The sequence below is a fragment of the Labrenzia sp. CP4 genome, assembly GCF_001579905.1.
Lineage (GTDB): Bacteria > Pseudomonadota > Alphaproteobacteria > Rhizobiales > Stappiaceae > Roseibium > Roseibium algicola.
Genome location: NZ_CP011927.1, coordinates 5,749,693 through 5,806,592, shown reverse-complemented (window position 1 = coordinate 5,806,592; position 56,900 = coordinate 5,749,693). Strand labels below are relative to the sequence as shown.

General features: G+C 60.2%; 53 protein-coding genes (2 of these 53 only partly in view). 35 read left to right on the top strand and 18 right to left on the bottom strand.

What is annotated here, in order from left to right:
* The 3 genes from ACP90_RS26690 to ACP90_RS26675 all read left to right on the top strand — a co-directional run.
* Positions 1–41, top strand: the end of a protein-coding gene (locus tag ACP90_RS26690; protein ID WP_055656990.1) for a nitronate monooxygenase family protein. 946 nt of this gene lie to the left of the window's left edge; the window shows 41 of its 987 coding nt (coding positions 947–987); its start codon lies off the left edge, out of view; its stop codon occupies positions 39–41.
* A 9-nt stretch (positions 42–50) separates the two neighbouring features.
* A complete protein-coding gene (locus ACP90_RS26685) occupies positions 51–1,286 on the top strand; it encodes an acyl-CoA dehydrogenase family protein (RefSeq protein WP_062491048.1) in 1,236 nt (411 codons plus the stop codon).
* Between the two features lie 235 nt (positions 1,287–1,521).
* Positions 1,522–2,550 (top strand): phosphotransferase family protein, encoded by a 1,029-nt coding sequence (locus ACP90_RS26675; RefSeq protein WP_088665188.1) that lies wholly within the window; start codon positions 1,522–1,524, stop codon positions 2,548–2,550.
* 108 nt (positions 2,551–2,658) lie between these two features.
* On the opposite strand, the gene ACP90_RS26670 is transcribed toward ACP90_RS26675, so the two are convergent.
* The 3 genes from ACP90_RS26670 to ACP90_RS26660 all read right to left on the bottom strand — a co-directional run bounded on the left by ACP90_RS26670 (position 2,659) and on the right by ACP90_RS26660 (position 6,292).
* The gene (locus tag ACP90_RS26670) at positions 2,659–4,773 is read right to left on the bottom strand and encodes a 3-hydroxyacyl-CoA dehydrogenase NAD-binding domain-containing protein (RefSeq protein WP_062491044.1); all 2,115 of its coding nucleotides are present in this window, start codon (positions 4,771–4,773) and stop codon (positions 2,659–2,661) included.
* A 99-nt stretch (positions 4,774–4,872) separates the two neighbouring features.
* Entirely contained in the window at positions 4,873–5,337 is a 465-nt protein-coding gene (tsaA, locus tag ACP90_RS26665; protein ID WP_022999211.1) for a tRNA (N6-threonylcarbamoyladenosine(37)-N6)-methyltransferase TrmO, read from the bottom strand.
* 46 nt (positions 5,338–5,383) lie between these two features.
* Positions 5,384–6,292, bottom strand: coding sequence for a helix-turn-helix transcriptional regulator (locus ACP90_RS26660; RefSeq protein WP_208993410.1), 909 nt, complete (start codon positions 6,290–6,292; stop codon positions 5,384–5,386).
* Positions 6,293–6,579: 287 nt separating this feature from the next.
* Between ACP90_RS26660 and ACP90_RS26655 the strand changes: the two genes are divergently transcribed.
* From ACP90_RS26655 to ACP90_RS26595, 13 genes are all read left to right on the top strand, one after another.
* Positions 6,580–7,515: a branched-chain amino acid ABC transporter permease gene (locus ACP90_RS26655; protein WP_022999209.1), complete on the top strand. Its 936-nt coding sequence runs from the start codon at positions 6,580–6,582 to the stop codon at positions 7,513–7,515.
* Positions 7,516–7,518: 3 nt separating this feature from the next.
* Positions 7,519–8,853, top strand: coding sequence for a high-affinity branched-chain amino acid ABC transporter permease LivM (gene livM, locus ACP90_RS26650; protein WP_031268733.1), 1,335 nt, complete (start codon positions 7,519–7,521; stop codon positions 8,851–8,853).
* The gene (locus tag ACP90_RS26645; protein WP_022999207.1) at positions 8,850–9,695 is read left to right on the top strand and encodes an ABC transporter ATP-binding protein; all 846 of its coding nucleotides are present in this window, start codon (positions 8,850–8,852) and stop codon (positions 9,693–9,695) included. Before livM ends, ACP90_RS26645 begins: the two co-directional genes overlap by 4 nt.
* Complete coding sequence (locus ACP90_RS26640) at positions 9,692–10,423, top strand: ABC transporter ATP-binding protein (protein ID WP_022999206.1); 732 nt, start codon at positions 9,692–9,694, stop codon at positions 10,421–10,423. Before ACP90_RS26645 ends, ACP90_RS26640 begins: the two co-directional genes overlap by 4 nt.
* Positions 10,424–10,432: 9 nt before the next feature.
* Positions 10,433–10,801, top strand: a complete 369-nt coding sequence (locus ACP90_RS26635; protein WP_022999205.1) for a DUF6867 family protein — start codon at positions 10,433–10,435, stop codon at positions 10,799–10,801.
* 146 nt (positions 10,802–10,947) lie between these two features.
* A complete protein-coding gene (locus tag ACP90_RS26630) occupies positions 10,948–12,048 on the top strand; it encodes a branched-chain amino acid ABC transporter substrate-binding protein (RefSeq protein WP_031268732.1) in 1,101 nt (366 codons plus the stop codon).
* A 483-nt stretch (positions 12,049–12,531) separates the two neighbouring features.
* Positions 12,532–13,626 carry an ABC transporter ATP-binding protein gene (locus ACP90_RS26625; protein WP_022999203.1) on the top strand — a complete coding sequence of 365 codons (1,095 nt, stop codon included), beginning with the start codon at positions 12,532–12,534 and terminating at the stop codon, positions 13,624–13,626.
* Between the two features lie 81 nt (positions 13,627–13,707).
* Positions 13,708–14,808: an extracellular solute-binding protein gene (locus ACP90_RS26620; protein ID WP_062491041.1), complete on the top strand. Its 1,101-nt coding sequence runs from the start codon at positions 13,708–13,710 to the stop codon at positions 14,806–14,808.
* Positions 14,809–14,915: 107 nt separating this feature from the next.
* Positions 14,916–16,181: an ABC transporter permease gene (locus ACP90_RS26615; RefSeq protein ID WP_062491040.1), complete on the top strand. Its 1,266-nt coding sequence runs from the start codon at positions 14,916–14,918 to the stop codon at positions 16,179–16,181.
* 8 nt (positions 16,182–16,189) lie between these two features.
* Complete coding sequence (locus tag ACP90_RS26610; RefSeq protein ID WP_031268731.1) at positions 16,190–17,044, top strand: ABC transporter permease; 855 nt, start codon at positions 16,190–16,192, stop codon at positions 17,042–17,044.
* Between the two features lie 201 nt (positions 17,045–17,245).
* Positions 17,246–18,475, top strand: coding sequence for a M24 family metallopeptidase (locus ACP90_RS26605; protein WP_062491038.1), 1,230 nt, complete (start codon positions 17,246–17,248; stop codon positions 18,473–18,475).
* Between the two features lie 198 nt (positions 18,476–18,673).
* Positions 18,674–19,093, top strand: coding sequence for a hypothetical protein (locus ACP90_RS26600; protein ID WP_062491037.1), 420 nt, complete (start codon positions 18,674–18,676; stop codon positions 19,091–19,093).
* 29 nt (positions 19,094–19,122) lie between these two features.
* The gene (locus ACP90_RS26595) at positions 19,123–19,896 is read left to right on the top strand and encodes a MinD/ParA family protein (protein ID WP_055657002.1); all 774 of its coding nucleotides are present in this window, start codon (positions 19,123–19,125) and stop codon (positions 19,894–19,896) included.
* Positions 19,897–19,932: 36 nt separating this feature from the next.
* Here the strand turns inward: ACP90_RS26595 and ACP90_RS26590 are convergent, their stop codons facing one another.
* Positions 19,933–21,387 carry a serine/threonine-protein kinase gene (locus ACP90_RS26590; RefSeq protein WP_158514226.1) on the bottom strand — a complete coding sequence of 485 codons (1,455 nt, stop codon included), beginning with the start codon at positions 21,385–21,387 and terminating at the stop codon, positions 19,933–19,935.
* Between the two features lie 481 nt (positions 21,388–21,868).
* Between ACP90_RS26590 and ACP90_RS26585 the strand changes: the two genes are divergently transcribed.
* Positions 21,869–23,632, top strand: a complete 1,764-nt coding sequence (locus ACP90_RS26585) for a hypothetical protein (protein WP_145915853.1) — start codon at positions 21,869–21,871, stop codon at positions 23,630–23,632.
* On the opposite strand, the gene ACP90_RS26580 is transcribed toward ACP90_RS26585, so the two are convergent.
* On the bottom strand, positions 23,608–24,333 hold the full coding sequence (locus tag ACP90_RS26580; RefSeq protein WP_082809867.1) for a protein phosphatase 2C domain-containing protein: 726 nt from the start codon (positions 24,331–24,333) through the stop codon (positions 23,608–23,610). The genes ACP90_RS26585 and ACP90_RS26580 overlap by 25 nt on opposite strands.
* Positions 24,334–24,692: 359 nt before the next feature.
* On the opposite strand from ACP90_RS26580, the gene ACP90_RS26570 reads away from it, so the two are divergent.
* Both ACP90_RS26570 and ACP90_RS26565 read left to right on the top strand, forming a co-directional pair.
* Positions 24,693–25,049 (top strand): STAS domain-containing protein, encoded by a 357-nt coding sequence (locus ACP90_RS26570; RefSeq protein ID WP_158514225.1) that lies wholly within the window; start codon positions 24,693–24,695, stop codon positions 25,047–25,049.
* A gap of 52 nt (positions 25,050–25,101) precedes the next feature.
* Positions 25,102–25,527 carry an ATP-binding protein gene (locus ACP90_RS26565; protein ID WP_062491028.1) on the top strand — a complete coding sequence of 142 codons (426 nt, stop codon included), beginning with the start codon at positions 25,102–25,104 and terminating at the stop codon, positions 25,525–25,527.
* 27 nt (positions 25,528–25,554) lie between these two features.
* On the opposite strand, the gene ACP90_RS26560 is transcribed toward ACP90_RS26565, so the two are convergent.
* The gene (locus ACP90_RS26560) at positions 25,555–26,415 is read right to left on the bottom strand and encodes a SpoIIE family protein phosphatase (RefSeq protein WP_062491026.1); all 861 of its coding nucleotides are present in this window, start codon (positions 26,413–26,415) and stop codon (positions 25,555–25,557) included.
* A 315-nt stretch (positions 26,416–26,730) separates the two neighbouring features.
* Between ACP90_RS26560 and ACP90_RS26555 the strand changes: the two genes are divergently transcribed.
* The 7 genes from ACP90_RS26555 to ACP90_RS26525 all read left to right on the top strand — a co-directional run bounded on the left by ACP90_RS26555 (position 26,731) and on the right by ACP90_RS26525 (position 34,196).
* Positions 26,731–27,252, top strand: a complete 522-nt coding sequence (locus tag ACP90_RS26555; RefSeq protein WP_022999188.1) for a hypothetical protein — start codon at positions 26,731–26,733, stop codon at positions 27,250–27,252.
* Entirely contained in the window at positions 27,249–28,427 is a 1,179-nt protein-coding gene (locus ACP90_RS26550; RefSeq protein WP_022999187.1) for a class I SAM-dependent methyltransferase, read from the top strand. The genes ACP90_RS26555 and ACP90_RS26550 overlap by 4 nt, the downstream gene beginning before the upstream one ends.
* The gene (locus ACP90_RS26545) at positions 28,424–30,808 is read left to right on the top strand and encodes a SpoIIE family protein phosphatase (RefSeq protein ID WP_062491024.1); all 2,385 of its coding nucleotides are present in this window, start codon (positions 28,424–28,426) and stop codon (positions 30,806–30,808) included. The genes ACP90_RS26550 and ACP90_RS26545 overlap by 4 nt, the downstream gene beginning before the upstream one ends.
* 3 nt (positions 30,809–30,811) lie before the next feature.
* Complete coding sequence (locus tag ACP90_RS26540) at positions 30,812–31,357, top strand: ATP-binding protein (protein ID WP_062491022.1); 546 nt, start codon at positions 30,812–30,814, stop codon at positions 31,355–31,357.
* A gap of 31 nt (positions 31,358–31,388) precedes the next feature.
* Positions 31,389–31,727, top strand: a complete 339-nt coding sequence (locus tag ACP90_RS26535) for a hypothetical protein (RefSeq protein WP_022999184.1) — start codon at positions 31,389–31,391, stop codon at positions 31,725–31,727.
* Positions 31,728–32,267: 540 nt separating this feature from the next.
* On the top strand, positions 32,268–32,963 hold the full coding sequence (locus ACP90_RS26530) for a ribonuclease activity regulator RraA (protein ID WP_022999182.1): 696 nt from the start codon (positions 32,268–32,270) through the stop codon (positions 32,961–32,963).
* A 48-nt stretch (positions 32,964–33,011) separates the two neighbouring features.
* On the top strand, positions 33,012–34,196 hold the full coding sequence (locus ACP90_RS26525; protein ID WP_062491019.1) for an ATP-grasp domain-containing protein: 1,185 nt from the start codon (positions 33,012–33,014) through the stop codon (positions 34,194–34,196).
* Here the strand turns inward: ACP90_RS26525 and ACP90_RS26520 are convergent.
* From ACP90_RS26520 to ACP90_RS26490, 7 genes are all read right to left on the bottom strand, one after another.
* The gene (locus tag ACP90_RS26520; RefSeq protein ID WP_062491018.1) at positions 34,181–35,170 is read right to left on the bottom strand and encodes a Rieske 2Fe-2S domain-containing protein; all 990 of its coding nucleotides are present in this window, start codon (positions 35,168–35,170) and stop codon (positions 34,181–34,183) included. The two genes, ACP90_RS26525 and ACP90_RS26520, sit on opposite strands and share 16 nt — an antisense overlap.
* Positions 35,167–36,315: a hypothetical protein gene (locus ACP90_RS26515; RefSeq protein WP_062491016.1), complete on the bottom strand. Its 1,149-nt coding sequence runs from the start codon at positions 36,313–36,315 to the stop codon at positions 35,167–35,169. Before ACP90_RS26515 ends, ACP90_RS26520 begins: the two co-directional genes overlap by 4 nt.
* Positions 36,312–37,583, bottom strand: a complete 1,272-nt coding sequence (locus ACP90_RS26510) for a CoF synthetase (protein ID WP_062491014.1) — start codon at positions 37,581–37,583, stop codon at positions 36,312–36,314. Before ACP90_RS26510 ends, ACP90_RS26515 begins: the two co-directional genes overlap by 4 nt.
* Positions 37,580–38,395, bottom strand: coding sequence for an MBL fold metallo-hydrolase (locus tag ACP90_RS26505; protein ID WP_286145774.1), 816 nt, complete (start codon positions 38,393–38,395; stop codon positions 37,580–37,582). The genes ACP90_RS26510 and ACP90_RS26505 overlap by 4 nt, the downstream gene beginning before the upstream one ends.
* A gap of 5 nt (positions 38,396–38,400) precedes the next feature.
* Positions 38,401–39,387, bottom strand: coding sequence for an NAD(P)-dependent oxidoreductase (locus tag ACP90_RS26500; protein WP_062491010.1), 987 nt, complete (start codon positions 39,385–39,387; stop codon positions 38,401–38,403).
* A 2-nt stretch (positions 39,388–39,389) separates the two neighbouring features.
* Complete coding sequence (locus tag ACP90_RS26495) at positions 39,390–40,346, bottom strand: 3-oxoacyl-[acyl-carrier-protein] synthase III C-terminal domain-containing protein (RefSeq protein ID WP_286145713.1); 957 nt, start codon at positions 40,344–40,346, stop codon at positions 39,390–39,392.
* Positions 40,347–40,558: 212 nt separating this feature from the next.
* On the bottom strand, positions 40,559–41,536 hold the full coding sequence (locus ACP90_RS26490) for a GlxA family transcriptional regulator (RefSeq protein ID WP_062491008.1): 978 nt from the start codon (positions 41,534–41,536) through the stop codon (positions 40,559–40,561).
* A 128-nt stretch (positions 41,537–41,664) separates the two neighbouring features.
* On the opposite strand from ACP90_RS26490, the gene ACP90_RS26485 reads away from it, so the two are divergent.
* From ACP90_RS26485 to ACP90_RS26470, 4 genes are read left to right on the top strand one after another with little or no spacing between them, the layout of a single operon-like run.
* A complete protein-coding gene (locus ACP90_RS26485) occupies positions 41,665–42,375 on the top strand; it encodes a GntR family transcriptional regulator (RefSeq protein ID WP_031268723.1) in 711 nt (236 codons plus the stop codon).
* Positions 42,376–42,400: 25 nt separating this feature from the next.
* Entirely contained in the window at positions 42,401–43,306 is a 906-nt protein-coding gene (locus ACP90_RS26480; protein ID WP_022999172.1) for a dihydrodipicolinate synthase family protein, read from the top strand.
* A gap of 2 nt (positions 43,307–43,308) precedes the next feature.
* Positions 43,309–44,808 (top strand): aldehyde dehydrogenase, encoded by a 1,500-nt coding sequence (locus tag ACP90_RS26475; protein ID WP_062492029.1) that lies wholly within the window; start codon positions 43,309–43,311, stop codon positions 44,806–44,808.
* On the top strand, positions 44,805–46,145 hold the full coding sequence (locus ACP90_RS26470) for an FAD-binding oxidoreductase (RefSeq protein ID WP_062491005.1): 1,341 nt from the start codon (positions 44,805–44,807) through the stop codon (positions 46,143–46,145). Before ACP90_RS26475 ends, ACP90_RS26470 begins: the two co-directional genes overlap by 4 nt.
* A 22-nt stretch (positions 46,146–46,167) precedes the next feature.
* On the opposite strand, the gene ACP90_RS26465 is transcribed toward ACP90_RS26470, so the two are convergent.
* The gene (locus ACP90_RS26465) at positions 46,168–47,190 is read right to left on the bottom strand and encodes a permease (protein WP_082809865.1); all 1,023 of its coding nucleotides are present in this window, start codon (positions 47,188–47,190) and stop codon (positions 46,168–46,170) included.
* 90 nt (positions 47,191–47,280) lie between these two features.
* Here ACP90_RS26465 and ACP90_RS26460 point away from each other — a divergent pair, with 90 nt between their 5' ends.
* Positions 47,281–48,126 (top strand): LysR substrate-binding domain-containing protein, encoded by an 846-nt coding sequence (locus ACP90_RS26460; protein ID WP_062491002.1) that lies wholly within the window; start codon positions 47,281–47,283, stop codon positions 48,124–48,126.
* A 15-nt stretch (positions 48,127–48,141) separates the two neighbouring features.
* On the opposite strand, the gene ACP90_RS26455 is transcribed toward ACP90_RS26460, so the two are convergent.
* The 4 genes from ACP90_RS26455 to ACP90_RS26440 all read right to left on the bottom strand — a co-directional run bounded on the left by ACP90_RS26455 (position 48,142) and on the right by ACP90_RS26440 (position 52,331).
* The gene (locus ACP90_RS26455; RefSeq protein WP_062491000.1) at positions 48,142–48,876 is read right to left on the bottom strand and encodes an SDR family oxidoreductase; all 735 of its coding nucleotides are present in this window, start codon (positions 48,874–48,876) and stop codon (positions 48,142–48,144) included.
* Positions 48,873–49,604, bottom strand: a complete 732-nt coding sequence (locus ACP90_RS26450; RefSeq protein WP_062490998.1) for an SDR family oxidoreductase — start codon at positions 49,602–49,604, stop codon at positions 48,873–48,875. The genes ACP90_RS26455 and ACP90_RS26450 overlap by 4 nt, the downstream gene beginning before the upstream one ends.
* 13 nt (positions 49,605–49,617) lie before the next feature.
* Complete coding sequence (locus tag ACP90_RS26445) at positions 49,618–50,721, bottom strand: mandelate racemase/muconate lactonizing enzyme family protein (protein ID WP_062490996.1); 1,104 nt, start codon at positions 50,719–50,721, stop codon at positions 49,618–49,620.
* 62 nt (positions 50,722–50,783) lie between these two features.
* Positions 50,784–52,331 carry a trimethylamine methyltransferase family protein gene (locus ACP90_RS26440; RefSeq protein WP_062490994.1) on the bottom strand — a complete coding sequence of 516 codons (1,548 nt, stop codon included), beginning with the start codon at positions 52,329–52,331 and terminating at the stop codon, positions 50,784–50,786.
* Positions 52,332–52,751: 420 nt separating this feature from the next.
* Between ACP90_RS26440 and ACP90_RS26435 the strand changes: the two genes are divergently transcribed.
* The 4 genes from ACP90_RS26435 to ACP90_RS26420 all read left to right on the top strand — a co-directional run.
* Entirely contained in the window at positions 52,752–54,362 is a 1,611-nt protein-coding gene (locus ACP90_RS26435) for an ABC transporter substrate-binding protein (protein WP_062490992.1), read from the top strand.
* A 185-nt stretch (positions 54,363–54,547) separates the two neighbouring features.
* On the top strand, positions 54,548–55,504 hold the full coding sequence (locus ACP90_RS26430) for an ABC transporter permease (RefSeq protein ID WP_062490990.1): 957 nt from the start codon (positions 54,548–54,550) through the stop codon (positions 55,502–55,504).
* A gap of 10 nt (positions 55,505–55,514) precedes the next feature.
* Entirely contained in the window at positions 55,515–56,579 is a 1,065-nt protein-coding gene (locus ACP90_RS26425; RefSeq protein WP_062490988.1) for an ABC transporter permease, read from the top strand.
* A gap of 2 nt (positions 56,580–56,581) precedes the next feature.
* Positions 56,582–56,900, top strand: the 5' end (the start) of a protein-coding gene (locus tag ACP90_RS26420; RefSeq protein WP_062490987.1) for an ABC transporter ATP-binding protein. It continues 1,334 nt past the right edge of the window; only the first 319 of its 1,653 coding nucleotides appear in the window; the start codon lies at positions 56,582–56,584; the stop codon falls past the right edge of the window.

Here is a 56,900-nt window from a genome sequence, read left to right as displayed (position 1 = left end):
ACCGCGCCGCCATTGAGCGGCTGCGCGCCGATATCTGTTAGGGGGAAGTGATGGATCTTGGAATGACCGAACGGGTGCGGCCGCTGATCGAGCAGGTGCGCCAGATGGTGGAAACCGAAATCGCTCCTCTCGACCGGGAATATCACGAGGAAGTCGGCCGTCACCCGTCCGGTGATCGGTTCCGGATGACGGAGCGCCAGCTTGAAATTCTGAACAGCCTCAAGGCCACGGCCAAGGAACGTGGGCTCTGGAATTTCTGGCTGACGGACAGCGAAAAAGGCTTCGGCCTGACGACCGTGGAATATGCCTATCTGGCCGAGGAAATGGGCAAGGTTGGCATCGCCGCGGAAGTCTTCAACTGCAATGCCCCCGACACGGGCAATATGGAAGTGCTGGAGCGCTACGGCACCGAGGCTCACAAGGAAAAGTGGCTGAAGCCTCTGCTTCGGGGCGATATCCGCTCGGCCTATCTGATGACGGAGCCCGATGTTGCCTCCTCGGATGCCACCAACATCGCGCTGACGGCTGTGCGCGATGGCGATGCCTGGGTGCTGAATGGCGACAAGTGGTGGGCAACGGGTGCGGGCGATCCGCGCTGCGCGCTCTACATAGTCATGGCCGCAACCGATTCGGACGCCCACAAGCACAGCCGCCATTCCATGTTCCTGACCCCGGCGGATGCCGAGGGCATCGAAGTGCTGCGGCCGATGCATGTCTTCGGCGCCGACGATGCGCCGCACGGCCACATGCACATCCGCTTCACCAATGTGCGGGTGCCGCAGGAAGACCTCGTGCTGGGCGAAGGTCGGGGTTTCGAGGTTGCACAAGGACGCCTTGGTCCGGGTCGCATTCACCACTGCATGCGGGCCATCGGCCAGGCGGAAAAGGCGCTGGAACTTCTGTGCAAGCGAGCGATGGGCCGGGAGGCCTTTGGCAAGAAGCTGATGGATCTTGGCGCCAATTACGACATCATCGCCAATGCGCGCATGGAAATTGAAATGGCCCGTCTGCTCTGCCTCAAGGCAGCCTGGGTGATGGACACACAGGGCACCCGTGCCGCGCAGCCGTGGATCAGCCAGATCAAGGTGGTGGCGCCCCTCACCGCCCTGAAGGTGGTCGACGAGGCCATGCAGGTGCATGGCGCCGCCGGTATCAGCCAAGACTTTCCGTTGGCGGCCATGTGGACACACCTGCGCACCCTGCGCTTTGCCGACGGTCCCGACGCCGTCCACCGTCGCCAGGTTGCGCGCACGGAGCTGCGGAAATATTCCAACGGGAAGCTGTGAGGATGGACTTTCTTCAGCTTTCAATCAGGAGCGACCGCCACGACGCCTTGCCTCCCCATCTCCTCATCCTGAGGAGCCGCCCTTGCGGCATCTCGAAGGATGGGCCCCTTGCTCCAGAGTTTGCCGCCCATCCTTCGAGACAGCGCTGCGCGCTTCCTCAGGATGAGGAGGTGGGGAAGAAAGCGGCCGATGGACTGGTTCAAGGAATGGGTTTCACCACACGGACATCCCGCTCATGACCTTGGGCACGGACCTCGACCTCACGGCCTTAGGTAGCTGGCTGGAAGGGGCTCTTCCCGGCTTCAAGGGCCCGCTCAAGGCCGAGAAGTTCAACCGGGGGCAGTCCAACCCCACGTTCCGGCTCAGCGCAGCGTCTGGTGACTATGTCCTTCGCCGCAAACCACCCGGCGTGCTGCTGAAATCAGCGCACGCGGTCGAGCGTGAGTTCCGCGTGCAAAAGGCGCTGGCCGGGTCGGATGTGCCGGTCGCACGCATGCATGTCCTGTGCGAGGACGACAGCGTGATCGGGTCTGCGTTCTACGTCATGGATCTCGTCCGGGGCCGCAACTTCGATGAACCGCGCTTGCCGGATCTGGATCCGCAAACACGGCGCGGCATCTATGACGAGTTGAACCGCGTCCTGGCGGCCATCCATGGGATTGATCTGGAAGCGCGCGAGCTTGCCGACTACGGCCCCGGCGGGAATTACTACCGCCGCCAGATCGACCGCTGGACCAAGCAATACCGGGCAAGTGAAACCGGCCCTATTCCCGCGATGGACGAACTCATTGCCTGGCTAGACGCCAATGTGCCCGAAGACGACGGACGGCGCACGCTGGTGCATGGCGACTATCGCATCGACAACCTCTTGTTCGCGGTAGATGGGCCAGCCTGCGTTGCCGTGCTCGATTGGGAACTGTCGACCATTGGCCATCCGTTTGCGGACCTGGCAGCCTTGATCATGCAGTGGCAGCACCCGCCCGGCACCGAAGGCCGAGGGCTGGCCGGTGTTGACCGGAAGTCGCTGGGCATTCCGGAAGACCAGGACTTCATCGACGCTTACTGCGCCCGCATGGGGCTCACCGGCATTCCGGGTTTCGGTTTCTACCTGGCCTTCGCCTTCTTCCGCATGGGGGCGATCCTGCAGGGCGTCAAGAAACGCGCCCTCGACGGAAATGCCTCCAATCCGGAGCTCGGTTTGAAGCTGGGCGAGAGCGTTCCGCACTACGCCGCTGGCGGCTTGAAGGCGGCCCGACAAGGCTAGACACCCTCCAGAAAGCCGCAAGAGGCTCGTCCGGGGTGACATCTTGTGTGGTGGCGTATGCTTTTCCTCATCAACACCGCGCGCAGCGGCGCGGCTTGCCGCCCTTGGTCAGCCCTTCGCGTTCATCTCCGCAAAGGTTCCACCAGTTTCGGCGATCTGCCGCAGGAGAGCAGGGACTTTCCAGTAGTAGGCGTCTTCCTTGGCATACTCTTCGATCCGGCGAACCAATTCACCCGCGCCGATGACATCTGCCGTGTGCAGCGGGCCGCCGCGGAAACGCGGGAAGCCGTAGCCGTTGAGGAAGACGGCGTCGATGTCGATCGGGCGAAGCGCGATGCCTTCCTCCAGAACGCGCACGGCTTCGGAAATCATCGCGGTCATGAAGCGGCTGACGATTTCATCTTCCGTGAAGCTGCGCGGTGTGACACCGGCTTTCTCCCGTTCCGTGTCGATGATAGCGAGCGCTTCCGGGTTCGGCCGGGAACCCTGATCATCGTAGATGTAGAAACCCTGACCAGTCTTGCGTCCGAACCAGCCGGTTTCGCAAAGACGGTCGGCAATCGGAATATAGCGTTCCTCGGCGGGTCTGGTGGCGGCGCGGCGCTTGTTGGCTGCCCAGCTGATGTCGAGCCCGGCAAGGTCGGCCACCTGGTAAGGCCCCATGGCAAAGCCGAAGCCGCGCATGGCTGTGTCGATCTGTTCCGGCGAGGCGCCATCCATCATCATGTAATCGGCTGCCTTCTTGTAGAAGGTCATGATGCGGTTGCCGATGAAGCCGTCGCAGACGCCCGAGCGCACGGCGATCTTCTTCAGTTTCCTGGCCAGTGCGAAGCCGGTTGCAACCACGTCGTCGCCGGTCTTGTCGGCAACCACCACTTCCAGAAGCCGCATTACGTGGGCGGGCGAGAAGAAGTGAAGGCCGATGACATCCTGCGGACGGGAGGTCGTCGCGGCGATCTCGTTGATGTCGAGATAGGATGTGTTGGACGCAAGCACGGTGCCTGCCTTGCAGACCTTGTCCAGCGTCTGGAAGATGTCGCGCTTGACGCCCATGTCCTCAAAAACGGCCTCGATGACGAGATCTGCATCCGATAACGCGCCAAGATCCGTCGAGGTGCCGAGTTTCGCGGCCAGAATGTCGTCGCGGCCAGCTTCCGAAAGCTTGCCGCGTTTGACCGCACCGTCAAGGTTCCTGGTGATCGTCGCAACACCGCGGTCAAGTCCGTCCTGGTCGCGTTCGGTCAAGGTTACGGGCAGGCCGGCTAGCAAGATGGCAGTTGCGATGCCGGAGCCCATGGTGCCGCCGCCGATGACACCGACAGAGTTGATCTCGCGCGTGGTCGCGGTGGCTTCGGGGATCTTGGTGACGGCGCGTTCGGAAAAGAAGGCGTGGATCAGGCCGGCCCGCTGGGGGCTTGCCATGCATTCCTCGTAGAGCCGGCGCTCTTCCTTCATGCCGTCGCGGATCGGCAGGTGGCAGGCTTCGACGGCATCGACGCATTTGTGCGGCGAGAACAGCAGCGGCTGGCTCTTGGCGAGCTTTGCCCGCATCGCCTCGATGGCGGCGGGATCCGGTTCGGCGGTCAGATCGCCCGTCTTGCGGTTCGGCAGATCACCGGCCAGAAGATCCTTGGCGGAGGAGAGGGCAACGTCACGCGGATCGCCTTCAACGATCCGGTCGATCAGGCCGTTGGCCAGGGCCTCGTCGGCACCCATAGGCTTACCGCCGGTAATCATGTCGAGAGCCGTCGCGATACCGGCAAGCCGGGGGGCGCGTTGGGTGCCGCCGGCGCCCGGCAGAATGCCGAGCGTCACTTCCGGCAAGCCCACCTTGGATCCCGTCAAGGCTACACGGGCGTGGCACGACATGGCAACTTCCAGGCCGCCACCAAGCGTGGTGCCGTGCAGGACGCAGACGATCGGCCTGGAGGCGCTTTCGATGAAGTTACACAGTTCGGGCAGCCACGGGTCGAGCGGCGGCTTGCCGAATTCCCGAATGTCGGCACCGGCAATGAAGGTCCGTCCCTTGGCATAAAGCGCGATCACCTCAACGCCGTCGGTCTGCTGCAGCGTTTCCACTGCCTGCCACAAGCCGGAGCGAATCGCGTGGGAGGCAGCATTCACCGGCGGATTGTCGAGAGCGATGAGGCCGACAGAGCCGTTGATCTCGATCGAGACGACGTCGTTGATACCGGTTTCGCCGGCAGGGGTTTCCGTAGGCATGAATTCCTCCCAGGGCGCCAGTCGGGGCGCGAATTTTGGGCCGGATTGTCAGGTCCGGGCAGAGCTTGTCAAGGTGACCGAAGAGGGCAAGTGAAGTGTTCAGTCCTTCGGCGGCGCTTTCGGTGTGAAAGCACAGCGGTCAGGTTTCAGGTCGATAAGCGGGGTGCCGTCGAGGCAGTCAAGCCCGCGCACGATCAGGTTCGGACCATCGACGGAAACGAGTTTTGCCAGAACGGTGCCGATCGGGTTCGGCCGGACGGGCGAGCGCAGGGCAAAGGTACCGAAAATGTTGTCGCTATGTGCCGGGTTCTGGACGATGAGGTCCCGCCGGGCCTTGTCGAGCCAGTAAAGCAGTTCAATCCTGTCGTATTCTTCGATGCCCTTCAGTGCCGGGACCCAGGGCTCGAAAATCTCGATCCGGCACTCCGGTCCGTCCACCTTGCCCTGGCGCGGGCAATCCTTGCGGTCCTTCCAAGGGGTGTGGATCCTGCCGATGAAGAAGAGCCTTGCATCGTCCGGTTCCTGGATCGGAACCGAAATTTCATGCGGGCGGATATCGCTCATCGTTGTCTTTCCTGAATATATGCCGGAACACTGAAGGCGGCGCGGGTCAAGCGGACAACCAGCGGACGGAGCCGTGGCCGGCCAGGTCATAACCGCCGAGCGCCGCGGCCTTGTCCCGGAACTCTGACGTTCGTGCAAATTCGAACAGCATCTGAACAGGCGGGGTGAAAAAGGAGCGCCGATCGATAAGCAGGTCGAAGCATTCCTCGGCCAGCGGCACGAAGGCCAGCTTGAAAGGTCTTGCCGCGGTTTCGATGCCGAGCGCGGCATCGGCTTCACCGGCGGCAACGGCCGACGCCGCATCGTTTTCCGTGTGGGCGGTGGCAGGGCCGGTGGTCAGATCTGCTTCGCTCAGGCCGGCATCGGCAAGCAGCCTGGAAAACAGGAGGGCAGTGCCGGTGCCCGGCTGGCGCATGGCAACGCGCCTGCCTTTCAGATCGGCAACGGATCGAACAGCCGGTGCAGCCTCCCGGGAAACCAGAAGACCGCGTTTGCGGGATGCCCAGCTGATCAAGACCGCGTCCTTCAGGCCCAGTTCGCTGATTGACGCGACATTCCAGCCGTTTTCTTCCGGCAGATGCAGGCCGGCAAGGGCGGCGTCTCCGGCGGCAAAGCGGTTCAGACCGTCCGCGCTGCCGTTGCACAGCATGGCCAGTCCGCATCCGGAGGCATGAACCGCCCAGTCCAGCAGGGGGTCGTGTGATCCGGCCAGAACGCCCGGGCGTTCAGGTGTCGCGGCGGCAGTCGGACCTTCGATCCAGGACCGCAGTTCGGCTGCGGGAAACAGGAGTTTGCCCGTGATTCGCCGATGCGGGATCTCGTTGGCGGCGGCAAGGTCGTAAACCTTGCGTTCCTTGACCCGCAAAAGGTCGGCCACTTCCTTCGTGGTCAGGAACTGAAGCTGCTGTGTGCCGGTGTCGTGCAAGGTGTTGCCCATGATTGATTCAAGGGACATTATCGGAGGAACTTCCGGAGAGACAAGACTGTCCGGAAAGACTTCACCTGGTCGGTTTGACGGATAAAGGAAACCGTACCGCCCGGGCCGGATTTTTCTGACCTGATTTTTTAAAAAGTGGAATAAATTTCCTCAAAGTTCGAAAAGAGGAAATCTTTTATTTTTATCTTTTGCCGGATACGAGAGGAATTGTCTCACCTCGCGTGACTTGCTAATGAAGCTTTAATGAAGGCAAAAATGCCTCGTTCAAAGAAGCAGCAATGGCTTCCGGGGGTAACAAAAAGAATATGGATTACTTTCTACAGCAGCTGATCAACGGCGTGACGCTAGGGTCGATCTACGGCCTGATCGCCATTGGCTACACGATGGTGTACGGCATCATCGGGATGATCAACTTCGCCCATGGTGACATCTTCATGGTCGGCGCCTTCATCGCGCTGATCTTCATCGTCGCTTTCGGCATCACGGCAGGCCTGCCAGTGGCGCTCCTCATTCTGGCGCTGATCGGTGTCCTGGTCATTTCGATGGCCCTGACGGCGGCCTGGGGATGGACGGTCGAGCGGATCGCCTACCGCCCTCTGCGCGGCTCCTTCCGCCTGGCACCGCTGATCACCGCGATTGGCGCTTCCATCACGCTTCAGAACTTCGTTCAGATCTCGCAGGGCGCGCGCAACAAGCCTCTGCAGCCCCTGATCTCCGGCGGCTTCACGCTGAGCGACGGCGGACCGGACGGAACCGGCTTCATCGTGCAGCTGTCCTACACGCAGATCCTGATCATCGTGGTGACCGTCGTTCTGATGGTCGGCTTCACCTTCCTGATCAACAAGACCTCTCTAGGCCGTGCGCAGCGCGCCTGCGAGCAGGATCGCAAGATGGCGTCGCTCGTCGGTGTCAACGTCGATCGGACGATCTCGCTGACCTTCGTCATGGGCGCAGGCCTTGCGTCCGTCGCCGGCCTGATGTTCCTACTCTACTACGGCGTGATCGACTTCTACATCGGCTTCCTGGCCGGCGTGAAAGCCTTCACCGCTGCGGTTCTTGGCGGTATCGGCTCGCTGCCGGGTGCCATGCTCGGCGGGTTGCTGATCGGCCTCATCGAGACCTTCTGGTCCGGGTATTTCTCGGTCGAGTACAAGGACGTTGCCGCCTTCTCGATCCTGGCGATCGTGCTGATCTTCATGCCCGAAGGCCTGCTCGGCAAGCCGGAAGTGGAGAAGGTCTGATCCATGTCAGCAAAATCTGAGAACCTCTTCATGGTGTCGCTCAAGGATGCGGCGGCCGGGGGTGCGATCGCGCTTGCCCTGTTCGGTGTCCTGATCGGCATGAAAGCCGAGGTCGCAAGCGGCCTTGGCGGTCAGCTCGGCATTGAATACCGCTGGGCAGCCGTTGCCATTGCAGTCGCCATCGTCTTCGGCGGGCGGCTGCTCCTCAACCTGTTCGTCTGGAAGGCCGACAAGCCTGTCACCGAAACGGCGAAAGGTTTCCTGCCGAGCGCCAAGCCCCTGGCCAAACTCGGCAAGTTCGCGATGCCGGTGTTTCTGATCCTGGCTGTGGTCCTGCCGTTCCTGCTGATGTCGGCCTATGGATCGCGCGGGTCGCGCCAGTATCTCGACCTTGCCATTCTGGTGACCACCTACGTGATGCTCGGCTGGGGCCTGAACATCGTGGTCGGTCTCGCCGGCCTGCTTGATCTGGGATACGTCGCCTTCTACGCGGTCGGTGCCTATTCCTACGCGCTGCTGGCCCAGTATTTCGGCTTCTCCTTCTGGATCTGTCTGCCGCTCGCCGGCATCCTGGCCGCTTTCTGGGGTATCATCCTGGGCTTCCCGGTGCTGCGTCTCAGGGGGGACTATCTTGCCATCGTGACGCTGGCCTTCGGGGAAATCATCCGGGTGGTCCTGCTCAACTGGTATGACTTCACCGGTGGCCCGGACGGTATTTCCGGCATTCCGCGGCCGAGCTTCTTCGGTATCGAATTCGAGCGCGGCCCGGGTGGCTTCGCCGACACCTTCGGTCTGGAATACAATTCCATTCACCGCATCATCTTCCTCTACTACCTGATCCTGATCATGGCTCTGGTCACCAACTTCGTGACCATGCGTCTGCGCAAGCTGCCGGTCGGGCGGGCTTGGGAAGCCCTGCGCGAGGATGAAATCGCCTGCCGTTCGCTCGGCATCAACACCACCAACACCAAGCTGACCGCTTTTGCGCTCGGTGCGATGTTCGGCGGTTTCGCGGGTTCGTTCTTCGCCACCCGGCAAGGTTTCATCTCGCCGGAAAGCTTCACCTTCATCGAATCCGCGGTCATCCTGGCGATCGTCGTTCTCGGCGGTCTCGGCAGCCAGATCGGCGTCGTCATCGCCGCGGTCGTGATGATCGGTGGTTTCGAGTTCTTCCGCGGACTGGAAGAATACCGCATGCTGGTGTTCGGGCTCCTGATGGTCGTCATCATGGTCTGGAAACCGCGCGGCCTCATCTCCACCCGCATGCCGTCGATAACGCTCAGCGGCAAGAAGGCCAAGGGCATCAGTGCCGACCTCGTTCAGGAGGGCCACGGATGAGCTCCTGGGATACAAACCCCGTCCTGACGATCGAGCATCTGACCATGCGCTTTGGCGGCCTGGTCGCCATCGACGATCTGTCGTTCAATGTCGGGCGCGGCGACATTACCGCCTTGATCGGCCCGAACGGCGCCGGCAAGACCACCGTCTTCAACTGCGTTACCGGCTTCTACAAGCCGACCGAAGGGCGGGTCGTGATGAACCGCACCAACGGCGAGCATTACCTGCTCGAGCGCATGGCGGATTTCCAGATCTCTGCGAAAGCCAAGGTCGCCCGTACCTTCCAGAACATCCGCCTGTTCGGCGGCATGACCCTTCTGGAGAACCTGATGGTCGCGCAGCACAATCCGCTGATGCTGGCTTCGGGCTATTCGCTTGCGGGTATCTTCGGTCTGGCAACCTTCCGCAAGGCAGAGCGTCAGGCAGTCGAAAAGGCGCGTTACTGGCTGGAAAAGACAGCGCTCATCGACCGGGCGGACGCCCCGGCCGCTGACCTGCCTTACGGCGACCAGCGCCGTCTGGAAATTGCCCGGGCCATGTGCTCCGGTCCGGAACTGCTGTGTCTGGACGAACCGGCTGCAGGTCTGAACCCCAAGGAAAGTGGCGAACTGAACGCGCTCCTGCAGTACATCCGCAAGGAGCACGGCACCTCTATCCTTCTGATTGAACACGACATGAGCGTTGTGATGGAAATTTCGGATCACGTCGTGGTTCTGGACTATGGCGAGAAGATCTCCGACGGCACGGCGGCCGCAGTGAAGGACGATCCGAAGGTGATCGCAGCCTATCTGGGCGTACCGGACGAAGAAGTCGACGCCGTGGAAGAGGAGGTCGGCATATGACAACCTCCAACCACCTCCTGGAAGTCAGGAACGTCGAGACCCACTACGGCAAGATCATCGCGCTGCGGGGTGTCGATCTGACCGTCGACCGGGGCGAGATCGTCTCTCTGATCGGGGCCAACGGCGCCGGCAAGTCGACGCTGATGATGACCATCTGCGGTACGCCGCAGGCCAGCTCCGGCCAGGTTATCTACGACGGCGAAGACATCACCCGCATGCCCACCCACCAGATCATGCGCAAGTCGATTGCGCAGTCTCCGGAAGGGCGGCGGATCTTCCCGCGCATGAGTGTGATGGAAAATCTGATCATGGGTGCGGAAATGGCCGGCAACCACGATCTGGAAGCCGGACTTCAGCGCGCCTTCGACCTGTTTCCGCGCCTCAAGGAGCGCCGGAACCAGCGCGGAGGTACGCTTTCGGGCGGTGAGCAGCAGATGCTGGCGATCGCCCGGGCCCTGATGTCCAACCCGCGTCTTCTGCTTCTGGACGAACCGTCTCTTGGCCTTGCACCGCTGATCGTGAAACAGATCTTCGATGCTATCCGGGATCTCAACCAGAGCGACGGTCTCACCGTCTTCCTGGTGGAACAGAACGCCTATCATGCGCTGAAACTGGCACACCGGGCCTACGTGATGGTGAACGGCAAGATCACCATGTCGGGTTCCGGCAAGGAACTGCTCGCCCGCGAGGACGTGCAGGCAGCCTACCTCGAAGGCGGAAGACACTAGGAGCGCGCTATGGGTATTCTTTATCAGACCAGTTTCGGCGTGTTTCTCGTCCTGCTGTGCTGCCTTGGCGGCGGCGCGGCCTGGATGACGGGACGTGCCTGTGCCAACACCTGGCGGCCGCTTTACGTGCTGTTCTGGTTCGTGTTCCTGTTGAGCCTGGCGATCAGGTTCCTGACCTTCGCCCTGTTCGACGGAACGCTACTGTCGGTGCACTATCTGGTTGTAGACTATCTCATTCTGCTTGCAATCGGCCTGGCGGGATGGCGGTATACACGCACCAACCAGATGACGACGCAGTATGTCTGGCTTTACGAAAAGACGAGTCCCTTCAGTTGGCGGTTGAAGACCGGCCAGACGGACAAATACGCCAAGGATTGAGAATTCCGGAGGTGCGTTTTCCGCACCGATGGGGAACCGGCTGGGAATGGACGAAAAACAACAAGAATCGTCCCTGGCCCGGCCAAAACGGAAGCACGGGCTTCCATTCCAAGTGGTCCAGATAACTGGAACCAGGGGAGTTGATGATGAAAAAGTATCTTTTGGCTAGCGTTGCTGCAGTTGCCGGTGTGGCCATGTCCACCGCCGCTTTTGCAGACATCGTGATCGCAACTGCAGGCCCGATGACCGGCCAGTACGCCTCCTTCGGCGCGCAGATGAAAGCCGGTGCCGAGCAGGCCGTGGCGGACATCAACGCAGCTGGCGGCGTCAATGGTGAACAGCTGGTGCTGGAAGTGGGCGACGATGCCTGCGACCCGAAACAGGCTGTTGCCGTTGCCAACCAGATGGTCGGTAAGGGCGTGGTCTTCATGGCCGGTCACTTCTGCTCGGGCTCTTCCATCCCGGCATCCGCCGTTTACGCGGAAGAAGGTATCGTCCAGATTTCTCCGGCTTCCACCAACCCGAAGTTCACCGACGAACGTCCGGGCCCGGGCACCTTCCGCGTTTGCGGTCGTGACGACCAGCAGGGTCAGGTTGCCGGTACCTATCTGGCAGAGGAATTCGGCGACAAGAACATCGCCATCGTTCACGACAAGACTGCCTATGGCAAAGGCCTCGCCGATGCCACCAAGGAAGTCATGAACGCTGCCGGCAAGAACGAAACCCTCTACGAAGCCTACACTGCCGGTGAAAAGGACTACACCGCGCTGGTTTCCAAGCTGAAGTCGGAAAACATCGACGTTCTCTACGTCGGCGGTTACCACACCGAAGCCGGCCTGATGAAGCGTCAGATGGTCGACCAGGGCATGAGCACCGTTCTCGTTTCCGGCGATGCACTCGTGACCGACGAATATTGGTCGATCACCGGCCCGGCTGGCGAAGGCACTCTGATGACCTTCTCTCCGGACCCGCGCAAGAACCCGGAAGCTGCTCCGGTCGTGAAGGCACTTGAAGACGCCGGCAAGACCGCTGAAGGCTACGCGCTCTACACCTACGCCGCCATCCAGGCTTGGGCAGCAGCTGCCGCAGCTGCCGGCTCCACCGAGTATGACGACGTTGTCGGCGCCCTGAACGACGGCGACTTCAAGACCGTTCTCGGCGACCTCTCCTTTGACGACAAGGGCGACGTCACCCTGCCGGGCTACGTCTGGTACGAGTGGAAAGACGGCCAGTACGACTACAAATAAGCCGTATAAGCTGCAAGGTTTATGCTTAGCGTCAGGCCCCGTCCGGCAGTTGCCGGGCGGGGTTTTTTGTTGCCCGCACGGTGCCCGCGTCTCCCTTGTCGCGCTATTTTCCGCATGACGCAGCCAGAGCATTCCGTGACGTTCTACGGCTATTGGTGCAAGTTGGCTTGCGCGAAACTCTTCTAGAGGCACAACAAAGAACATCGTTGTGTAGTAAAGATTGCCGAACCCGGAGAAAGATATTTCTTTCTTCGGGCGCTTCTTCTTGAGTAAAAAATACGGCTTCATACCGCGCTGCAAAATATTAAGTCGGCGCCTGACTAAAAAATATCCAAATTTTTTTCATAACCCCTTTCCAAAAGGCAGTAATTTTGTTTTTCTATGCGCGTTCGCACACATCGATAGCTCTTCAGGAACAGAGGTTACCTGGAGGTTATTGGTCGTGCGTCTAATAATAATGATAGAAGCTGACTTGGGGACACAATGGCGAACACACGGGGCGCTGCTGTTAAGTATGACAGCGTTCAAAAGAGCTATGACGGGGAAACCCTGGTCGTAAAGAACCTCAATCTCGATATTCCGCCGGGCGAATTCCTGACAATGCTCGGCCCGTCCGGTTCCGGCAAAACCACCTGCCTGATGATGCTGGCCGGTTTCGAACCGGCAACGCATGGCGAAATCTACCTGAACGACCGTCCGATCAACAACGTGCCCCCGCACAAGCGCGGCATCGGCATGGTGTTCCAGAACTACGCCCTGTTTCCGCACATGACGGTGGCCGAGAACCTCGCCTTTCCGCTTCAGGTGCGCGGTGTCGGCAAGGCTGACCAGCAGGAGAAGGTCAAGCGGGCTCTCGAGATGGTCGAGCTCGGTTCGTTCGGCAATCGCCGTCCGGCACAGCTCTCCGGTGGTCAGCAGCAGCGCGTCGCAGTCGCCCGTGCCCTGGTGTTCGATCCGGAGCTGGTGCTGATGGACGAGCCGCTCGGTGCGCTCGACAAGCAGCTGCGCGAGCAGATGCAGTACGAGATCAAGCACATTCACGAGAACCTGGGCGTCACCGTCGTCTACGTGACCCACGATCAGACCGAAGCGCTGACCATGTCGGACCGCGTGGCTGTGTTCAACGATGGTGTCATCCAGCAATTGTCGACGCCGGACGACCTCTATGAAGATCCGAAGAATTCCTTCGTCGCCCAGTTCATAGGTGAAAACAACAAGTTGAACGGCAAGGTCGTCGAGATCAACGGCTCTGAGTGCCTTGTTGAACTCGATGACGGCACTAAGCTTAAGGCTGACAAGGTCAACGTGTCCGCCGTCGGCGACAGGACGACCCTGTCCCTGCGGCCGGAACGGGTGGAGTTCGACACCCATGACACGATGGACAATCTGGTCAACGGCCGGATCGAGGAACTTATCTACCTCGGTGACCATATCCGCGTTCGCATGAACGTGGGCGGCAACGACGAGTTCATCGTCAAGGTTCGCAACCGCGGAGAAAAGCGCAAACTCGCCGTCGGCGAGACAGTCCGCGTCGGCTGGGCGCTGAACGACTGTAAAGCGCTCGATGCGGTTGTCTGAAATCGCCAGGCGGCCGGCAACCGGCCGCCAGCGACCACAACGGAAAAATCCGTTAAATCCTAAAAGAGGGAGCTAACTCACATGAAGCTCAAAACTGTAATTCTCGCAGGCACCGCTCTGGCATTTGCCGGCAGCGCGGCAATGGCGAAGGACATGACCATCGTTTCCTGGGGCGGCGCCTATCAGGCCTCCCAGAAAAACGCCTACGCCGATCCGTATGTCGCGGAAAACTCCGACATCAACGTGATCTGGGACGAGTCTTCGAACGAGGCTGTCGCCAAGCTGCGCGCCATGAACGAAGCCGGCAACATCACGTGGGATCTGGTCGACGTGGTTGCTTCCGACGCGATCCGTCTGTGCGACGAAGGCCTGGCACTGGAAATCGATCCGGACACCGACCTTGCCGATGCACCGGACGGTGCCAAGGCTTCTGAAGACTTCGGCGACCTGCTGGTCTCCGAGTGCTTCATTCCGCAGATCGTCTACTCCACCACCTTCGGCTATCGTTCCGACGTCGCGGAATGGAACGGCAAGGAGCCGGACGACATCTGTGACGTGTTCGATCTGGAAGCATTCCCGGGCAAGCGCTCGCTGGAAAAGCGCCCGATCAACAACATGGAATGGGCTCTTCTGTGCGACGGCGTGCCGAAGGAAGAAGTCTACAACGTTCTTGAGACCGAAGAAGGCCAGGAGCAGGCATTCAAGAAGCTCGACACCATCAAGGACAACGTCGTGTGGTGGTCTGCTGGTGCGGAAACCCCGCAGCTTCTGGCCGACAAGGAAGTCGTGATCGGTTCCACCTACAACGGTCGTCTGTTCTCCCTGATCGAAGAGCAGAAGCAGCCGGTCAAGATGCTGTGGGACGCTCAGGTGTTCGACCTTGACGGCTGGATCATCCCGGCCGGTCTTCCGGAAGACCGCCTCGCCATGGTGAAGGACTTTGTCAAATACGCCACCGACACCCAGCGTCTGGCGGATCAGGCGAAGTACATCTCCTACGGCCCGGCTCGCAAGTCCTCGGCACCGCTGGTTGGCAAGCACGCCGACCTCGGCATCGAAATGGCTCCGCACATGCCGACCGACCCGAACAACGCCAAGAACACCTTCCTCTATAACTACGAGTGGTGGGCGGATTACCGGGACGACATCGACGCCAAGTTCCAGGCGTGGCTGGCCCAGTAATCAACTGATGCTGTTCGCGTTCGGCTGAACGCGGACAGATGAGAAACCGGTCCGGGTGAGGCGATGCCTCACCCGGATCTTCCAACGGATTTGCGGAAGACTGTTTCATGAGCGATACCCACGCGGGCGAGGTTCTGACGACGCAAGACGGCAAGCCGCTGAAGGCAGCCCTTGCCAAGGCGCTGCGCCGCGAGAAGCTGCGCGCCCTGGCGCTGATTGCGCCCCTGCTGATTTTTGTCCTGCTCACCTTCGTTGCCCCGATCGTGGACATGTTGTTCCGCTCGGTCGAAAACGGGATCGTGGAAGACACGCTTCCCAAGACCGTCATCGCTCTTCAGGAGTGGGACCCAACCTCCGGCAATGTGCCCGATGAAGTTGTCTTCGCGGCGCTTTACGACGACCTGGTCGTCGCCGTCGAAGAAAAGACCCATACCCGCCTCGGCTCACGCCTCAATTACGAGGAAACCGGCGTTTCCAGCCTGTTCCGTAAGACAGGGCGCGGCATCAAGCGCATGGACGAAGCCGGTCCCTACAAGGAACAGTTCATTGACCTGGACAAGGACTGGGGCAATGTCGAGACCTGGCAGGTCCTCAAACGGTTCTCGCCGCGCTATACGGCCGGCTATTTCCTGAATGCCTTCGACGCGCAGCAGACCGCAAACGGGATCGAACTGAAGCCGGAAGACGAACGGATCTACATGTTCCTGTTCGGCCGTACCCTGTTCCTGTCTATCGCGATCACCGTGTCGTGCCTGCTTCTTGGCTATCCGATCGCGTTCCTCTTGTCCGCCTTGCCGCTGCGCTCCTCCAACCTGCTGATGATCCTCGTGCTTCTGCCGTTCTGGACATCGCTTCTGGTGCGGACGTCGGCCTGGAAGGTGCTGTTGCAGCAACAGGGGGTGATCAACGACTTCCTCGTCTGGACAGGCATCATCAGCGACGCCGGACGCCTGGTCATGATCAACAATCAGACCGGCACCATCATCGCCATGACGCATATCCTGCTGCCGTTCATGATCCTGCCGCTGTATTCGGTCATGAAAACCATTTCGCCGTCCTATGTGCGCGCGGCCAAGAGCCTTGGCGCAAACGACTGGACCGCGTTCTGGCGGGTGTATTTCCCGCAGACCGTGCCGGGCATTGGCGCAGGTGCCGTGCTCGTCTTCATTCTGTCGATCGGTTACTACATCACACCGGAACTGGTGGGCGGAACGTCGGGCATCTTCATTTCCAACCGGATTGCCTATCACATCTCGTCGTCGCTCAACTGGGGTCTGGGTGCAGCGCTCGGCGCGTTGCTGCTCGTCGCGGTTCTGGTGCTCTTTGTTGTCTACGACAAGATCGTCGGCATCGATAACGTGAAACTCGGATAGGTGGCGGCATGAGTGCACTTCCTCCCTACGCGTCTCCTCTCCAGCGGACCTGGTACTATACGTTCCGGGTGATTTGCGGGCTGATCTTCTTCTTCCTGATCTTCCCGATCCTGGTGATCCTGCCGCTCAGCTTCAACGCGGAGAACTTCTTCACCTTCACCAAGGCGATGCTGGCGCTCGACCCGGCAGGCTATTCCTTCAAGCACTACCAGGACTTCTTCACCAATCCGGACTGGCAGCAGGCGCTGACCAATTCGGTGCTGATCGCACCGGTCGCCACCATTCTGGCAACGGGCTTCGGCACCCTGGCGGCCATCGGCCTGTCCCAGTCCCATGTTCCCTACAAGTCCGCGATCATGGCAGTGCTGATTTCGCCGATGATCGTGCCGCTGATCATCTCGGCGGCAGGCATGTACTTCTTCTATTCGCGCATAGGCCTGCAGGGCACCTATTGGGGTGTTGTTCTGGCCCATGCCGCGCTTGGAACGCCCTTTGTCATCATCACGGTGACGGCGACACTGGTCGGTTTCGACCGCAGTCTCGTGCGGGCGTCGGCCAGCCTGGGCGCTAACCCGGTCACCACCTTCTTCAAGGTGCAGATGCCCCTGATCATTCCAGGTGTCGTCTCCGGAGCGCTGTTTGCCTTCATCACCTCCTTCGATGAAGTGGTGGTGGTGCTGTTCCTGGGATCCGCCGGGCAGAAGACATTGCCCTGGCAGATGTTCACCGGCCTTCGCGAACAGATCTCGCCGACCATCCTGGCGGTGGCATCCCTGATGGTGGCCATTTCCATCTGCCTCTTGACCGTACTGGAGCTGCTGCGCCGCAGGTCCGAACGCCTGAGAGGTCTGTCCCCGGGCTGATCCCGGGCGGGCGCGAGGAGCGCCCCGCTGCTTTCAAGGTGAGCCGGTGGCGGAACGCCAGTCACCGGGTGGAGACAGGGTCTCCCGGTAGCAAGACATTTTGAATTTGGGCCTGGCGGGCCGGCTTCTTCGCGGAAGCCGGCCCGTTTTGCGTTTCAGGTCCCTGGAAACCGAAGCTCGAACGAACGGAAGGAGCCTTCAATGAGCAACGACATGATCCGCATTTATGAAATGAACAACGGCGAGAAGGCGTTTTCGCCCTTCTCGGCTGCCGAAATGGACAGCCGCCAGGTAAGACTCCGCAAGCTGATGGCGGACCGGCAGATCGATGCCGCCCTGTTCACCTCCTATCACAACATCTGCTACTACTCCGGCTTCCTCTATTGTTACTTCGGCCGCAAATACGGATTTCTGGTCACACAGGACAAGGCAACCACGATTGCGGCCGGTATTGACGGCGGCCAGCCGTGGCGCAGGACCCACGGCGACACCGTGATCTACACCGACTGGCGCCGGGACAATTACTTCCACGCCATCCAGTCGCTGCTTGGGATGCCCAATCCTGGGGTCAAGCGCATCGGCATCGAGTTCGACCACGTCTCCCTCGACATGCTGAAGCTTCTGGAAGCCGCGCTTCCGGGCGTGGAGCTGGTCGACATTGCCGCCGACGCAATGGCGCAGCGCACGATCAAGAGCGCCGAGGAGCACGTGCTGATCCGCGAAGGCACGCGCATCTGCGACGTTGGCGGCGCGGCTCTGGTGGAGGCGGTTCAGGCCGGCGTTCCCGAGCACGAAGTCGCCATGGCCTCGACCAATGCCATGATCCGGGAAATCGCGAAGTCCTTCCCGTTCGTCGAGCTGATGGACACCTGGACCTGGTTTCAGTCCGGCATCAACACCGACGGAGCGCACAACCCGGTCACCAACAAGAAAGTGGAAGCCGGCGATATCCTCAGCCTCAACTGTTTTCCGATGATCTTCGGCTATTACACGGCACTGGAGCGGACCCTGTTCTGCGAATATGCCTCCGACGAGCACCTGCGGCTTTGGGAGATCAACTGCCATGTCCACCGCGAGGGACTGAAGCTGATCAAGCCGGGTGCGCGGTGCTGCGATATCGCAAGCGAGCTGAATGACATCTACCGTAGCCACGATCTCCTGAAGTACCGCAGCTTCGGCTATGGCCATTCCTTCGGTGTTCTCAGCCACTACTACGGCCGTGAAGCTTCAGTGGAGTTGCGTGAGGATGTCGACACAGTGCTTCAACCGGGCATGGTCGTCTCCATGGAGCCGATGATCATGATCCCGGAAGGCGAAGCCGGAGCAGGCGGTTATCGGGAACACGACATCCTGATCGTTTCGGAAACCGGGGCTGAGAACATTACCGGTTTCCCGTTTGGACCGGAGCACAACATCCTGCCGAAACGATAAGGCGGCAAACTTTCTGGTGTTGGGAAGAACACTGGCGGCAAGGTGCGGGCATCTTGCCGCCAGTGACGGTCTCGAAAGGAACCCGTCGCAATGCAGCAAATGCTCCGGGGCGATCGCAGGACCCTTCAACAAACATCTTGGGTTACCCGGCAAGGCGTGATTTAACCGGGCTATCTTCGAGCGCCTGCGGAGGGCTGAATGACCTCATCCGACACCATGAAACCTGCTCTGGCCAGCCTGGCCCGGACCTGTGAAGCGATCGCCAACGGGCGCTTCGACGAGGTCGAGGAGCTTTATCAGGTGATCACGGACGAGGGTGTCGAAGTCGATATCCGCGCTTTGGCGGAAACCTTTTCAGGCATGGTGGTGCAGGTAGAGGCACGCGAATTCCATTCCAGCCAGCTCATTGCGGAACTGACGGAAACCAAGCGCCAGCTGGAAGCGGCCGAAGCGAAGCTGCGCAAGGAAAATGCCGAGCTGAAAACCCGGCTGGACAAGTTCGAAGTCACCTACGACAAGGAACAGGCCCAGGCTGAAATCGAACAGGTGAGCGATTCCGACTATTTCCGTTCCCTGCAGTCCCGCGCCAAGGATCTTCGATCCCGGTACAAGTCCTGAACTTTCAAAACATCCTTCGAGATTGATCCGTGACCAAAATCATTTCCACTCATTCCTATCGCGGCGGCACGGGCAAATCCAACGTCACGGCCAACCTGGCCGCGGTGCTTGCCCTGCGTGGTCACAGGGTTGGCATTGTCGATACGGATATCCAGTCCCCAGGCATCCACACCCTCTTCAAGGTCGATCTGAACACGGTCAACAACACGCTGAACAACTACCTGTGGGGGCATTGTTCGGTGACTGATACGGCGGTCGATGTCACGGAAAACGTGGTCGATGGCGACGGCAACCCAACGGTGCCGGACGGTGGCAAGGTCTTTCTGGTGCCTTCATCGATCAAGACCGGTGAGATCGCACGGATCCTGAAGGAAAAATATGATGTCGAGGATCTGAACCGGGGTTTCGTCGATCTCTGCCGAGGCCTGGAACTCGATTATCTGCTGATCGATACCCACCCGGGCGTCAACGAGGAAACACTGCTTTCCATCGCTATCTCCGACGCGCTGCTTTTGATCCTTCGTCCTGACATCCAGGACTATCAGGGCACCGCAGTCACATTGGAACTGGCGCGCAAGCTTGAGGTGCCGCAGCTGTTTCTGGTGGTCAACAAGGCTCTGGAAACCTTCGATTTCAACGAGTTGGCACAGCGCATCTTTTCCAACTACCGCACGCCGGTGGCAGCTGTCCTGCCGCTGTCGACGGATCTCATCCAGATCGGCAGCACAGGCCTGATCAGCACCCAGCAGCCGGATCACGGATTCACGCGGGCAATCGAGACGATCGTCGATTCCATCGAGTGATTACAGTTGCAGGCCAGGTTGCCGGGTGGTCTCGGCTCAGTCCTGCATTTCAAACAGGCCCTTCAGGAAACTGTCGACGTCTCCAAGGCGTTTGTTGCGGTCGAACGCGAGCGCCTGGCGCAAGGTGTTCCAGGCTTGCGGGGAGAGCCCCTCGACAGGTGCCGGCACGATACCTTCCCGCGCGACTTCGTCTATCGGCCGGAACTGGAACGGATGGCCGCCGGTCAGGATCTGGTACGTGATGCAGCCAAGCGCAAAGACATCGTCGCGGGGGTCACGGTCCGCGCGCCGGAATTGCTCGGGGCTTGCGTAGGCCGAGGTCAGGCTATCCCGGATCGGATGGTCCGCACTGGCGGTTGCCGCTGCCGCCAAGCCGAAATCAAGGAGCTTGATCGTGCCATCTGTCAGCAGAAAGATGTTGCCAGGCTTCAGATCGGAATGAACGACGCCCCGGCTGTGCGCATGGGACAGACCTGCACAGGTGCCGCGCAGGACCCGGGCGCATTCGCCCAGAGGCAGGGGTTTGCCAAGGGCCCGCCCGATCTGGCGGTCTAGTCCCACGCCGTTTAGCTGCTCCATGACGATAAACACATCGGCCTTGTCGCGATCAAAGTCGTACACGGTGGTGATATTCGGATGTGCAAGTGCCTGAGACTTGCGTGCCTCGGCCTCCAGAAGCCGCACGGCTTCGGTGTCGTTGCGATAGTTCTCGTTCAGAAGCTTGATGGCGACATAAGGCTGGTCGTGAGCTGCCTCCAGGCGCCGGCGATCAACGGCTGAATAAACGTGCCCCATGCCGCCGCTCCCGATCTCGGTGTCCAGAATGAACCGGTCACGCAAAATGGAGCCGACACCAGCGCGTTTCACCTGGGGTGTCGCCAGCTTGTTGACGTCGAGACTGTCTCTTTGTCCGCCGCCGGAAACGCGGCGCGCGTCGGAACGAAACCGGGCACTTTTGAATTCGGTCAGATACTTGTCCAGTTTGCCGCTGTCGGCTGGAGGTGGTGGTTCTTCGGCGGCATTCGCGCGTCGACTGCGAAAGCCGGCGTAGCCCGCAACGAGTGAGGTCAAAATGGCTTCGTCCATCTTGCCCCGTGTCTCGTCACTTGCTGTATCGTCACCCGTTGCCCCGGCTGGCTCGTTCAGCAATGGCAATGGCGGCAGGTTTGCAGGGGGCGTTGCTGCCTGCTCAGGTGCGGGTGCCGATACCGGGTCCTGCTGTATGCCGTGAACAGCATGTGGACGTGGCGGATTGTCATTCACGTCGGAACCGGAAGGTTGGGCATCGCCCGCCGGCAACTGGTTCTGCAGTATCTGGCCGAGCTCGTTCGGAAGGTGGCCCGCTTCGACAAAATCCCGGATTGCCTGCCGCGTTTCATCAAGGGCGTTCGCTGATTGCTGTGCACCGGTCCGCAGCTGCTTCGACAAGGCGTCATAAGACAGCTTGCCGGACACGAAGGCGGTTATCAGCGTGTGCGTGGCGGAGGTCATGTGTGACGTCAAATCTGCAGGATCCCTGGCGACAATCGGCCCGAAGCTTCTCTTGGCCCCGGAACAGGAGCAGCGCAAGCCGTTGGGGCGACAAAGGTAGAGCTGGGAAAACGCGTGGGTTATGGTTTGCCAGCCGACGCTCAGTATGCGCGCTGCAGTCGTTTTGTTCCAGTTGGCTTCGCGTATTTTTGCTTGGATGACCTGGGCGTTGATCGGATCGTCGCACGATCCGGGGGCAATTTTTGAAACGCCCATCCACCCCTGATAGATTACCCTGACGGCAGGTGATTTATTGGCAAGGGATGGAAGAGGAATTGACTGCGCGCAACCTTGAAACCGGCTCTGCTACACCCTGACCCGCTGCAACGGTGTGTTGGGACCAGGGGTATGAGACCGACGGCAATATCGTGATCGCGCAAGCCGTATTCGCCTTCATGTCAATTTGAGTGAAACTTACAATCATCAATAGGGGTTGATCGAAATGACCGGGGAAGACGACATCAAAGGCGGGATCGCCAGCTTCTCGATTGGCCTCGGAAACAAGGGTCACAGTGCAGTCCCGATCAAGCCGGCACCACCTTTCAGGGTGCTGATCGCAGGAGACTTCGGCCTTGCGGCAACCGGCGTGGCTTTCAATATTACCGGCCAGGACGTCGAGGAAATCCTGGAACAGAAAACACCATCCTTTTCCGTCTCGGCGGTCAATATGCTCGGTTCGCATCCACCCGAGCTGGAAGAACAGGTCTCCTTCGCGCGCCTGAAAGATCTGCATCCGACAAAACTGCTGCGCGGATTTCGCTTTGTGCGGGATCTTGAGGCGGCTTCCGGTGACCAGGATCAGCTTGCCGTACATGACCAGCGTTACGACAAGATCGGCAAGTCGGCACTGGATGAGCAGAAGTCATTGCTGGAAAGACTGCTGAAAGACGACGAATTGCCGGCTTCAGAGCAAGGCAAGCGTAAGGAAAACGATGCCTCGAGCAGCAGCAAGGGAACCGAGGGGCTCGACGCTCTCCTGTCGATGATCCGCACTCCGGAGGAAAAGGCTGCTCCTGGCGAAAGCGGCAGTGCCGCGAAAACCGCCGTGGACGCCTTCATTCAAAAGACGCTCCAGGAAACGGGCCAGGTTTCAAGTGCACCCGTCGAGGGGAAAAAGAAGGATGCGCTAGCCGACACGCTGCAGCTGGAACAGGCGCGTCTCTTCTTCGAAAGCCCGAAACTGAGCAAGGTGCTGCTGAACTGGCATGGATTGAACCTGCTCCTGAGTGAAGTTCCGTTCGACCTGCCGCTGGAACTTCATCTCCTTCAGCTCGATCACGATCTTGATGCCGTCGACCTGCAAGAGGTTCTGGGCGAAACCGGCGAGGCCCTGCAGGCAGAACTCTACGATATCGCCCTTTTTGCGAACGAAATCGGCCTTGGCCCACGCGACACGGAACGGCTGAAGGTGCTTGCACGGGAATGCGCCGAAAGTGACACGGTCGGGCTTGCCGCGCTTGCCGGGCACTTTGCCGGAGTTCCGGGTGAGGAAGTTGCCGACATCGAAACGCCACACCAGTTGCTCGACAAGCCGGGCTTCGAAGGTTTTGCAGGCCTGAGGGCCAGCGATGCCGCCTCTCACCTGGCACTGTTCTGGAACGATGCCCGGTTGACCGCCGAAGAGGACGGTGCGCCGGCGCTGTTTGTGTCGGGTGCTTTTGTCGCCCTTTCCGAAATACTGGTCCAGCTTGAAACTGACGTGTTTCCGCGGCTCCCCGTCGGCATGCCGAAGGATTACGATGCGCTGGAGCTTGTCGAAAGCCGGTCAATGGGTGGTGAAGTTGCCATGGCAACACGGTTTGCCGTCGGTTCGGACACGGCACCGTCGCTCGCACTTGCCGGCATCAACGTGCTGGAGGGCGTCGCCAACAGAACCAGCCTCGTATTCCGTCGGGCCGTGACGGTTCAGCCCGGCGAGGACGGTCGGGGCGCGCTGGATCAGGCCCTACTGGTGTCTCGCCTGTTTTCCCTGTTCCAGGAAGCTCTCGGCGAGGCGGTGTTTGCAGGGCAGGATGCTGACGAGCGCGAGGCTGCGGTCGCAACGAGCCTGGAAGTCCTGAGCAGATCGCTCTCAGACAAGGTCGCTTTCGAAGTGGAACGAATGGCGGTGGAAGATCAGGATCTGATCGGCGTAACGGCATTCGTGCAGGATGGCTGGGCCTCGGGCCAGCAGCATTCCTTCTATCTGCCGGCTTCCGGCGGCTGAGCATCTGTTTCCGTCCAAACGGTTATCACCGTGATGTCGTCCGAGGATCCGCCGGCCACAGCGCGCGAAACAAGCCGGTCAGCAAGACCGGAGGTTCCCTCGGTGGCCATCCTGGCCAGCGTGGTTTCGTCCATGCCTTTCAACAGTCCATCGGTGCAAAGTACGAAAACATCGTCGGGCATCATCTCCAGCGTTCGGCGGTCAAGCTGAAGCGTGTTGTGGATGCCGACAGCGGCAGTCAGCCGTCCGGCTTTGTCGGCATGGTCCTCCGAGATGAGGAACAGTTGCTGCTGGCGCAAAAGGTAAAGACGCGAATCTCCGGCCCAGATGCAGCTGGCTTGTGACCCGCTGATGATCAGGCTGAGAGTTGTCGTGCCTGAAATGTCTTGTTCGGGGAGAGCGAGAAAACCGGCGTAAAGACCGTGATTGACGTGGTTGAGCTTGGCTTCCAGGGCAATCTGCCGGGCTTCGTGGCTGCTCGGCGGCATGTTGATCAGTTGCGAGATGGCGTGAACCGTCGCACGGCTGGCGACGTCACCCTCTCTGTGACCGCCCATGCCATCGGCAATCGTGAAGAGCCCATGCGACGGGGCCGCAAAGTGGCTGTCCTGATTGACCTTGTGTCGGCGTCCGCGCCGGGTCGCTGCTTCGGATCGCAGCAACGCAACAGCGGCAGAAGTGTCGACCGTATTCAAACGCACGTTCTCCCGAGTAAGGGCCGCAGGACCAGTCCGGGTTCGATCTTAACGCGCAGTCATTCTCCGGAAAAGAAGTCTCCGGTTTCCAGCTAGGCGCCGGTTATGTTCGTCTGGATGAGGTGACCCGTCGCAGGGCCCCGATAGCTGTCCTCGGCAAGCAGACCGAACGCGAGCCGGATCGAGACCGGCTGGGAAGCATGCAAAATTTGCTTATCCCTGGTCTCGTAGCCTTTCGCGTGGTGCGCCTTTATAAAATGTACAAGTTTCACGCTGAAATTGCGTGGCAGATGCTTTCATCGGTTGAAACCGGAGGCTGTCGGCTTTTTGCAGTCCGGGCACCGATGCAGATTTGGGAAATGGCAATGACCGCAGACGTCGCAGAAATCACCATCGGCCACGAGACGGACGGCGACCTGATCGTTGTTCGTCCTGTCGGCAAGCTGGACACGCTCAGCGCAAAAACCTTCGAAACCTACCTGAAGAACCTGATCTCGGAAAAGCCGGCAACCTTGCTGATCGACATGGAGCAAGTGGACTACGTCACCAGTTTCGGGCTGAGATCACTGTTGATCGTTGCCAAGCTTCTGGCTCCTTCCGGAGACAAGCTGGTGCTGTTCCAGGTGAACCAGTCGGTGGTCGACGTCCTCAAGATCTCCGGCTTTCTGAAGATCATGCAGGTGGCGGAAAGCCGGGAAGACGCAAAGGCGCTGGCGGGTTGACCGACGCTCACACCCGGCAGCTTGAATTGAACAACGTCCGGCAGGGAACGGGATGGTGGATCTCGAGACGGTGACAGTTCGAAACGACCTGGAGGACCTGCCGGCGGTCTATACCGTGCTGGAGCGGTTCTGCACAGGAGCGGGCCTGTCCGACGCGGTCCGCCGTACCCTGTGCCTGGTCGTTGAAGAGCTGTTCGCCAATACCGTTGCCTACGGCTATCCGGATGGCGGCAAGGACCAGATCGCGGTCACGGCGGCGCTTGGGCCGACACACGTCAAGCTCGTTCTGTCCGACAGGGCGAGACCATTCGACAACAGCGGCATTCCGTCCGGTCCACCGGAAGCGGACACAGTCGAGGACATGGGCATTGGCGGTCTGGGCCTTTATCTGGTGCACCAGCTGGCCGATGACGTGGCGACCCAACGGATCGGAAACGTCAACCACACCACGGTTCTGGTGCCTCGCGCCAAGGATTGACGGGCACCTTGCTGCAAGGCGCTTCCCTCAGAAGGCAAATTCCATCATGGAGAAATCGTCCGGCAGGGGCGCATTGTCGTGGAATGTGGCCAGCCAGTCGTAGATGGCTTGAGGGACGGTTCCGTCCACGGATTTCGATTTGTCCGCGAGCTCGGCCCAGGTCAGCGTCCGGCCATCCGCATCCTCGATTTCGTAGGTACCGTCGCTGATGACGAGCAATCGGTCGCCCGGGCGAATGTCGAATGTACCGCCATCGAATTCCATATCTGGGATGGCGCCGATAACCATGCCCTCCGGCGTTCCGAGGCCGATGACGTCCAGTCCCGATGCCGAAGGTCGCATGAGAATGGCAGCAGGGTGGCCGCCGGAGGCATAGGCCAGTTGCCGGGTCGAGCGCCGGTAGACGCCATACCAGATGGTGAAGAACATGTTGTTCTGCCGTTCCATCGGAAAGGCATTGTTCAGTTTGGCAAGAACGTTTGCCGGGTCACGAAAATCGGTGCCCCCAAGCGCATTCGAGCGCAGCACGTTGATGATTGCGACAGACAGCAATGCGGCCCCGACACCATGGCCGCACACGTCGATCAGGTAAATTGCGAAATGATCGTCGTCGAGGTCGTGATATCCGAACGAATCACCGCCCAGTTCGGTCGACGGCACCAGAAGCCAGTCCGCTTTCGGGGCTTCCGGTCGCCTTTCCGGCAGGATGGAATAAACATAATTGCCGGCATCACGAAGCTCCGCTTCCAGGCGTTCCTGGGTGCGGGTCAGCAGGATGTTGTATTCGGCCAACTGGTCTTCCACGGCCTCGCCATGTTCGATCGTTGCCTCGTAAAGCAGCTTGAGGTCGTCATGTTCAGCGCGCAATTCCTCAAGTTCTCTGCGCACTCGCGCGAGTTCGCCAGCGGAAGTGTCTGGTTGGGCAGCGGCGCCAAAATTACTGGTGCTTGTCATGTTGTAAATATGATGCCTTTACGGACGCGCGGTGGAAACCCAAAGTTTAGAGTTCTGCTGCTATGTTAATGAAGCAGAAAACATTGGAGCAATCGCGGTTGATATATCCTTGGCAATGAGCGACACCGTATTGTTAAATACATGAATTATCGATGACACGAGTCCAATCGGCCAAAATTTCCAGCTTTCTCGTATAACAGAAGTGCATCGCTTTGAGGTGCAATTGACCACGCCAGCGGGGGAATAAAAATGCAGGCACCTTCTGAAGGCATATCATCAAATTCCGGTCTGCCGCAGATGATTCACCTGGATTTGGACATCAAGGATTTTTGCACCGACTGGACCCATTGCGATCTCATGTCGGGATACATTGCCCGGATGGTCAGCCACAACCGGCTGGATTCGCTCCTGTTTTCCAATCTCTATTCGTCGGCTTTGAACGAGCTGCTGGAAGCGGTGTACCGCACGCACGGCTCAGGCGGCAAACTGCAATGCGCGGTTCAGCGCGACGGCAATGTCGACAGGATCGAACTGACTTTCCCTGCGGACGAAGAAACCTACAAGATCTATGAGACCGCCATTGCGAAGGTCAACGGCGAGGACGCCGAAACGCTTTATCTGGAAGCGCTGTTTGCCGACGCCGAACCGGATGCGAGCCTGGGGCTCCTGGAACTCGGCGTGGACTACGGCGCCCGGCTCGCCATCGGACGGAGCGAAGACGGCCGCATGAGCCTGGTTGCAGAGCTCGTGCTTGAGGACGACACAGAATGATCGCTGATAATATGACACAGGCCTTTCAATGGACCTTCAACGAGAACGATCAGGAGTTCTCGCTCCATGGCAGCTTGCGCCCCCAGCGGGCCGAGGAACTGCATGGCTGCTTTTCCGCGATGGAACAGTCCGTCGCCAAGGTGAGCGGAAAATTCTACGTCAACGTCAGGCGCTTGGTGCGCATGAACAACGTCGCCTTCCACGCATTTGCCGGCAAGATCCTGGATCTTGTGCGCAACCGCAGCGATCTGAGCGTTCATGTGACGACGTCGAGTGTCGTCGGCTGGGCAACGCGCAAGTTCGCTGTGCTGGAGACGATGTCCGACAAGATCACCGTCAGCGAATACGACAACGAGTTCTACCCGGGACAGTCCTTCGTCGAGGACAGTGAATTCATTCATGTCCTGCGGACACAGACCAAGCTTACCTGGCGCCATGAGAAGGAACTCCTTCGCCGCCACGGCCTGAAGCCGGGGATGCAGGTGGCCGACATTTGCTGCGGCATCGGCGATTTCGCCGTGCTCCTGCAAAAGGAGTTCGAGCCGGACCGGCTTGTCGCGCTGGACCATTCCAGATCCAGCCTCGACTACGCACGCCGTGTCGCCGCCGACTTCGGCATCAAGGGCATTGACTATGTCTTTGGCGATGCCGCGGACATGCTGCTGGAGGATAATCAGTTCGACTTCGTGACCTGCCGACATTCCCTGCAGGTGTTCGATCAGCCGGAACTGATCCTCAAGGAGCTCTATCGTATCTGCAAGCCGGGCGGCCGCATTTACGTGACCAACGAAAAGAACTCCCATTGCCTCGGCGAACCGAGATCGGAGTCTATCCAGTGGACCTATAACGAGGTCGCCAAACTCTGGCACCATTTCGATATGGATATCGAAATCGGCCCGAAATGCCGGCGCCTCCTGATCGACGGTGGTTTTGAAAACGTCACCATAGGCTCCTTCATGGTCACCAACACCGACGGCGACCCGCAGGATTTCGCAGACGTCATCGCCTCGTGGAAAAATCTCTTTGCCGGCAAAATGGCGCAGGAGCGCGGCGACAGCCCCGAGTTCATCGAACGCTTCGCCAAGGGTTTTGATGATCATATTTTCGCAGCGCTCCACCCCAAGGGGTATGCGGGCTGGCCGATCTGGGTTGCCTCGGGGCGTAAGCCGCTATGAATGCACCGGTAAAGAGCCCTCAGAGTGAAAAGCAGATAGGTCGCTTTTCCCTGCGAAGCTTTCGCGCCAAGTTCATTCTTGTCGTGGGCGTGGCGGTGCTGTTCGATCTGGCGCTTGCCGGTGGCATCGGCATCTGGAACGTGCAGAAACTGTCCAGGGATGCAACGGAGCAGGTCGGTGAAGGCCTGACCACCGCGACCGAAGACTATCTGGAAACCTACATCGACACGACTGCGTTCCGCGCCGACCTTCTGATCGAGCGTGTTCATTCGGAACTTGCGACGCTTGCCTCGTCGATGCAGACGCTGATCGACCACCCGGATATCCAGGAAGCGGTCGGCAACACGATTGAAGGCAGTTCGGAGTTTTCTTCCGGTCTGGTCTACGACGAAAAAGGTGGTTGGTCGCAGAACACCGAGGGTGTTCCTTCCGCAGTCAGCGTCTGGGGCTACTTGCTCGATGAAGACAAGAACCCGCTTCCCAAGGCCGCGGATGAGCTGAAGAACAGCTCGTTCCTCAGCCTTGTCGGGCCTTCGATGATGTCGACAGGCGCTCCCAAGCTGCAGATCTATTATGTCGGCCCCAAGGACGCGTCGATCATGCGCGCGACCCCTTATTCGGAACAGGCGCAGACATTCGACCTGCTTTACCCCGGCCATAACGAAGGCGCGAACTTCTGGGATTTCTTCTTTCCCGGGGTTTACGAAGGTTGGCAAGGCTGGATCAAGGATCCGTCTTCCAAGCCGGTTGAATCCAATATCGTCACCACAGCTCCCTACATCGATGCGATCACGGGCAAGCTGATCGTCAGCTTCTTCCATCCCCTGTGGACGCAGGATCGCAAGGACGTTGCGGGCATGGTCGCGGTCGACATCACGCTCGAACAGCTGACTTCGCTCGTCGAAAGCCTTGAGATTTCGGAAAACGGCTTCGGCTTCCTGACGATGTCCGACGGCAACGTGGTGGCAACGCCGAAAGCCGGCGAGGCGACACTGGGTCTGGTTTCGAGCGACGTCAGCGGCCAGGGTGTTACCGGCGTGAACCGGAACCTCAAGGAAAGCAGCCAGCCCGCCATTTCTTCCCTTGAACTCAGTGCCAAGGACGAGACCGTCATCAAGCACATCTTCCTTGAAAATGACGGTGAAGAGGTCCCCTATCTTCTGGTCCTCAAGCAGCTCAACCCGACCAACCTGTGGGATGGAACCGGCATCACCTCGGAAACGATGACGCTGGGCTTTGTCGTTTCCGAACGCGAGATCTACCAGTCGCTGATCGATGCCACCAACAACATCTCCGAGGCGACGGCCCGCATCCTGAACTACCAGCTGATTGCCTTCTGCGTCAGTATCTTCGTTGTGTTCGTTGCGGTCTATGCCATTTCCGGCCGTATCACCAAGGGCTTGTCGCAATTGGCCGCCGCAGCGCGTGCGCTGCAGAACAAGGACTATTCGGTTCGCGTTGCTATTCCGACCCGCGACGAGGTTGCGGCCGTGGGGCTTGCGTTTAACCGGATGGCGGAAGAGATCAGCTATCATACGGAGAACCTTGAAAATCTCGTCGAGGAGCGGACCAGGAAGCTGGAAACCGCGAACCACGAGATCGGCGAGCTCAACAAGCGGCTGAAATCGGAAAACCTGCGCCTCGGAGCCGAGCTGGATGTCGCCAAGCGCATTCAGGAAATGGTTCTGCCACGGTTGAGCGAACTGGAAGTCATCCCGCAGATCGAGATTGCCGCCTTCATGGAACCGGCAGACGAAGTCGGCGGCGATTACTACGACGTCCTGTTCGACGGCAGCCGCATCAAGGTCGGTATCGGCGACGTGACCGGCCACGGCCTGGAAAGCGGCGTGTTGATGCTCATGGTGCAGTCGGTTGCCCGTGCGCTTCAGGAGAAGGGGGACAAGGATCCGATTGCCTTCCTGGATGTGCTCAACCGCGCTGTCTACAAGAACATCACCCGTACCAATTCAGACAAGCACCTGACCCTTGCCTTCGTCGACTATGAGGACGGACAGGTCACCTTGTCCGGCCAGCACGAGGAAGTGCTGATCATTCGTGCCAATGGCGAAACCGAACGGATCGACACGATGGACCTCGGTTTCCCGGTCGGGCTCGAGGCCGATATTTCACCCTTCGTGGCCACACTGGATCTTGCGTTCGGACCCGACGACATCCTGATCCTGCATACGGACGGGATCACGGAAGCGGAAAATGCGAAGGGCGAGATGTATGGCCTCGACCGGCTTGCCCAGAGCGCCCATGAAAATCGCGAAAAATCCGCTAAAGGTATTGCCGCGGCGGTCATTAATGATGTGAAGTCGCATATCGGCGACTACAAGGTATTTGATGACATCACTCTTGTTGTCTTGAAGCATAGGTAAGGCATGGTCGAGGATTTTGGAGAGACGGCTGCTTTGAACGGCGGAGACGCGAGACAATTTTGTCTCACGCTGATGGCAGAGCCGCTGGAGCTGAGCTGGCATCATTGCGGCCTGACATCGGATTTTATCGGGGAATATTTCAGCAGGGTTTGCGGCAAAGGCATCGATCCTGTCGATGCCCGCCACAGCATCAGTTACATGATCAACGAGATTCTGGAAAATGCGATCAAGTTCCGTCACGGCGGCGACATCGCGATTCACAGCTCGCTGGAAGAACAGACGTTTGAAATCCGGATCGTGAACCGGATCGACCAGGAAACGGCCGTCAAGTTTCAGGGTCACCTGAAAGCCCTGCTCGACCGCGAACCGGGAGAGCTGCTCCTGGAACGCATCGAGGAGAACGCCCTCAACCCTGACTCCTCCGGCTCAGGCCTGGGTTTGCTCACACTTATGAGCGACTACGAGGCCAAATTGGGCTGGTCTTTCGCGTCTGAGCGTGTAAGTGAAGGCGTTGAGTTGACGACATATGCTTCTTTGCGACTTTCCTGATCGCTGACATATTCCAAAGGAAGAAATCACAATGGAAATCAGCACGAACGATTACCGCGTTTGGACTGAAGGCTCCGCCATCCACTACGAAGGAACGATGCGGCTTTCAGGAACAGATGCCTACGCACCTATTCTGGACATCATGAATTCCGTTCTGGCGGCCAAGCCGGAACTCATCACCATGGACCTGACAAGCCTGGAATTCCTGAACAGCTCCGGCATCAACCTGCTCGCAAAGTTCACGATCGAAATCAGAAAGCAGCCGGAAGTCGGCGTTCGGGTTCTGGGCTCCAAGTCCATTCCCTGGCAGTCGAAATCACTCCGCAACCTGCAGCGTCTGCACCCGGCGCTTGAACTGACGATTTCCTGATCCCGCGCACAGGCGCGTGAGGACGTGCTGATGCAAGCGCAACGGAAATGCCCGCAGACTTCCGGCCTCGGTTTCAAGAAGGCCGGATGAATTGCGCATGTCGCAGGCCTAATATCCGTTCTCGTTGCAACAGGCTTTCAGTCGTCCCGCCAGTCTCCCGGACTTGCTAGAGAAAATTTCGGCAAGGCCATCCTGATCACGGCGCAGGCCGCAGCTGGCGCTATCAGCGCCGTGAAGGTTGCCTGCAAAGCGCCGGTCAAGCGATCGGGCAGGGTCTGCAATCCTGCTCAGAGCCTCAGGCCATGAAGTTTCTGTCGCGGCGGTGCAAGGCTTTCCACCGCTCGTAATCCGCCAGGCCGGTTCCTGACTTTCCCGTTTCAAAAATCCCTTGGCCGGCAATGCGATCCGGCGGAATATGCCGGTTGATCCGCCGGCTCCCGTGCCGCGGGCAGCCCACCCTTGGCAGGACTGGCGGCATCGCTTTTTGGATACCGTTTCTGACCTGCTGCTTCTTGTCAGCGCCATCTTCCGGAGGCCTTAATGACCCTGTCCGCTGAAGCCGTCGAAATCCTGAAATCCGTCAGCACGGCGACACTCACCACGATCCTTCTGAAAAAGGGACTGCGCAACGTCTGGATCCGCGGGGCAATGCCGCTCGATCGCTCCAGACCTCGGATCGTCGGGCCGGCATTTACCCTTCGTTTCGTGCCTGCGCGTGAGGACCTGGCAACGCCCGCTTCCTGGGGCTCTCCCATTTCAACACGTGCCGCTATCGAGGAGATGCCGGAAGGATGCGTCGCGGTCATCGATGCGATGGGCATCCGCGACGCCGGTGTCTTCGGCGATATCCTGTGTGCCCGTATGCGCAAACGCAATGTCGCTGGCATGGTCACAGACGGCACAGTGCGCGATCTGGCCGGTGTGCTGGCGTCGGATCTGCCGGTCTGGTGCAGCGGTGTCTCGGCCCCGCCTTCGGTAGCCGGTCTAACCTTCGTCGGCTGGCAGGAAACCATCGGCTGCGGCGGTGTTGCGATCATTCCGGGCGATATCATTGTGGCAGACGGCGATGGTGCGGTCGTGATCCCAGCAGCCACGCTTGATGACGTGCTGAAAGAAGCCCCCGAACAGGAACGCATGGAGGCCTGGATCGTCGAGCAGGTCGACGCAGGTGCGAAGCTACCGGGCCTTTACCCGATGAACGAGGAAACCAAAGCGCGCTACGAAGCCGAACGCTGAGGGGCGTCGGATGCCGGGATCTGCATTCGATAAGGGAATCTGACGACGATGCAGCCCGGCTGCCATGCCTCTTCCGGCCAGACTGTTCTGATAACGGGTGCTCGCGCGCCTGTTGCCCTGCATCACGCCCGGCTGTTTCATGCCGCTGGTTGGCGTGTTGTTCTGGCCGATATGCCCGCGCGCCCAGTCTCCCGGGCAAGTCGTGCCTGCGCACTCTATCAGCGTCTGCCATCGCCAAGGTTTCATCCGGAAGATTTCACTGATGCGCTCGAGGCGCTGATCGAACGCGAAAAGCCGTCCCTGATTGTCCCGACCTGCGAGGAGGTCTTCTACCTGGCGGCAATCCGGGAGAGGCGTGGCCTTGGGGCGGAACTGTTCGCGCCAGGTCTCGACCTGCTTCAAACGTCCCACAACAAGCATGATTTCATCAAGCTGTGTGAAGGGTTCGGGATCGCCGTGCCCGAAACACGGCTGCTGACGTCTCGGGAAAATGTCACCGACCTTGTCAGGCAGGCCGAAAGCCTTGTGTTCAAGCCCGTCTGGTCGCGCTTCGCCGGTCAGGTCCTTGTGTCGCCAGCGTCCCGCAAGTTGAAGCAAGTGGCGCCGAGCGCTGCAATGCCCTGGGTCGCCCAGGAACGGTTGGAAGGAGACGAGATCAGTGCCTACGTCCTGGCGCGCGACGGCAAGGTGCTGGCAGTGTCGTTATACCGTTCGCTTTACCGGGCCGGTGCTGGCGCAGGGATCTGTTTTGAACCGGTAACGGATCCGGCAGCACGGGCTTTAATCGAAACATTCGTCGGGAACACCGGTTGGACCGGGCAGGTTTCGTTTGACCTGATGCGACTTGAAGACGGCTCTGTGCGCCCGCTGGAATGTAATCCGCGCGCGACCAGCGGCCTGCATTTTTTCAAGGACGCGGCCCGGTTTGTCCGCACGCTTTTGCAAGGTGGTGACGAAGTCTTGCCGGATGTAACGGGCATTCAGGCGGTGCGTCTTGCCATGTGGGTCTATGGCCTGCCTGCAGCGCTCCGCTCAGGGGACGTCGGTCGCTTCCGCAAGGTGCTCGGCGCAGCCGAGGAGATCCTCGGAACCGGGGACGATCCAGCGCCTGGACGTGCACAAATACCCACCTTTCTGGAAATCGCGGCCATTGCCCTGCGCAATCGCATCAGCCTTCAAAGCGCCACCACAAGGGACATCGAGTGGAACGGGCCGGATCAAAGCTCGATATAAGCGGTCCTTGGGGATTGCGCGGCGCCCGGTAGCTCGCCTTTTTCAATTGCTGCGATGTCCCGGCGCAAATAGTCGAGCGGTCCGATCAGAGGTTTTGCGTCCGGAAACCGAGCTGCGTTTTCAAGCGAGGATTTCAGCACGCGGCGGTCTTGTTCCAGAGCGATGCGGAACATCGGCTGGAACATCCAGGACTTGACCCGGTCGAGCAGTCCCTCGTTCGGTCCGATCAGGCAACCGATACCTTCAACAAGTCCGTCGGCCGCCTGCCGCAAATGGAAGGTGGTTGCCAGTGCAAGGCCGTTTTCGCCCCAATATTCCAGCTCGGCGATACCGGGAAAGCGATACCGCCCGACAGTCCGCACCCGCCCGGCTTCCAGCAGCCTGCTGATCAGGCCGTGCTGCCGGTCCTCCCCGGTATAGACGGCCTCGACCCAGCCAGGCCCACCGGTGATATCGACCCGAACCCGGTGCCGCTTGCTGCTGAGGCCGCGCAGCAGGCCCTTGTGGGTGAAATGGGTGTGGGTCGCATCGAGGATGTTTTCGGCAGCATCGATCAATGTCGAGTTGGTGCTGCTGCGCACGAGGCGCACCACTGTCTTTCTGCCTTCCATCGGGTGCAGGTAGGGTTCACCTGCGGGGTCTCCTTTGGAAAGAAAGACCACGCCGTCCTTCACGAAGGTCTTGAGGCCGGGAATCCGGTACCCCGGCACGTCGCCCATGTGTCCCGGAATGGCGGTGCAGCGTCCGCCGCCGTCAAAACGCCAGCCATGATAGGGGCATTCGATCTCGCCTCGGACGACCTTTCCTTTCGACAGTTCCATCAGCCGGTGCGGACAACGGTTGGCCAGAGCCGAAATGCCCGACGCGCTCTTGAACAGCACCACAGGTTCGCCGCCGAATTCGACACGGGCCGGTCGGCGCTTCAAATCCTTCACGAGCGCCGCGGCCTGCCAGAAATCCTTTGATGAAGTCATAGGTCGAAGGCCTCCAGAAGGGGAATGCCGATGCGCGACAGAAGCTTTTCGAGGCTTCGCACAGCCAGTTGCCTGCGCCGGGACAGATGGCCCGCATAGACGGCGTTGAACTCGATTTCCGGTTCTGCCCCGCGCAGCCGTTTGAAGTGGCCGGCGCCCGCGCTCATGTTGAAAAAGAGAGTGTGCCGGTCTGCAATGTCCTGTCCTGCCGCCATGACCAGCCGATAGAGCCCCTCCTTCAGCGGCAGGCGGGTGTCGTATCCAACCAGCGGCTGCGTCAATGTGCGGCCGTTGGCAAAGAAACCGGCTACCGCCACCAACTGGCCGCTGTCATCGCGATAACCAAGCAGTTGGAACAGGCCTCTGCGGTGGCATTCCCGGATGTAGGTTGCGGTGTACTGCGGATTGAGCGGTGTGTACTTGTCGAGATAGAGCATCTTGTAGAGCTCCGCGGCACGGTCAAAATCCGAACCCTCGAAGCTGTCGTTTTCCGCGAGCCGATAGGGCGTCTGTTGCATCAGCCTTGCGTCGTAGTGGCGGTTTTGCGTCGGCCGTCCTGGCGTTTGGTCACCGGAGTAGAGATAGATCCGCCGTGCCGCCAGAAGCCTGAACCCAGCTTGCCTGAGGGCGTTCATCGATGACCGGTCCGCCCGGCCATTGAGCGAGCGGATGACAATGGCATGCTCCGGATGGCGCTGAGACAGGGTTCTGGCGATCTCGCGGGCTGCGGCTGCATCGATTTCCGGAACTGGATTGGTCGACAGCAGCCAGTTGTTCACCTGCACCTGTTGATCAAGCCCGCTGGCCGCGATCAGCGGCGCACAGGCCCGGATCAGCGGTCGCACCAGATGGTAGGTCAGTGGCGACTTCAGGAAATTGCGCGTTTCCTCGATTGCATAGTCGATATAGGCAGCGCTGGGTGAACAGATGTAACACGTCGGCGGACGGCTCGGTTCGTTGATCGTCACGGGAAAACACCGCCCAGCAATCTCCAGCGAGCTGACACGCGTCGTGAGGTTGGCAACAAGATCAGGCATGGCAAAGTCGTTGCACAAACGCACGAAGGCATGAACGGTCTCGGGGGTGTTGCTCACACCTCCATTGGCCGACGTGTCCCGCATGACCGTATCCTGCGCTGTGGTCATGATTGAGCCTGCCGCCTAAACCGGCTTTCCACCCGCCGTAGCTTGCGGGTGCTTTCCAGGGGCAGCCTTTCTCGGCGGAGCGAAATTGCAGGTACGAGGCCCAGTGCGCTCAGGGTTTTGCCAAGTGCCGCAATGGCCGCTTCAGCGCTCGTCTCCGCCACCTCCGGTGGCAGTAGCAGGGTCACCGATCCATCTTCTTCCTGCACAAGGCGAAAATCGGATATCTCGCGCGAGGCATCCAGAACCGAATTGCGCAGGATGTCTGGCGTAACCGGTACGTCCGTTCCCGCTTCCCTGGTGAAGAGAAAGATATCGTCCATCCGTCCGATCACTTCATCAACCGTCTGAAGCGGCGAACCACAGGAGCATGGTGTCGACGACAGGCGCAGGAGATCGTTCATCCGGTATCGCGCCATGATCTGGAAATCGCGGCGAAAGCCTGTCACCAGCGGGGTGACAAGACCGTTGGCAATCGGCTCGAACTCGAAAAAATTGGCATCCTCGGCAAGGTGCAGACGGCCATGGGCGCATGTGACGGCAAAAAGGCCTTCGGTTGCCATGTAGATCTGCCCGAGGGGAATGCCGAACCTCTTCTCGACAACGACCCGGTCGATCGGGTCGAGCGTTTCCGCACCTGCATAAAGCTTGTGAGGGGCTAGACGGCCTGACGTTTCCGCCAGGTGCCGCAACACCCTCGGCGGCGCGACGATGGTCGTCGGATTGAAGGTTTCCAGTTCGTCCAGCCAGGAAGCGATGCCATGGCGCAGATCGAAGAACCGCAAGTGCAGTTGCCGCAGTTTGGCCGGGCTTTCGTAAAGCGAGGAGGACTGCGGCAGGATGATCGCAACCCGTTCCGGATGCCAGAGAAAGCGAGGTAAGGTCTTGGCCAGAATGGTGCCGAGCCAGCGGAACCGCTCCGGTGCGGAAATGGCATAGAGGCCGCGGTTGCCACTGGTGCCCGTACTGGCTCCGATGTTGATCCCGTCGATCTCACCGCCCGCCTCCAAGGCCTGCCACCCGGTCTCGGCGGAGATCCGGGCCCTGTTGAAGGCCTCGAACCGGCCCATCACGGTGGCTTTGTCGATGATAGGCAGTTGGTCGAGGCGCGGTGGTGCATCGCGGTAGAAATCGACCTTGGGAAGTGACTGGCGCAGCCAGGCATCCAGTCGACGTTTCTGCCAGTCCTCGAAAGCCTTTCGAGATCGACCACTGCGGCCGGTCCAGAGCGTTTCCGCAAAGGCAATGCCAGTCTGAAAACGCCCGCTCATTGCGGGGCCTCCGGCAAATCGTATGGACTGTCGGACGGATCGTGGCACAGCAGAACGTCGCCGCCTTGCTCCCGGAAGGCGGCAACCCGGCGGCTGCTTGCCGCAAGTGCCCGGCGATCCGAAGCGACAAGAGCCGCGGGCAGTCCGGGGGCCTTGCCGGGATCAAGCGCTGCCGCACACCACTGGGTATCGACCGCATAAAGCAATGGCACCGGCTGTGCGGCAAAGCAGATGCCGAAATGGCCTTCCGCATGACCGGGCAGATTGACGGCCAGCGTCTCACCATCACCAAAGAGATCAGCCCCTTCGCCAAGCCCATTGGGAGCGGGCTTGACCGAGAGTTTATCGATATCGACGATCCGGCTGGAGAGATCCTGCGGCAGCAACTCGTCAAAGACGCCGTGGCGCAGATTGGAAATCCTTGAGCGCGCCTCGATACGAGCGTGAACTGCTGCCTTCGCATAGATCCTCGCCTTCGGGAATAGGTGAAGCGCGGCAACGTGATCGGCGTGAAAATGGGTCAGCACGATGGCTGCAACATCTGCTGTGCTTGCGCCCAGGCGATCAAGCACACGGGTGGGCTGATGCTCTTCGATCAGCGTCGGCCGGAGCAGACTGGCATAGATCCGAAGCGGCAGACTGCGCCCAGAACCTTCCGTGACCCGGGGGCCGTAACCTGTATCGATCAGCACCAGTCCGGCGGTCGGGTGCTGGTGAACCCCGTAGCGTACCTTGAAGCGAAGCGGGTGACGCCCACCACTACGGACCACCAACCGCTCAGGCGCGGAAACAAACGCGCTGTTTGCAAACACCGGGGTCAACGGGCGTTCCCTTCGACAAGTGTTTTTGCAAGACCGCTTTCGAAGTCGATCTGCGGTCGCCAGTCCAGCAACCGCTCCGCCTTGGAAATGTCGAGGCTCTGCCGGAAGGCGAAGAGGCCGAGCGTATAGGGTGTCGCCAGAGGTTCGCCGGCGCCAGGCACAATCAGACTTGCCGTCTCCAGAAGCCTGGCCACCAGGACAGCCGGGGCCAGGGAGCGGTTCTGCCAGCGAACCGGAATGCCCTTGGTGGCACAGACACGCTCGACAATGAAACGCACCGGCAAAGGTTCGCCTCCGGAAATGTTGAACGTCTCGCCTTCGCATTCCGGAGAGGCTTCAAGGGCCGTCTCGACGGCTGAGAGCAGATCATCGACATGGGTCAGGTCGATGGAGGCAGCTCCATTCCGGAAAACCGGCAAGGGCCGCTTCCGGGCTGCGGCGAGCAAGCGCGGCAGGAGTGTCGTGTCCCCCGCACCATAAAGGCCGCGTGGACGCAGGTTGATCGGGCCAAGGTCGGGGCGGGTCAGCACCAGCTGTTCGGCCTCGGCCTTTGTCGCCGCATAAGCGTTGATGGGCGGCGGCAATAGCGCATCTTCCCGGACGTTCTCCTTGTCCTTCATCTCGAAATAGACGGTGGGCGAGGAAATGTTGACGAACCGCCGCACGCCAAGCTTTTCCGCAAGATCAAGCAGGTGTTTTGTCCCGGTGACATTCGCCGCCACAAAGGCGCTTCGTGGTCCCCAGGGCGCGGAGAGCGCCGCGCAATGCACTATGGCGTCGACCGGACCAAGAGGCGCGATTTGATCCTTGTCGCAGGGGTTGGAAAGATCCATGCGAACGACGTCGAAGCCCTCGGCCTCAAGGTGCTGACACTGCAACTCGCTGCGGCCGAGAGCGATCGGTTTGGAGCCTTTGGCGCGCAAATGACGGATCAGGGCTCCGCCCAGAAATCCCGTTGCTCCAGTGATCAGCAAGCGCCCCATGGTCAAACCTCAAGGGCCATGCCGCCGAAGGTCACACCGGCCGATGTCCCGAGCAACAGCACGCGCATGCCGGGCTCGATCCGGCCCCGGCGCCAGGCAATGTCGAGCGCGGTTGGCAGCGATGCTGCAATCTGGTTGCCGTGGGTGCAGCCGATGTCGACCACCCGGCTGCGCTCCATGCCGGTTTCCCGGATCATGTGCTCCAGCGCGAGCGGGCTTGCCTGGTGCGGTACGACGAGGTCGATATCCTGCCGGGCCCATCCGGCTTTCGACAGCAACTGGTCGACGAACTGCGGAAAGTGCTTGTGCGTGACACGGAAGAGGTCCTTGCCGTCCATGTGAAACACGGCATGCCGGGCGAAGGCCTCTCGGTCCTTGTGAAAATCGAACCGAGTGCCTCCGGCCCCGATCTCGCATGCAGCGTAGGCGGAGGGGTAGGTTCGCAGCAGCGCGGCCGCAATGCCCGGGCCATTATCGCCTCCTGTCGTCAGGACGACTGCAGCCGCTCCGTCGCCGAACAGGGCGGCAACATCGGGCTGGTCTTCCCAGGGCAGTGCGCGCGAGGCGATGTCCGCAGCAAACACCAGCACCGACGTTGCTTGCCCCAGCGCAAGTTTGTTGGCGGCAAGCTCGAAAGCGGTCAGGAAGGAAAGACAAGTCGCATTGACGTCGTAGGCCGCCGCCGTGCCATCGGCAAAACCCAGTCTCTGCATCACCAGCGGCGCGGTTGCCGGCAGGGTCTGGTAGGGAATTCCGCACGCACCGAGGACGAGGTCGACGTCCCGAGGCGTTTGGCCTGCCTTTTCAAGCGCGGCTTGGCAAGCCGCAACCGCCAGATCTATCTGGCTTTCCTCTGCTGCGACAAACCGGCTTGAAACGCCGGACAGTTTTTGAAGATGTCCGGCAGGAAAGCCCAGCTGAAGATCGAGGGTTTCCGAGGTGACGGACTTTGCAGGCAAGGCATGTCCAGTGCCTGCAATTCTGACGGGAAGAATGGATGCGGCCTCCGTTTGGGCTCCGGTCCGGACCGGCTTCAGACAAGGATCTAAGTCACGGGCCGAAGACACGCAAGGAGGATGGGGCATTGGACCAGGCGGAGAAGCCGGAACCGGCTTGCCAGGAATTGGGGCAGCATTTCAAAACGCGGGCAGATCGCAGCCCCAGGACCCGGTCATGCCCTTTGAAACGCAGCCTGTGTTCCCGCGGAGCAAAGACGCTGATTGTGCGGTGTCACGCCGAACCTGTTTTGATAGGTGCGGATGAAATGCGAAGCGGATTCGTAGCCGCAGGCCAGGGCGATCTCAGACACGGACCGTTCGGTCTGCAGCAGAAGATTGCGGGCACGCGTGAGCTTCTGGTCTATGGCAAATCGTTTCGGCGACACCTTCAGGTGTTTCTGGAACAACCGCTCGAGCTGCCGGGTGGAAATGCCGATCTTGCGGGCGATCTCGGATGTCGGCAGGTAATAGGGCGCGCTTTCGTTCAACAGACGAATTGCCTCGGCAATATGCGGGTTCCTGATTCCGTGCCGCGCCTGTAGTGAAATCTGCTGGGCCGCGTTGGCAGGCCGAACACCGGAATAGACCATCATGTCCGCAATCGCGACCGCCAGGTCCGTACCGTGGGCTTCGCCAATCAGGTGCAGCATCATGTCGGTCGCCGCGGTGCCGCCGGATGCGGTGACGAAGGCCTCGTCCGTGACGAAGACATTCTTGCACAACTGCACGTCCGGAAAGGTTTCCTCGAAACTGTCGTGGAACGACCAGTGAATGGCTGCGCGGCGGTCGTTCAGCAGGCCAGCCTTGGCAAGAATGTAGGCGCCCGAACAGATAGCACCGATCTGGGTGCCCCGGGCACGCTCCCGCCGCAGGAAGCTCAGTACCTCCGGCGCCGCCCGGTCGCCGACATTCTGACCGGAGATCAGGAACAGGCTGGAGCGTGCGGGCAACGGATCGAGGCCCTGATCCACCAGCGTCACGGTTCCGTTGGAGCAGACCGCCCTTTGACCATCGGGTGAAGCCAGTCGCCACCGGTAGATTTCCTCTCCCTGAAGCAGGTTGGCGATACGCAGCGGCTCCACCGCGCAAGCGAAGGCGATATGCGAAAAATCTTCAAGCAACAGGAAGGTGACGTCAGTGGTTCGGGACATGTCGCTTTTCTCCGGCCTCTGTCGCCTCTGGCCGATCAGGGCCTTTCGGGCGCATGTATTATTATTGTGTTGATATTGTACACATCATGTATACAAACGAGTCAACTGAATTCGGAATGGAGCGTCACATGCCCCCTGTACGCGGCACGGCAAAGTCGAATGCCTATGAGGATCTGAAACGCGCGATCCTGACGTTGGAGCGCAAGCCCGGCAGCCCGCTGGAAGAAACCGATCTGTGTGATCTCTACGGCCTCTCCCGGACCCCTTTGCGCGAGGTGCTGCAGCAGCTGGCCGGTGAAGGCTATGTCACGCTGCAGCTCAATCGGGGTGCGCGTGTTTCCGACATGACCCACTACACGCTGCGGGACTTTTTCCTTGCCGCACCGCTGATCTACAGCGCAGTGCTTCGGCTCGCCGCGCAGAACGCGACGCCGGCACAGATCGAGGAACTGCGTCAGGCGCAGAAAGAGTTCCGGGCCGCCATGGCAAGTGGCGACGTGATTGAACGCGCACTTACAAACGACCGTTTCCACCGCATCACCGGCCACATGGCGGGCAACAGCTATCTGCTGGCGAGCCTTGACCGGTTGCTGATCGACCATACCCGGATCGGTATGACCTTTTTCCGCCCCAAGTCCGGTGCGAAGGAAGATCGCCTCGAGCTGGCCGGCCGCCAGCATGACGAGATGATCGAGGCGATCGAGCAGGGCGACGACAACCGCGCCGCGGAACTGGCGCTGGAGCACTGGGCTCTCTCGCGTGACCAGATCGAACTGTTTGTCATGCCTGAAGGCCTGGAAGCTCCGCTCGGCATTCCACCCAAACTCAAATCCGCATGAGGCAGACACCGCGATGACCCCAATCATGAAGTTCGAAGGCATCTACACGCCCGTGGTCACGCCCTATGACGGCGAAGGCAACGTGGTCTGGGATGCCCTGGCCGCTGTTGTCGACCATCTTGTCGACAGTGGTGTGCACGGCCTGATTTCCGGCGGATCAACGGGCGAAAACTATGCCCAGACCGTTGAGGAACGTCTCGAGCTGGCGCGCTTTACCGCGCAAAAGCTTGCAGGCCGCCTGCCTCTGATCGTGGGAACGGGAACCATGAGGACACCGGATTCCATCGCGCTGGCGGAAGGTGCCGCGGAGATCGGTGCCGATGCCATTCTGGTGGCAACACCGCCCTATTCGGTGCCGACGGAGCGGGAAAACGCGCTCAATGTCCTGACCATTGACCGGGCCGCCGATCTTCCGATCATGCTCTATAACTATCCGGGCCGGATGGGGGTGAACATGGGCGAGGAGTTCCTCGACCGGGTTGGCCGTTCGCGCAATGTCTGCGCCATCAAGGAAAGCTCTGGCGACATCAACCGCGTCCACCTTCTGGCACGCGACTACCCGCACATCCAGATGTCCTGCGGCATGGACGATCAGGCGCTGGAATTCTTCGCCTGGGGGGCACGCAGCTGGGTGTGCGCCGGCTCGAATTTCCTGCCCGAAGAACATGTTGCCCTTTACCGGGCCTGCGCCGTTGAAGGGGATTTCAGCAAGGGGCGGCGGATCATGTCGGCAATGATGCCGCTGATGCGCGTGCTGGAACAGGGCGGCAAGTTCATTCAATGCGTCAAGCACGGGGTGGAAATGAGCGGGCTCTACGCCGGTCCGCCGCGCCCGCCGTTGAAGGCACTCAACAAGGACGACAAGCGTCAGCTCGACCAGGTCGTCCGGGTTCTGAAATCCACCATTCAAGACATCACGGCGGGAGAATGATCATGACAGACCTTCTGACGCGCGAGGAATACAAGGCGCTCGCTGCCGGCCTGACCTTGCCGACAAATGCCTTCATCGACGGCTCTTACCGCCCGGCAGCGTCGGGCAAGACCTTCGAGACGGTCAATCCCGCCACCGGCGAGACACTTGCCTCCGTGGCAGCCTGTAGTGCAGAGGATGTTGATTTCGCAGTGCTGAAGGCCCGGGAAGCCTTTGAGGACGGCCGGTGGTCGAAGCTGCATCCGTCGGAACGCAAGGACACGCTGATCCGCTTTGCCAAGCTCATCACCCGCAACCGGCGGGAGCTGGCCGTGATGGAGAGCCTCGACAGCGGCAAGACGATCTACGATTGCGAAACCGTGGATGTGCCGGAGACGATCCATTGCCTGAAATGGCACGCAGAGGCGATCGACAAGATCTACGACCAGGTCTCGCCCGCCTCCGATGATCACATCGCCATGATCGTGCGCGAACCGGTTGGCGTCGTCGGGCTGGTTCTGCCCTGGAACTTTCCGCTGCTGATGCTCGCCTGGAAAATCGGTCCGGCGCTGGCGGCAGGATGTTCGGTCATCGTCAAGCCGGCCGAAGAAACATCGCTCACCGCCCTGCGTATTGCGGAACTTGCCATGGAAGCCGGCATTCCGCGGGGTGTCTTCAATGTCGTTCCAGGCTCCGGTCCGGACGTCGGCGAACCGCTTGGCCGGCACATGGATGTCGACATGATCTCCTTCACCGGTTCGACGGAAACCGGCCGCCGGTTCCTGCGCTATGCCGCCGACAGCAACCTGAAGGAGGTCGTTCTGGAAATGGGCGGCAAGAACCCGAGCATTGTCCTGAAGGACGCGGAAAATCTCGACCGGGTGGCTGCTCACGTCGTCAATGGCGCGTTCTGGAACATGGGCGAGAACTGTTCGGCAAGTTCCCGCCTGATCGTGGAAGAAGATATCAAGGAAGCGCTGCTGGAACGCATTCTGGCCCATGCGCGGGAATGGACGATGGGAGATCCCCTTGATCCGGAGCATCGTGTCGGTGCGCTCGTCTCCAGCGATCATTTCGCCAAGGTCAGTTCCTATCTGGACAAGGGCGCAAAGGTGTTGATGGGCGGCGGCAGCCGCGATGGCGCTTTCGTCGAACCGACCGTTCTGGAAACCGATCCGGTGTCCACCATTGCGCGGGAGGAAATCTTCGGTCCGGTCTTGAGCGTTCTGACCGTGAGAAGCTTCGATGAGGCTATCGCGCTGGCCAACGATACGCAGTACGGCCTTGCCGCCTCGATCTTCACCGGCAACGCCAGAAAGGCGCTGCGTGGTGCCCGGGCGATCCGGGCCGGCACCGTGACCGTCAATTGCTTTGGCGAAGGTGACATCACCACACCGTTCGGAGGGTTCAAACAGTCCGGTTTCGGCGGGCGGGACAACAGTTTGGCGGCGCACGACCAGTACACCCAGCTGAAGACCATCTGGCTGGATCTGTCCGACGACGAGGACGAGGCCGTCGGATGACGAAACGGGCCGCCGACACTCTGCCGAACCTGCAAGGCCCGGCGGCCTGGAACACCATCCTGCCGAAGCAGCAGCCTGCGCAGGTGCTGAGCGAACAGATAAGCGCGGATGTCACGATCATCGGCGCCGGATTTGCCGGTCTGTCGGCTGCTCGCCGTCTGCTCCAGTCAGACCGAAATCTCAAGGTTGTCGTGCTCGACGCTTGCCGGGTTGCGGAAGGATCGGCCGGACGCAATTCCGGATTCATGATCGACCTGCCGCATGAACTGACATCGGAGGATTATGCCGGTAACGGTGACGACAAGTCCCTGATCGCCCTCAATCGAGAGGCAATCGGCTTTGCGCGTGGCGCGGTCGAGGACTACGGGATCGACAGGCACTATTTTGATCCGGCAGGCAAGATCAACGGTGCGGCTAGCATCAAGGCCGATCTTCATAACCGCAGTTATGCCGACCATCTGACGAGCCTCGGTGAAAAATATGAGCTGCTCGACCGCCAACAGATGGCGGACCTGACCGGAAGCAGACACTACGTTGGCGGACTTTATACCCCCGGTACGGTCATGCTGCAGCCTGCTGGATATATCCGCGGACTTGCCACCGGACTTCGGCGGGAAGGCGTGCAGGTTTTCGAGCAAAGCCCGGCCCTGTCTTTCGCCAGGGAAGGCGAAAGCTGGAAGGTGGAAACGCGATCCGGATCCGTTTCAACGGCAAAAGTCATCCTCACGGTCAATGGTCATCTGGAGAGTTTCGGTTTCGAACGAGACCGGCTGATGCAGCTGTTCCTGTTTGCCGTCATGACGCCCGAGCTGGACAGTGCGGCGTTGAAGAAACTTGGCGGCCAAAGCCGCTGGGGCATCACGCCATCTGATCCGATGGGGACGACCTTGCGCCGGATCGACGCCGGTCAGGGTGGAAACAGGATCGTTACGAGAACCTGCGCCGTCTTGAAACCCGACATGCGGCTGACACCGGCAAGCGTGGAACGTGCGGCCCGTCTCATGCAACGCAAGTTCGACCGGCGGTTTCCGCAGTTGGCAGGGTTGAAGATGGAATACAAGTGGGCAGGACACCTTTGCCTGTCGCTGAATGGTGTCGCGGTCATGCGAGAACTGGAGCAGGACGTGTTTTCCGGTTGCGTACAAAATGGTCTCGGCACCGCACGCGGAACCCTGACCGGAATGGGCGCTGCTGATCTGGCGCTGGGACAGACCAGCAGCATCACCCGTCATTTCGGTGCTGAAGCCCGACCGAAAAAACTGCCGCCACAGCCATTCCGGGAAATCGGCGCCAATGCCGTGCTGCGCTGGAAGGAATGGCGCGCGGCTGAGGAATGATCCCGGCCAGAGGCCGACCGGGTCAGTAGACCCATTCGAACACATAGCCCGAGATCAGTGACCCGGTAACGGCAAGCGCCAGGTAAAGCAGAAACGGTCGCAGTTTCAGCACGGGAAATATCGCAAGCGCTCCCCAGATGCTGACAACGCCTCCGGAAACCAGAAACGCCATCGCCGCGCCGGGCGACATGCCGTTGTCGATGAGACCGCGGGTCAGCGGCAAGGCCGCATAACCGTCGATATAGGCCGGTGCGCCGACGAAGACGGCGGCGGGTATGGCCCACCAGGTGTTCGAGCCAAGATAGGCTGCAAGCGATCCCGTGGTCAGAGCCGCATTCAGCGCATATTCGGCGAAGAAGGCCGGGATCAGGCAGATCAGGATCAGCCGTGTGGTCGCTGCTGCCTGCCGCGCGAAGGCCTTGCGCCGGCTGCTGTTGCGCCAGACACGCGGTTCAAACGATGTCGCGCCGTCACAGCACCGCGCCGTCAATTTTGCGGCGAGCCCACCAGACCGCAGCGCCGCTTCACCGCTTTGCTCACGCGTGAGCGCTGCTGTGACGGATCCGCCAAATACACCCAGACCGAAGGCTGCTACGGTCTTGCCGACTGCAAAGGCGACACCGAGGGTCGCCGCCGTAGTCGCCAGCATAGCCGGATCGGTAATCGGCGAGGACAGCCAGAACGCCATGACCGGGGCAAGGGGAACCCCGGCTGCCAGCAACCCGGCCATCAGAGGCAGGATCGTCACCCCGCAGACCGGCGTGATCGCCCCCATGGCAGACGCCACGAGGACCGCGCGCATGAGCCGTCCTTCAAACGCGCGGCCGATGATCCTGTCGGCACCGCTGGCAATGATCCAGGCCGTGAGGGCTATGCCCGGCACGACGAGCGGGGCAACTTGAAGGAGACCCTGTCCGGTGAACAGGATCCCCTGTTTGAAGAATTGCGGCCACAGCCAGACAAGCCCGGCGAGAAGGCCAGCTCCGGCTCCGGCGGCAATTCTTCGGGATCCAGAAAACGTGGCTGTTGCCGTCTGTCCTTCCATGAAGGCCTCCAGTGATTGACGGCTTCAGACTAGGCGTGATCTAAGTATTGGTGAAACGAATATCTTAAATGTCAGATATTGAAAAATTGGATGAATAATCTCGACAGTGAACTCCTCCGAACCTTTCTGGCGGTCGCCGGGACGGGCAGCGTCACTGAAGGTGCCCGCCTGATCGGCCGGTCACAATCGGCAACCAGTCTTCAGATCATGCGCCTTGAAGAGGTGATCGGGCGGGATCTGTTCGAGCGGACCGGCCGCGGTGTGACGCTGACGGAGACCGGGCAGCGCCTGATGCCGGTCGCAAGGGATGTGAAAGAACGGCTGGATGCCGTCCTGAGGGAAATCACCGCCGACGGTTTGCGCGGGAAGCTTCGCCTCGGCATTCCTGACGACCATGGCCAGGCAAAGCTTGCGAAGATCCTGTCTGCCTTCGCACAATCGCACCCGCAGGTGGAGCTTGAGGTAACCTGTACGATCAGCACCGATTTCCCGGAACTGCTGTCCAGGGGAAAGCTGGATCTTGCCGTCTACGAGGTTGAAACGATCGGCAGGAACGAAGAGGTGGTCTTCGAGGACCCGACCTGCTGGGTAATGTCGCGTTACCGGGATCTTCTGGCCGAAGAGCCGGTTCCGGTCGCCCTTTTCGACCGCGCCTGCTGGTGGCGTGAGGCGGCCCTCAAGTCGCTTGAGGCAAGAGGGAGGCCTTACCGAATTGCCTTTTCAAGCCAGAGCGTGGCGGGCGTAACGGCTGCCGTGGAAGCGGGTATTGCGATTGGGCTTCTGGGGCGGTCTACTCTCGCGGGCCACCTCAAGGTGCTTGGCAACGAGCATGGGTTTGCCTCGACACCCATGTCGAAACTTGTCATCGGCGTCGCAGCCAGCGCCAATCAGGATCTCGTCAGGACAATGAAGTCCGCTATTCGGCAGGCATTTTGAACCGCTCCAAGCCCTTCAGGGCAAGCTCAACTTGGTCATTCTGCCACCGTCGACCGTGTAGACCTGACCGGTGACAAAACCGCTTTCCTCGGCTGCCAGGAAAGCGACCAAGGCGGCAACTTCCTCCGGCTTGCCCGTCCGGCCAGCCGGGTGGATCTTGCCAATATCGCGCCGGAAGGCATCTGGATCCGGGGTCGCCTTGATGAATTCGAGATTGAGTTCCGTATCGATCCAGCCTGGCGCAACCGCGTTGCAGCGGACGCCGTCCTTTCCGTGATCGACCGCAACGGCGCGCGTCAGGCCGTGAAGCCCGGCCTTGGAGGCGGAATAGGCAGCATGCAGCGGATTGCAGCCGATGCCTTCGATGGAACCGACATTGACGATGCTTCCGCGTGTCTGGCGCAAATGCGGCAAGGCATGTTTGATCATCAGGAAAGGCGCGGTCAGATTGACCGCCAACGAGTGCTGCCAGTCGGCGAGCGACATGTCTTCGATCGCCGCTTCCTGCATCAGGCCGGCATTGTTGACGAGCACATCCAGCCTGCCGCCTTTCGTTACCACGTCTTCGATAATGCAGGCAGGGGCTTCCATGTCGGCAAAATCCGCCTGGACATACTCAAACTCCGTATCCTCGCCGCGCTGGGCCGTGAAGACCCTGGCACCTTCATTTTGCAAGCGCCGGGCAATCGCACGACCAATGCCGCTTCGCCCACCCGTGACGAGGGCAATCTTCCCTTCGAACCGCATCATGACACCGGTTTCCCGCCGTTGACCTCAACCAGCGAACCGCACATGTAGCGCGCGGCATCGGAGGCAAGAAACAGAACGACGTCCGCGATATCATCCGGCAGCGCCACCCGGCCAAGCGGAACGGTCCTGCCCAGTTCGGCAATCGCCGTTGCGGGGTCAAAGCCGCGCTTTTCGAACCCGGTCCGCAGCATCGGTGTGTCGACCTCGTTCGGGCAGACAGCATTGATGTGGATGCCCTGGTGGGCATGGTCCCGGCCCATGCACTGGGTCAGCGAAGCGATCGCCGCCTTGGTCATGCAATAGACAGCGTGGTTCGGGCCCGGGTGAACACCCCAGCAAGAGGCGATGTTGACGATGGCCCCACCTCCGGCCTCCGCCAGCAACGGGATACCCGCCCGGCAGATGCGGAAAGGAGCTTCGACATTGACCCCGATCGACAGCGCCCAGTCCTGATCGCTGGTCTCGGTCACGGGACCACGGGTAATGACGCCGGCGTTGTTGATGATGATGTCGAGGCCGCCAAGTGCCTTGGCCGCGGTGCGGGGCAGTGCGTCTGCATAAGCTGGGTCCAGCAGGTTTCCCGAAATCCGGACTTCCGCATCAACGGCATCGCAATTCCGGTCGGCTGCGGCCACGCGCGCCCCTTCTGCCCGCAGCATCTGGGAGATGACTTTGCCGATCCCACCGGCGGCGCCCGTCACGAGGGCGCGTTTGCCTTTAAAGCGCATATCGGCCTCCAGTTCAGAAAGTAGCCATCGCCGTGCCGAACAGGGTCTCATCCGGTTCGACACCAAGGCCCGGGCCTTGTGGCAAGGCAATGTGACCGTCCCGGATGCGCACGCCTTCGCCGATGGAATAACTGCCCTCGATCATGGGTTCCGCAAGCCAGACCCCTTCCAGCAGAGACGGCTTCACGGTGGCAGCTACATGGGTACAGGCGGCGGCGATGATGTCGCCGCCCCAGGCATCGTCGCAGGTATGCGGCAGCGAGACGGCTTCGCAGATATCCCGGAACGCAGCCATCTGCTGCAGTCCGCCGATCCGGGTCACTTTCATGCCGAATCCATCGACCAGTCCGCGCCCGGCGGCACGGATGACTGTTGCCAGGTCGACACCGTTCTCGTCCATGTAAAGTCCATGGTGGATCTGTGGCCTGATCTTCTCCAGGTCTTCGATCCGGTTGCAGGGCTGTTCCAGAATGAACGGAATATCCGGGCATTCGCGACTGACGCGCAGCGCGTCTCGTGTGGTCCAGCCTCGGTTGCCGTCGACCGCAAGACGCATGCCGGATCCGGCGATCTTGTCCCAGACCCTGCGGATCGTCTCGATATCGCGCTCTACGTCCTTCCCGCTCATCTTGATCTGCAGGCGCGGGTAGCCTTCGTCCCGTTTCTCCGCGGCAATGTTGGCGATCTCTTCGGGAGCACCGACACCGGTTGCGTAATAAGAGGGAACGCGTTCCGCCGCGACACCACCGAGAAGGTCGGCAACCCTAAGTCCCAGATGTTTGCCGAGCAGGTCATGAACGGCAATGTCGATTGCCGCCTTTGCGTAGTTGTGCCCATTAAGCTGGCCGTTCATGAGACGACCGATCGTCAGGGGCCGAACGTCCTGGCCAATCAGCGCAGGGGCGATCTGCTGCAGCGCCGCCTGCGCTCCACCGGAATGCGCTTCGGCGTAAGTCGGGCCGACGGGGCAGGTTTCCCCCCAGCCGATATGCCCGTTGTCCGCGATCAGCTTGACCAGGGTGGTCTGGAGAGACCAGACCTCGGCGTTCGCCATCTTGTAGGGGCCGCCCTTGACCGGCAGGTCATGGCGGAAGATCTCGACAGACTTGATTTTCATGAACCGCCTCGCAGGGCAGAAGAGAAAGCACGGGCAGCCCGGTTTTTGGCCGGTACCGCGGTTCAATAGTCCTGGTTCAGCGCATCTGCCGCCGGGATTTCACGCTCGCGTAGCGCGATGTAGTCGAGAAGGGCCTCGTTTTTGGCGGTCTCGAGAGCAGGCTCCTGATACTCGGACAGAAGCTTGCGGGCGATGCCAAGCGCCCGTTCCGTGATCTCCACTTCTCCCTCGGCCTTCCATTGCTCGATGGAATTGTTGTCGAAGGTCTCCGGCATGAAGAACGCCCGCTGGAAATTCTCCTGGGTGTGCGGGTGTCCCAGGTAATGCCCGCCGGGGCCGACGTCGCGAATGGCGGCAAGGCCTTCGTCGAAATCATCCCAGCGCGGGCCCTCCGCCATGCGGTAGGCCATTGCGCATTGCTCGGCGTCGACAATGAACTTGGCAACCGAGCAATGCATCCCGGCCTCGTTCCAGCCGGCTGCGTGCCAGATGTAGTTGGCACCTGAATGGATAACGGCGCTCAGCGTTGCTGCGCTCTCATACCCGGCTTGCGCGTCAAAGGTCTTGGCACCGCCGAGCGAACCGGAAGTCCGCCAGGGCACATCGTAGAACCGCGCCATCTGCCCGATCATGAAGTTCATCAGGCTGATCTCTGGGGTACCGGCCATCGGCGCACCGGATTTCATCGAGACCGTCGACAGATAATGCCCGTAAATCGCAGGTGCGCCCTTCCGGATCACTTGCGTGTAGGCAAGCGCGCTCAGGGCTTCCGCGTTGAGCTGGGCAACGGCGGGGACGACGCTTGCCGGGGTATTGGCTCCGCCAAGCACGAAGGGGGAGCAGAGCACGGGCTGGTTCCGTTTCGAAAAGGCCCGCATTGCTCCCAGCATGGTCTCGTCCCAAACCAGCGGAGAATTGCCGTTGCAGTTTCCTGTCGTGACCGGATGGGTCTCCAGATAGTCCTCACCGAACAGGATCGCGCACATTTCCATGACATCTTCGGCGTTCTTCGGGCTTGTCGTCATGCCCATGAAGGTCTTGTCCGAATGCTTGATCGAAGAATAGGTGATGCGCAGGTGCCGGTGGCTGATGGGGTGGTCGTAGGGCTCCACGATGTGGTGGGCGCTGGAATGCAGGGCCGGCAGCATGTGGCTGAGCTTGTGGAACATGGCCAGGTCCGCAAGCGTGGGATTGCGCCGCTGATTGTCGAGATCACGCAGAAATGGTGCCCCGGTCATCGGCACGAAGATCGAACGATCTCCTCCAAGCGGGACATTCTTTGCCGGATTGCGGGCATGATAGGTGAAGCTGGATGGGATCGAACTGATGAGCTCACGCACCTGCCCCCGGTCCAGGTAGACCCTCTCACCCTCGACCTTGGCGCCGGCCCGCTTCCAGTCTGCAAGGGCAATCGGATCGCGAAAGACGATTCCAACCTCTTCCAGGATTGCCATGGAGGCATCGTCCAGCTTTCGGATCTGCTCTTCGTCCATGGGTTCGCACAGGGGAAGCGTGCGCCGCAGACCGGGCAGCATGGTATGGTCGGGAGCGGTGCGAATAGCCCTGCGGCCGGCACGGCCGCCGCTGCGGCTGCGTTGGGCAACACTCATCTTGTTCTCCGGTAATCGGTTATTTTGACAAGAAGAATGCGCCTGATTTACCGCTCGACAGTGCCGAAATACGAACTGGCACTGCATTTTCCGACATTGTTGGAGAATAATCGTTTTTCATCTAAAAGAATTATCTGAGATCTGTCTCAGTAGACCAGAATATACGCGCGTAGCATTTTCCGTGCCTGTCTGAAAATCAAAAATCATTCATAATAATGTTGCTGTGCACAATATCTGGGCAACCAGTCAACATTAAACATTTTAAATGAGGAATTTACCCATGGGGGTGGCCGAGCAGGGGCAGTTCGTGTTTTGCTATGTAAATGTCGCAAATGAGCATCATGGTTACAAAAAAACAACGGATGCTACGTTTGGGAAATTGGCAAGTGACTGTTTAAGAAGAACCGGAAGGGGAGACAGATGACGAAGTCCAAAGATGCCGAGATGCTCGAAAGGCTTGAAGCAGCGGCCCGCACGGGAGGGATCAGTAAACGTGATTTCCTTCGTTACTCCGTGCTGGCCGGACTGACAGCAAGTACCGCAACAGGCCTGTGGTCGAGCGAGGCGAAAGCCCAGCCCAAGCAGGGCGGGACGTTCCGCTGGGGGATCCACGACGGCAACACCTCAGATTCTCACGATCCGGGCACCTATCTGACCCGCGTGATGATTTTCCTCGCCCACACGCACCGCAGCTATCTGACGATGATCATGGGCGACGGGTCACTTGGGCCGGATCTCGCCGACAGCTGGGAAGCCAGCGAGGATGCGTCCGAATGGACCTTCAAGATCACTGAAAACGCCGAGTTCCACAGCGGCAGGAAACTGACGGCTGACGATGTCATCGCATCGCTGAACCACCACCGCGGCGACAAGACAACCTCCGCAGCCAAGGCGCTGCTGACGGATGTCACCGACATCACCAAGGATGGCGACTACACCGTTGTCGTGAAGCTGTCCGGCGGCAACGCCGACTTCCCATGGCTGATGACCGACTATCACATGGCGATCTGCCCGGCCAACGACGACGGCACGATCGACTGGCAGTCCGGCGACGGCACCGGTCCCTACAAGATCGACAACGGCGAGTTCGGCGTTCAGTTCAGCCTCAGCCGGCATGACGGCTGGCACCGTGAAGGCGCCTATTTCGACAAGGTCGAGCTGATCACCCTGAACGATCCGAACGCTCGTCAGACGGCACTTGTGACCGGCGATGTGGATGCGGTCTCGCTGATCGAGCTGAAGACCATGGGTCTGCTGCAGCGCAATCCGAACATCAAGATCCACAACATCCCGTCCGCGGGCGCAATCACGCTGCCGATGTTCTGTGACACGGCACCGTTCGACAATCCGGACGTGCGCAACGCGCTTAAGCTGGCCATGAACCGGGATGACATCATCGAGAAGATCACCTTCGGTGCAGCCACCAAGGGCAATGACTTCCACCATTCGCCGGCCCAGCCTTACTGGCCGGACGACATCCCGCAGCGTGATTACGATCCGGACCAGGCCAAGTCCCTGCTCAAGAAAGCGGGCGCAGAAGGTCTCACGGTCAGCCTCAGCACCGCGGACAGCGTCTATGCGGGTGCAGTCGACATGGCGGTGCTTTATGCCGAACACGCCAAGGCGGCGGGTATCAACATCAATGTCGTGCGTGAACCGAACGACGGTTACTATTCCGACGTCTGGCTGAAGAAGCCGTTCTGTCTCGTGTCCTGGGGCGCGCGTCCGACACCTGATGTCATGTACACGCTGGCCTACAAGAACGACGCGGCCTGGAACGAGTCTCACTGGAAAAACCCGCGCTTCAACGAGCTTCTGCTTCAGGCCAAGGCCGAGCTGGACGACACCCGGCGCGCGGAAATGTACCGCGAGATGGCGATGCTGGCCCGGGACGATGGCGGCACCATCATCCCGTTCTTCAACAACTTCGTTTACGCCAACAGCGCGAAGGTGGGCACGCCCGAGAAACTGGCTGCCAGCTGGGAAAATGACGGCGCGCGTGCCGCCAGCCGCTGGTGGTTCGAGTCCTGATTGAGGGGTTAGGCGGCGGCTAAGGCCGCCGCCTGCAATTTGGCCCTGCCCCGGACGCGGGACGGGCCGACCTGGACGGACAGGGCTCCTGCCAACGCAAAGCAAAAAGAGCTGACAGGAACCTGCCCGATATGTGTCCGGCGGCGCTATGTGCCGTGCCGGGCTTTCCTATTCTGGAGGGACAAATGGGGGACATCCTACAGCTGGTCCTTAAGAGACTTGGCTTAGGTGCGATCACGCTACTAGTGGTCTCTATCCTGATCTTTTTTGCAGTTGAACTGCTGCCCGGCGACATTGCCCAGGCCGTTCTTGGACAGGGAGCAACGCCTGAAACCGTCGCCGCCCTGCGAGAGAAGCTCGGCCTCGACCAGCCCGCGATCCTGCGATATTTCCAATGGCTCGGCGGTGCACTCACCGGCGACTTTGGCGTCTCGCTCGTCTCTGGCGAGCGGGTCAGCGCTGCCATCAGCGACCGGTTCGTCAACACGCTTTTCCTTGCGACCTATGCGGCTGTCATTGCGGTGCCGGTTTCCATCGTTCTCGGCGTGGTTGTCGCTCTCCTGCGCAATACCCTGTTCGACAGGGTTGCCAACGTGGTCACGCTGACATCGATTTCCTCTCCGGAATTCTTTCTCGGCTACATCCTCATTCTCTACCTGGCGGTCAAGACCAACTACTTCCCCGCCATTGCCAGCCTCAGCGCGGACATGAGCTTCGGGGATCTGTTGCATCGAACGTTCCTGCCGGCGCTGACCCTGGTGCTGGTGGTGACGGCGCACATGATGCGGATGACACGCGCGGCGATCATCAACCTTCTGGCCTCGCCCTACATCGAGATGGCACGGCTGAAAGGCGTGCCGCCCTGGAAGGTGATCGTCAAACATGCTCTGCCCAACGCCTGGGCGCCGATCATCAACGTCGTCGCACTCAATCTCGCCTACCTCATTACCGGTGTGGTTCTGGTGGAAGTTGTCTTCGTCTATCCGGGCGTGGGCCAGCTTCTGGTGGACGCGGTTGCCAAACGCGATTTCCCGATCGTGCAGGCCTGCTGTCTGATCTTCGCGGCAACCTTCATCCTGCTGAACCTGGCAGCCGATGTGGGCGCGATCCTGACCAATCCGCGTTTGCGGCATCCGAAATAAGGGCAGCGACATGAGCACATTCGTTATTGGCTACTATGCGCTGCTGATCGGGGCTTCCTGCCTGGCGGCCTATTTCAACAAGCGCAAGATCTTCATTCTTGTCTTTTCCCTGACGATGATCTCCTTCATCGCGGGGATCATCGGCGGCGCTCCGGCGCTGCGGTTCATCACTACGGCTGCCGGTCTTCTGGCACTGGCCGCCGGGACATCCTACGCGTTCCGGGAATTCCTGATCATCATCACGCCCGCCGGGGTCTCCAAGGAGTTGCGGACCGCACCTCTCACGGCCGCCTTCGGCATGTTCGTGATCTTCACCTACGCCATCGCCGGGGTCTTTGCCCCCGTGATTGCACCTTTCGGTGAAGCACAGGTCATTTCGTCAGCCTTTGCACCGCCGGATGAAACCATGCTTCTGGGGGCCGACCAGCTCGGTCGCGACATGTTCAGCCGCATCATCTACGGCGCGCGCAACTCTGTCGGTCTCGCGCTGCTTGCAACCATGCTGGCCTTCTTCATGGGAGCATTTGCAGGCCTGCTTGCCGCCACCAAGGGCGGTTGGTTCGATCAGTTCATCGGCCGTGTCGCAGACGTCATCATGTCGGTTCCGTCACTGATCTTCGCCCTGCTGATGCTCAGTATCTTCGGCACCAACCTGGTGGTGATCGTGATCGTCGTTGCCGTCATCTATTCGCCACGCGTCTTCCGTCTCACCCGGGCGGTTGCCGGCAACGTGGTGGTGATGGACTACATCGAAGCGGCCAAGCTGCGCGGCGAGGGCACCTGGTACCTGATCCGCCGTGAAATCCTGCCAAACTCGACAGCGCCACTGATCGCCGAATTCGGTCTCGAATTCTGCTTCGTGTTCCTGTTGATCGCAGGCCTGTCGTTCCTTGGCCTCGGCATTCAGCCGCCGACCGCCGACTGGGGCTCCATGGTGCGTGAAAACGCGACACTGATTTCATTTGGCGAAATGACGCCGCTGATCCCGGCGGCCGCCATTGCACTTCTGACTGTCGCGGTGAATTTCGTCGTCGACTGGATGCTGTTCCGGTCTTCCGGCCTGAAGGAGGTTTGAGAATGGTGCCGAAAAAAGACGTACTGCTTCGGGTCACCGATCTCCGGATCGAGGGATACTCGGACGAAAAATGGGTCGAGATCGTTCATGGCGTCAATCTTACCCTGCACAAGGGGGAAGTGTTGGGGCTGATCGGAGAATCGGGTGCCGGCAAATCGACCATCGGCCTCGCCTCCATGGGCTTTGCCCGCGACGGCTGCCGGATTTCCGGCGGCTCGATCGAGTTCGACGGCATGGAACTGACGACGACGCCGGAGAGCGATCTCCGCGCGTTGCGCGGATCGCGCATCGCCTATGTCGCCCAGTCGGCTGCTGCCTCGT

Excerpts from the sequence above, each read along its gene's own strand:
- ACP90_RS26565 (WP_062491028.1), top strand. The coding sequence starts at position 25,102 with ATGGTGGATCTCGAGACGGTGACAGTTCGAAACGACCTGGAGGACCTG.
- ACP90_RS26605 (WP_062491038.1), top strand. The coding sequence starts at position 17,246 with ATGAGCAACGACATGATCCGCATTTATGAAATGAACAACGGCGAGAAG.
- ACP90_RS26545 (WP_062491024.1), top strand. The coding sequence starts at position 28,424 with ATGAATGCACCGGTAAAGAGCCCTCAGAGTGAAAAGCAGATAGGTCGC.
- ACP90_RS26585 (WP_145915853.1), top strand. The coding sequence starts at position 21,869 with ATGACCGGGGAAGACGACATCAAAGGCGGGATCGCCAGCTTCTCGATT.
- ACP90_RS26645 (WP_022999207.1), top strand. The coding sequence starts at position 8,850 with ATGAGCTCCTGGGATACAAACCCCGTCCTGACGATCGAGCATCTGACC.
- ACP90_RS26620 (WP_062491041.1), top strand. The coding sequence starts at position 13,708 with ATGAAGCTCAAAACTGTAATTCTCGCAGGCACCGCTCTGGCATTTGCC.
- ACP90_RS26640 (WP_022999206.1), top strand. The coding sequence starts at position 9,692 with ATGACAACCTCCAACCACCTCCTGGAAGTCAGGAACGTCGAGACCCAC.
- ACP90_RS26570 (WP_158514225.1), top strand. The coding sequence starts at position 24,693 with ATGACCGCAGACGTCGCAGAAATCACCATCGGCCACGAGACGGACGGC.
- ACP90_RS26555 (WP_022999188.1), top strand. The coding sequence starts at position 26,731 with ATGCAGGCACCTTCTGAAGGCATATCATCAAATTCCGGTCTGCCGCAG.
- ACP90_RS26460 (WP_062491002.1), top strand. The coding sequence starts at position 47,281 with ATGAATAATCTCGACAGTGAACTCCTCCGAACCTTTCTGGCGGTCGCC.
- ACP90_RS26470 (WP_062491005.1), top strand. The coding sequence starts at position 44,805 with ATGACGAAACGGGCCGCCGACACTCTGCCGAACCTGCAAGGCCCGGCG.
- ACP90_RS26540 (WP_062491022.1), top strand. The coding sequence starts at position 30,812 with ATGGTCGAGGATTTTGGAGAGACGGCTGCTTTGAACGGCGGAGACGCG.
- ACP90_RS26530 (WP_022999182.1), top strand. The coding sequence starts at position 32,268 with ATGACCCTGTCCGCTGAAGCCGTCGAAATCCTGAAATCCGTCAGCACG.
- ACP90_RS26670 (WP_062491044.1), bottom strand. The coding sequence starts at position 4,773 with ATGCCTACGGAAACCCCTGCCGGCGAAACCGGTATCAACGACGTCGTC.
- livM (WP_031268733.1), top strand. The coding sequence starts at position 7,519 with ATGTCAGCAAAATCTGAGAACCTCTTCATGGTGTCGCTCAAGGATGCG.
- ACP90_RS26675 (WP_088665188.1), top strand. The coding sequence starts at position 1,522 with ATGACCTTGGGCACGGACCTCGACCTCACGGCCTTAGGTAGCTGGCTG.
- ACP90_RS26535 (WP_022999184.1), top strand. The coding sequence starts at position 31,389 with ATGGAAATCAGCACGAACGATTACCGCGTTTGGACTGAAGGCTCCGCC.
- ACP90_RS26480 (WP_022999172.1), top strand. The coding sequence starts at position 42,401 with ATGAAGTTCGAAGGCATCTACACGCCCGTGGTCACGCCCTATGACGGC.
- ACP90_RS26490 (WP_062491008.1), bottom strand. The coding sequence starts at position 41,536 with ATGTCCCGAACCACTGACGTCACCTTCCTGTTGCTTGAAGATTTTTCG.
- ACP90_RS26515 (WP_062491016.1), bottom strand. The coding sequence starts at position 36,315 with ATGACCACAGCGCAGGATACGGTCATGCGGGACACGTCGGCCAATGGA.
- ACP90_RS26610 (WP_031268731.1), top strand. The coding sequence starts at position 16,190 with ATGAGTGCACTTCCTCCCTACGCGTCTCCTCTCCAGCGGACCTGGTAC.
- ACP90_RS26425 (WP_062490988.1), top strand. The coding sequence starts at position 55,515 with ATGAGCACATTCGTTATTGGCTACTATGCGCTGCTGATCGGGGCTTCC.
- ACP90_RS26520 (WP_062491018.1), bottom strand. The coding sequence starts at position 35,170 with ATGACTTCATCAAAGGATTTCTGGCAGGCCGCGGCGCTCGTGAAGGAT.
- ACP90_RS26445 (WP_062490996.1), bottom strand. The coding sequence starts at position 50,721 with ATGAAAATCAAGTCTGTCGAGATCTTCCGCCATGACCTGCCGGTCAAG.
- ACP90_RS26485 (WP_031268723.1), top strand. The coding sequence starts at position 41,665 with ATGCCCCCTGTACGCGGCACGGCAAAGTCGAATGCCTATGAGGATCTG.
- ACP90_RS26630 (WP_031268732.1), top strand. The coding sequence starts at position 10,948 with ATGAAAAAGTATCTTTTGGCTAGCGTTGCTGCAGTTGCCGGTGTGGCC.
- ACP90_RS26500 (WP_062491010.1), bottom strand. The coding sequence starts at position 39,387 with ATGGGGCGCTTGCTGATCACTGGAGCAACGGGATTTCTGGGCGGAGCC.
- ACP90_RS26455 (WP_062491000.1), bottom strand. The coding sequence starts at position 48,876 with ATGATGCGGTTCGAAGGGAAGATTGCCCTCGTCACGGGTGGGCGAAGC.
- ACP90_RS26450 (WP_062490998.1), bottom strand. The coding sequence starts at position 49,604 with ATGCGCTTTAAAGGCAAACGCGCCCTCGTGACGGGCGCCGCCGGTGGG.
- ACP90_RS26615 (WP_062491040.1), top strand. The coding sequence starts at position 14,916 with ATGAGCGATACCCACGCGGGCGAGGTTCTGACGACGCAAGACGGCAAG.
- ACP90_RS26435 (WP_062490992.1), top strand. The coding sequence starts at position 52,752 with ATGACGAAGTCCAAAGATGCCGAGATGCTCGAAAGGCTTGAAGCAGCG.
- tsaA (WP_022999211.1), bottom strand. The coding sequence starts at position 5,337 with ATGAGCGATATCCGCCCGCATGAAATTTCGGTTCCGATCCAGGAACCG.
- ACP90_RS26600 (WP_062491037.1), top strand. The coding sequence starts at position 18,674 with ATGACCTCATCCGACACCATGAAACCTGCTCTGGCCAGCCTGGCCCGG.
- ACP90_RS26625 (WP_022999203.1), top strand. The coding sequence starts at position 12,532 with ATGGCGAACACACGGGGCGCTGCTGTTAAGTATGACAGCGTTCAAAAG.
- ACP90_RS26475 (WP_062492029.1), top strand. The coding sequence starts at position 43,309 with ATGACAGACCTTCTGACGCGCGAGGAATACAAGGCGCTCGCTGCCGGC.
- ACP90_RS26590 (WP_158514226.1), bottom strand. The coding sequence starts at position 21,387 with ATGACCTCCGCCACGCACACGCTGATAACCGCCTTCGTGTCCGGCAAG.
- ACP90_RS26550 (WP_022999187.1), top strand. The coding sequence starts at position 27,249 with ATGATCGCTGATAATATGACACAGGCCTTTCAATGGACCTTCAACGAG.
- ACP90_RS26655 (WP_022999209.1), top strand. The coding sequence starts at position 6,580 with ATGGATTACTTTCTACAGCAGCTGATCAACGGCGTGACGCTAGGGTCG.
- ACP90_RS26685 (WP_062491048.1), top strand. The coding sequence starts at position 51 with ATGGATCTTGGAATGACCGAACGGGTGCGGCCGCTGATCGAGCAGGTG.
- ACP90_RS26635 (WP_022999205.1), top strand. The coding sequence starts at position 10,433 with ATGGGTATTCTTTATCAGACCAGTTTCGGCGTGTTTCTCGTCCTGCTG.
- ACP90_RS26465 (WP_082809865.1), bottom strand. The coding sequence starts at position 47,190 with ATGGAAGGACAGACGGCAACAGCCACGTTTTCTGGATCCCGAAGAATT.
- ACP90_RS26660 (WP_208993410.1), bottom strand. The coding sequence starts at position 6,292 with ATGTCCCTTGAATCAATCATGGGCAACACCTTGCACGACACCGGCACA.
- ACP90_RS26430 (WP_062490990.1), top strand. The coding sequence starts at position 54,548 with ATGGGGGACATCCTACAGCTGGTCCTTAAGAGACTTGGCTTAGGTGCG.
- ACP90_RS26440 (WP_062490994.1), bottom strand. The coding sequence starts at position 52,331 with ATGAGTGTTGCCCAACGCAGCCGCAGCGGCGGCCGTGCCGGCCGCAGG.
- ACP90_RS26525 (WP_062491019.1), top strand. The coding sequence starts at position 33,012 with ATGCAGCCCGGCTGCCATGCCTCTTCCGGCCAGACTGTTCTGATAACG.
- ACP90_RS26510 (WP_062491014.1), bottom strand. The coding sequence starts at position 37,583 with ATGAGCGGGCGTTTTCAGACTGGCATTGCCTTTGCGGAAACGCTCTGG.